This window comes from Rathayibacter festucae DSM 15932, from assembly GCF_004011135.1.
Taxonomy (GTDB): domain Bacteria; phylum Actinomycetota; class Actinomycetes; order Actinomycetales; family Microbacteriaceae; genus Rathayibacter; species Rathayibacter festucae.
The window spans coordinates 277,085-332,106 of sequence record NZ_CP028137.1 but is presented as its reverse complement, the minus strand read 5'-3'; the positions used below and the strand labels follow the sequence as shown (position 1 = coordinate 332,106).

The window sequence follows — 55,022 nt, the reverse complement described above, 5'->3', positions numbered from 1 at the left end:
TGCTGATCCCCGACGGCTTCCTCGGCCAGCGCCTGCATGTCCTCCCGAAACCGCGGGTGGCCGAGGCGCTCGCGGCCCCGATCACCGAGCGCCTGCTGGTGACCGATGCTGGACACTTCCCGCATGCCGCCGCTCACGGCCGCAGCCGTCCCGAGGGCACGCGGGAGGCCGTCGTGATCCTCTGCACCGCCGGCCGGGGCTGGGTCTCGATCGCCGACTCGACCGCCCGGGTGGACCCCGGCGAGGTCGCCGTCATCGCCGCGGGCACCCCGCACCGCTACTGGGCCGACTTCGCCGACCCGTGGACGATCTGGTGGCTGCACGTCGCCGGCGCCGATGCCGCCGCCCTGATCTCCGCCGTCGTCCACGAGCGGACGTCCCCCGTCGTCACCGCGCGCGACGCCTTCTCCGCGAGGACCCTGATCGAGCACGCCGTCGCCGCCCTCGAGCGCGACGAGACCGACTCGAGCCTCTACGCCGCGAGCGGCGCCGCCTGGAACCTCCTCGCCCAGCTCGCCTCCGACCGCACCCGCGGCACCCTCGAGTCGGGCGACCGGATCCGCATGGCCCAGGACCACCTCCGCGAGCACCTCGACTCCCCCACCAGCATCACCGAGCTCGCGACCCTCGCCGGCATGAGCACCTCGCACTTCTCCGCCCTCTTCAAGAAGGCCGCCGGCATGAGCGCCGTCGAGTACGTCAAGCGCCTGCGCAGCGCCCGCGCCCGCGAGCTGCTGATCACCACCGACGCCTCGATCGCCGACATCGCCCGCGCCGTCGGCTACTCCGACGCCTTCTACTTCTCCCGCCAGTTCCGCGCGATCAACGGCACGAGCCCCTCGGAGTACCGCGCCGAGTTCCACGGCGAGGCGCTGCGCTGAGCCGATCACCGAGCCGACCCGGTCACCGTGCGCACTCGACGGACGGCCCCCGGTACTCGGCCGACTCGAGGACTTCCACCTCGCCGAGCCTCGCCACGACGCGATACCCGTCCGTCAGCGCGTGGTCGCGGATCGCGGTCGTCCGCAGGTCCAGTCCGCGCACCGACCCCGCATTCTCCTGAGTCAGGTCCAGGAGGACGAAGTCGGGCGGCCGGCTGAGGACGCCAGGCAGCGACACCCGGTTGCTCCGCGTCAGCAGCGGCACGAGCCGGTCGTCGGCCGCGACGCACGCGCTCGCCGGCACCCTCTCGACCGCAGCGACCTGATCTCTCCGATGCGGCGACCGCGTCCACGCCTCGCCGGTCACCATCCGCGCCAACGGGAAGGCCTCGTCGTCGTGGCACACGATCGTCCCGATCACCGGCACGGCGCAGACGACCGCGCCGACGACCAGCGCCACCCGAGCTCTCCCCACGGAGGACGGAAGACGCCGCAGAAGCCGCCCTCCGCCGTCGACAGCGCCCAGGACCAGCACGACCCAGACGGGCGCGTCGTAGTGGAACCCGTTCGTCCAGAGCGCGGGCCGGTCGGACAGGAACCGCTCGGCGAGGAGCGGCAGCGCGAGCAGCGACACCGGCGAGAGCAGCGGAAGCAGGAGGAGGGGTGAGATCAGCCCCAGAAGCGTCATCGTCTTCACGATCGGCGTGAAGAAGAGCCCGATCGCGATCCACGGCTGCCCGAGCATCGTCCGGACCCCCTCGCCCCCGTCGGCTCCGAGCGCTCCGTAGTCCCAGTAGGCGTACCCGCGTCCGCCGATCGAGGGGATCACCACCCCGACGACGACCGCGAACGCCGCTGCCCCCGAACACGCCAGCAGCACCCCGACGATCCTGGGTCTCCTCGCCACTCGCAGCAGGCCGAGGATCAGCACCACCGCCCCCATGTCCTCCCGGATCAGGAGGAGGACCGCCGACGCGGCGACGAGCTGGCGATCGCTCCTGATGTCGAAGGCGTCGACCGCCCAGGCGAGGACCGGCACCGCGAACGCGACCTCGTGGAAGTCGAAGTCGGCCAGCGACTGCAAAGGCCGGCCGAGGAGATACCCGACGGCCAGCAGGCAACTCGCCCACACTCCCCCGCTCCGGCGGGCGACGCGCCAGACGAAGACGGAGGAGCAGGCGACCAGCGCGGCCTGCGCTTTGAGCAGCACCCGCGCGTCGTCCCAGATCCAGTACAGCGGAGCGAGAACGACGAGGATCGGATGGAAGTGGTCGCCGAGAAGGTTGAAGCCATCGCCTTTCAGCGGCGCGAGCGGCGGACGGAACTGCGAGTACGCCCGCACCGCCTGGTCGAAGATGCCGAGGTCGTACCCCGCCGTGAGCAGCTGGTCGGCCCGGGAGATCGAGTAGACCGAGTAGACCCCGAACGCGAGGAGCGCGAGCGGGACGATCGGCGAGCGCAGCCACGCCAGGCGCCCACCGCACACCGGCCGACTCCCGCCGCGCCCCGTCCAGCGCATCCGCACCTCCGCCGACGGCGGACGGCGCACCACTGACCGAGGAACCCGCTGTGTCTGCAGACGACAGTAGGCGAGCTTCCCTCAGCAACGCCGGCCTGGCGCCTGATGCCGCATCACAGTGCTGGATCGAGCGTGGCCACCGGAGCGCTGCAGACGCAGCCGACGTGCCGCTGGACGGGGTCCTGCGGACGACCGGTCGCAACTCACGGAGAGAAGAGCAGTGGTGCCCCTGGAGGGACTCGAACCCCCAACCTGCTCCTTAGGACGGAGTCGCTCTTCCATTGAGCTACAGAGGCCGGTGCCGTCCAGTGTACCGATCACCCGGTGCCGTCGCTCTTGACACGGAACGAGCTGCATGGTTGGTTAGTTACTGCACTAACGAACCAACACACCACGAAGCACCGACACCGAGGGAAGGAGCCCCATGGACGACTCCCGCCCGATCTTCCTGCAGATCGCCGAGCAGATCGAGAACGACATCATCGCGGGCGCGCTGCCCGAGGAGGACCAGGTCCCGTCGACGAACGAGTTCGCCGCGTTCCACCGCATCAACCCGGCCACGGCCGGCAAGGGCGTGAACCTGCTCGTCGACGAGGGCGTCCTGTACAAGAAGAGGGGGATCGGCATGTTCGTCGCCGAGGGAGCGCGCGACCGCCTGGTCGAGAAGCGCCGCACGCAGTTCCGCGACCAGTTCGTCGCACCGCTCCTCGCAGAGGCCGCCAAGCTCGGCCTCACCCGCGAGCAGCTCACCGCCATGATCACCGACATCGAAGGGGGATCGCGATGAGCGCGGTCATCGAGGTCGCCGGCCTCAGCAAGCACTACGGCAGCATGCACGCCGTCGCCGACGTCAGCTTCACCCTCGAGGAGAACCGGATCCACGGCCTCCTCGGCCGCAACGGCGCCGGCAAGACCACCCTGATGTCGCTGCTCACCGGCCAGGAGTTCGCGAGCACCGGCAGCATCCGCGTCTTCGGCGAGGCACCCGTCGAGAACGCCGCCGTCCTCTCCCGCACCTGTTTCATCAAGGAGAGCCAGAAGTACCCGGAGGACTTCAAGGTCAAGCACGTCCTCCGCAGCGCCCGCTGGTTCTTCGAGGGCTGGGACGAGGAGTTCGCGCAGCAGCTCGTCGTCGACTTCCGCCTCCCGCTCGAGCGCCGCGTCAAGAAGCTCAGCCGCGGCCAGCTCTCCGCGATCGGCGTCATCGTCGGCCTCGCCTCCCGCGCCCCGCTGACCTTCTTCGACGAGCCGTACCTCGGCCTCGACGCCGTCGCCCGGCAGCTCTTCTACGACCGCCTGCTCGCCGACTTCGCCGAGCACCCGCGCACCGTCGTCCTCTCCACCCACCTGATCGACGAGGTCAGCAGCCTCCTCGAGCACGTCCTCGTCATCGACGACGGCCGCCTCCTCGTCGACAGCGACACCGAGGAGCTCCGCGGAGCCGCCGCGACCGTCACCGGCAGCCGCGCCGCCGTCGACTCCTTCACCGAGGGCCGCGAGGTCCTCTCCCGCAGCGGAGTCGGCGGCCTCGCCACCGCGACGCTCCCCCACCTCGGCACCGCCGACCGCGACGAGGCCCGCCACCGCGGCCTCGAGCTCGAGCCCGTCTCGCTCCAGCAGCTCGTCGTCCAGCTGACCACCGGAAAGGCCGCCTCATGACCGCCCTCGCCCCGCAGCGCTCCGTCGCGCGCCACCGCCTGCTCAGCATCGTCCGCCTGCACCTCGCGAATCCGGCGACGCTGCTCGCCACCCCGCTCGCGATCCTCGGCGCGATCTTCGTCGGCAGCCTGATCATCTGGCTGCTCGTGCTGCGGATGGTCGGCGTCCCGGCCGCCGGCGGCGACTCCGGCGTGCAGATCACCGGTGGCACGACCTTCATCTTCATCTACATGCTGGTCGTCGCCGTCCAGGCCACCAATGTCACCTTCGCCCTCGCGCTGGGCTACGGCTCGACCCGCCGGGACTACTCCCTCGGCACGGCGCTGACCTTCGTCGGCCTGTCCGCCGCCTGGACCGTCCTCTACTCCACGATGTCCGCGCTCGAGCAGGCGACGAACGGCTGGGGGCTCGGCGGCTACATGTTCCGCGCCGCCGCCTACAGCGACGTCTCCTGGCTCGCCCAGACCTTCGCGACCTTCAGCCTCTTCCTCTTCTTCTTCTTCGCCGGCTCGGCGGTCGCCGCGGTCTTCGTCCGCTGGCGGGCCACGGGGATGACCGTCTTCTTCCTCGCCCTCGGCGCGCTGATCGTCGGCCTGGTCGCCCTGTTCACCCTCACCGACAGCTGGGACTCGGTCTGGCTCGCCTTCGAGGCGATCGGCTTCACGGGCGCCTTCGCCCTGCTGCTCGTCCCGACGGTCCTGTCCGCGGTCCTCGGCGCCCTGATCCTCCGCCGAGCCACCCCGCGCGGCTGATCCGGCCGCAGAACATCAGCTGAGAGAGGGGGGCATCCGCTGAGGAGCGATGCCCTCCCTTCTCAGCTGATGTTCTGCGGCGAGCAGCCCCGTCCGGACGGCGCCCCGCCACCCGCAAGGCCCTTCCGCCCCGCGCGCTCGCCTGGGAGCGTTGCAGCATGGCCGCATCCCACACCACCGCCGCTGCTCAGCACGTCTGGGCCGCCCGCGACGACAGTCCGCTCGACCCCGCCACCCTCGACACGATCGACGCCTGGTGGCGCGCCGCGAACTACCTCGCGGTCGGCCAGATCTACCTCCTCGCCAATCCGCTGCTGCGCGAGCCCCTCGCGAGGGAGCACATCAAGCCGCGCCTGCTCGGCCACTGGGGCACGACTCCCGGGCTCAACCTGATCTACGCGCACCTCAACCGCGCGATCACCGAGCGCGCGCAGCCCACCCTCTACATCACCGGCCCCGGCCACGGCGGACCCGGCATGGTCGCCAACGCCTACCTCGACGGCACCTACAGCGAGATCTACTCGCACATCGACGAGACCGAGGACGGCCTGCGCCGCCTCTTCCGCCAGTTCAGCTTCCCCGGCGGCATCCCGAGCCACGCCGCCCCCGAGACTCCCGGCAGCATCCACGAGGGCGGCGAGCTCGGCTACTCGCTCAGCCACGCCTACGGCGCCGCCTTCGACAACCCGGACCTGCTGGTCGCCGCCGTGGTCGGCGACGGCGAGGCCGAGACCGGCCCGCTCGCCACCAGCTGGCACTCGAACAAGTTCGTGAACCCCGCGACCGACGGCGTCGTGCTGCCGATCCTGCACCTCAACGGCTTCAAGATCGCCAACCCGACCGTTCTCGCCCGCATCCCGCACGAGGAGCTCGAGAGCCTCATGCGCGGCTACGGCCACGAGCCGTTCACCGTCGAGGGCGGCTTCGACGGCGAGGACCCGATGCGGGTGCACGAGCGCTTCGCCGCGGTCCTCGACACCGTGCTCGACCGCATCGCCGCGATCAAGGCGCGCGCCGCCGAGGGCGACCTCGCCCGCCCGGCCTGGCCGATGATCATCCTGAAGACCCCGAAGGGCTGGACCTGCCCCGCCGAGATCGACGGCGTGCAGGTCGAGGGCACCTACCGCGCGCACCAGGTCCCGCTCGCGAACGCCCGCGACACCGAGGCGCACACCCGCCTGCTCGAGACCTGGATGCGCTCCTACCGGCCCGAGGAGCTCTTCACCGAGGAGGGCGGGATCGCCGAGCGCGTGCGCTCGCTCGCCCCCGAGGGCGAGTTGCGGATGAGCGCGACGCCGCACGCCAACGGCGGTCTGCTGCGTCAGACCCTCCGGCTGCCGGACTTCCGCCGCTACGAGGTCGTCGTGCACGAGCCGGGCGGCACCGTCGCCGAGGCGACGAAGGTGCTCGGCGAGTGGCTCGCCGACGTCGTCCGCGAGAACCCGACGAACTTCCGGATCTTCGGCCCCGACGAGGTCGCGAGCAACCGCCTGCAGAGCGTCTACGCCGCGACCGACAAGCAGTGGAACGCCGAGCTCAGCCCGCTCGACGACCACCTCGCCCGCGCCGGCCGCGTGATGGAGGTGCTCTCCGAGCACCAGTGCCAGGGCTGGCTCGAGGGCTACCTGCTCACCGGCCGGCACGGGCTCTTCACCTGCTACGAGGCCTTCATCCACATCATCGACTCGATGTTCAACCAGCACGCGAAGTGGCTCGACGGCACCCGCGACATCGAGTGGCGCCGCCCGATCGCGAGCCTCAACTACCTGCTCTCCAGCCACGTCTGGCGGCAGGACCACAACGGCTTCAGCCACCAGGACCCGGGCTTCATCGACCACGTCGTCAACAAGAAGCCGGAGGTGGTCCGCGTCTACCTGCCGTTCGACGCGAACACGCTGCTCTCCGTCTACGACCACTGCCTCCGCAGCGTCGACTACGTCAACGTCGTCGTCGCCGGAAAGCAGCCCGCTCCCGCCTGGCTCACCATGGCGGAGGCGGTCACGCACTGCACCCGCGGCCTCGGCATCCTGGAGTGGGCGAGCAGCGAGCGCCGCGGCGAGTCGCCCGACGTGGTGATGGCCTGCGCCGGCGACGTCCCGACCCTCGAGACCCTGGCGGCCGTCAGCATCCTCCGCGAGGCGCTCCCCGACCTCGCCATCCGCACCGTCAACGTCGTCGACCTGATGCGGCTGATGTCAGAGTCCGAGCACCCGCACGGCCTCTCGGACCGCGAGTTCGACGCGGTCTTCACGCCCGACCGCCCGGTGATCTTCGCGTACCACGGCTACCCGTGGCTGATCCACCGCCTGACCTACAAGCGCACCGGCCACGGCAACCTGCACGTCCGCGGCTACAAGGAGAACGGCACGACCACCACGCCGTTCGACATGGTGATGCTCAACGACCTCGACCGCTACTCGCTGGTGATGGACGTCATCGACCGCACCCCCGGCCTCGGTGCGAAGGCGGCGGGCCTCCGCCAGGAGATGCAGGACGCCCGGATCCGCGCCCGCGCCCACACCCGCGAGCACGGCGAGGACATCCCCGAGGTCGCGAACTGGACCTGGTCCGGCTCCCGCTCCGGCAACGCCTCCGAGGCCACCGGCGGCGACAACGAGTAGCCCCGCACTCCGCGAGATGCCACTTGTGCACGCGACACGCCGTGTCGGGCGTGCACAAGTGGCATCTCGCGGCGGGGGTCAGGCAGCCGCAGCCGTCAGGTAGTCGTCCCACTCGGGCTGGGTGCGCTCGGCACCGCGCACGAGCCAGGACCCGGCGCGCGGCATCCGCGGCACGGAGCGCAGCTGCCAGCCCATCTCCAGCGGCGTACGGTCGCTCTTCACGTTGTTGCAGCGGTGGCAGCAGGCGACGAGGTTCTCCCAGGTGTCCCGCCCGCCCCGCGACTTCGGCTGGATGTGGTCGATCGTGTTGGCGTGCTGGCCGCAGTAGCCGCAGCGGTGGTTGTCGCGCCGCAGCACCCCGCGGCGCGAGACCGGCACGCTCCGCGAGCTCGGGATGCGGACGTAGCGCGTCAGCACGATCACCGAGGGCCGGACGTAGTCGCCGGTCGCTCCGTGCACCGGGTGCTCCTCGTCGGCGACGATGATCATCGCCTTCTCGGTCATCAGCAGCACCAGCGCCCGCTTGAACGACACCACCGCCAGCGGCTCGTAGCCGGCGTTGAGGACGAGTGTGCGCATCAGTGACCTCCGTGCTGTCGCACGCCGCTGCACGGAGGCGCCGCGACCACGCGAAAGGGCGCCGTCGTGATGACGGCGCCCTTCGAGGCCGCGGCGCAGAGCCGCACGGTGACGTGGTGCCGTATCCGAGTGTCGGCGGAGTGGAGTGCGGCGAGGAGAATCCCCGCCCGGATCGCGTCGGTCCGCCGCACGCGCGAACGCAGCCCCACGCAGTGGTGCCCGTTCCGCTCGGCCATCCCGGCACTCCGTCCCTCGACGAATCGCTCCGCTCGCCACGCGAGCGGACTGAGGTTCAGATTAACCCTTCGCGCCCGGAACACCAGAGGAACCGGGGATTTCGTCATGCGCAGTTCACACGGTGGGCGGCGGGCCGGCACTGCCGGGAACGCGGAAGAGCCCGCCCCGGTGAGGGGACGGGCTCTCGAGCCGAGCGGACGCGGAGCGCGTCAGCCGGAGATGCGGACGATCGTGTAGTTGCTCGTCCAGATCGGCTGCACGCGGACGCTCGCGCCCTCGTACGGCGCGTGCAGGATGTTGCCGTTGCCCGCGTAGAAGCCGTCGTGGCCGGGCATGATCACCAGGTCGCCGGGCTGCGCCTCCGACACCGGGATCTGCGTGCCCATGGCCGCCTGACCCGCGGCCGAGTGCGGCATCGAGATGCCGTACTGCGCGAAGACGTACATGACGAGACCGGAGCAGTCGAAGCCGCTCGGGTCCGCGCCGCCGAAGACGTAGGGCACGCCCTGGTACTGCAGCGCCGTGTTGAAGACGGCGGAGAGGCTGTAGCTCGTGCTCGGCGCGCTCGCCGCGAGCTCGCTGGCCGAGGCGCCCTCGTAGGAGTTGAAGCTCTCCGCGGTCTCGGCGCGGGCCTCGGCGACGTCGGTGGTGTCGACGACGGGCTCGACGACCGGCTCCGGCTCGGGCGGCGGCGGCGCGGCCTCGGCGGTGAAGCCGTCCCGGGCGATCGCGGCCTGGACCACTCCCCCGGCGACGGCGACGGTCTGCGCGTCGCCCTGTCGCAGAAGGTCGGCCTGCGAGGCGGCGAACAGCCCGTCGCTCTCGGTGCCGGGCGAGAAGGCGTAGGCGGGCAGCGCCATGGTCGCCACGAGCGCTCCGGCGAATCCGACGATGGCGACCTTGCCGATCGTGCGGCCGCGGCTGCGCTTGCGCGGCGAGCCGGCCGGCGTCGGGACGAAGTCGGTGACGTCGGCCTGGCGCGACGGCGCCGTCGGCACGGCGCGGCGGGCCACGGGCGCCTCGTCGGTGTAGCGGGCGCGGATCACCGGCGGACGGTTCTCGAAGGAGGACGCGTTGCGGGGGCTGTCCGGGTGGGTGGAGCGGAACCGGTCGGGGGAACCGGCGGGGGTGGTGGGGTTCTGGGGCAAGGGGGAGGACCTCCGACGTCCCGCCAGCCCAGGCAGCTGTCCCGTCTCGAGTGCGCGAAGCATCGGCGTTCACGGAGTCCGAGACGGGAAGGGACGTCGGACCCCGCGCCTCACGACCGGGGTTCGGGCGCAGGGCTCCACAGAGCGTAAGCGACCGTTACCGATTTGTCACCAACCGGAGACGAGATCGTGTCCCGCTCCGACCCCCCGATGCTGTAGTGCGCGTGGAGCGGACGTTCAGCTGACGAGGAAGATGTGCGCAGCGACCTCGTTGGGCAGCTCGATGCCCGCCTCCGCGCCGTCGATGCGCACGAGCACGTAGCCGTTGAGCGCCGAGAACTCGCCCTCGGCCCCGGGGACGACGCCCGCCTGCTTGAGCTGCAGCAGCAGCTCCGGGTCGACCTGCGCGGGCTCGCCGAGCCGGCGCACGGTGCCGCGCTGCGGCTCGGCCGAGCCGGCGACGAAGCGGGGGATGCTGATGACGCCGTCCGCGAAGCGCGACGCCGGGGTGTCCCCCAGCTCGTCGAGCCCCGGGATCGGGTTGCCGTAGGGCGACTCGGTGGGGTGGTCGAGCATCTCGAGGAGTCGGCGCTCCACCTGCTCGCTCATCACGTGCTCCCAGCGGCAGGCCTCCTCGTGCACGAACTCCCAGTCGAGCTTGATGACGTCGTGGAGGAGGCGCTCGGCGAGGCGGTGCTTGCGCATGACGTGGATCGCCTTGCGGCGTCCGTCGCCGGTCAGCTCGAGGTGGCGGTCGCCGGAGACGACGACGAGGCCGTCGCGCTCCATCCGGCCGACGGTCTGCGAGACGGTGGGGCCCGAGTGGCTGAGCCGCTCGGAGATGCGGGCCCGGAGGGGGATGATGTTCTCCTCCTCCAGCTCCAGGATGGTGCGCAGGTACATCTCGGTCGTGTCGATCAGATCCGTCATCTCAGCCTTCCGGTCTCAGCGCGCACAACCTTACTGGGCACCGTGTCCCGTCATCGGCGACGGGGCAGGGCGCAGGGCCTCCGATGGTCGAAGGCGGGGCGGGCCGGGAACCCTAGTATTAACGCATGCCGGACGTCACCATTCCTCGCGAGCTCCTCCCCCACGACGGACGGTTCGGCTGCGGCCCGTCCAAGGTGCGGCACGACCAGCTCGCGCACCTCGCGACGCAGGGCGCGCACCTCCTCGGCACCTCGCACCGGCAGGCTCCGGTCAAGAACCTGGTCGGCTCCGTGCGCGAGCACCTCGCGACGCTCTTCCGCATCCCCGAGGGCTACGAGGTCCTGCTCGGCAACGGCGGCTCCACCGCCTTCTGGGACGCGGCCGCCTTCTCGCTGATCGACCGCCGCGCCGAGAACCTCACCTTCGGCGAGTTCGGCCAGAAGTTCGCGAAGGCGGCGTCCGCGCCGTTCCTCGAGCCCGCGCACGTCGTCTCGGCCCCGGCCGGCTCGCGCAGCGAGGTCGAGATCCTCGAGGGCGTCGACGTCTACGCCTGGCCGCACAACGAGACCTCCACCGGCGTCATGGCGCCCGTCCGCCGCGTGCACGCCGACGAGGGCGCCCTCACGGTGATCGACGCGACCAGCGCCGCCGGCGGCATCGACTTCGACGCGGCCGAGGCCGACGTCTACTACTTCGCCCCGCAGAAGAACTTCGCCTCGGACGGCGGCCTCTGGTTCGGCCTCTTCTCGCCGGCCGCGATCGAGCGGATCGAGCGGATCGCGGCGAGCGGCCGCTACATCCCCGAGTTCCTGAGCCTGCAGAACGCCGTCGACAACTCGCGCATGAACCAGACGCTGAACACCCCCGCCCTCTCCACGCTGCTGCTGATGGAGTCGCAGCTCCAGTGGATGAACGAGAGCGGCGGACTGGCCTGGGCGTCGGCGCGCACCCTCGAGTCCTCGTCGGCGATCTACGACTGGGCCGAGGCCTCGCCGGTCGCGACCCCGTTCGTCGAGGTGCCCGAGCACCGCTCGCAGGTCGTCGCCACCGTCGACTTCGACGCCTCCGTCGACGCCGCGCTGATCGCGAAGATCCTGCGCGCGAACGGCATCGTCGACACCGAGCCTTACCGCAAGCTCGGCCGCAACCAGCTCCGCGTGGCGACCTTCGTCGCCATCGAGCCGGACGACGTCCGCTCGCTGCTCGGCTGCATCGACCACGTCGTCGAGCGCCTGGCCGACTGAGCGACCGGGGAACGGGGAGGCGCGGGATGAGGCTCTGGCTCCGTCCGGAGGAGCGCCGCCCCGCTCCCCCGCCCTACGCCTCCGACGACGCGACGGCGCTCCTCGTGGGCTGCATCGTCTGGGTGCTCGCCCTCGTCGGCGTGCTGATCGCCGCGGCGGCCGGCGCGACCGTGCCGCCGCTCGTCCTGTCGACCGTCGTGATCGGCGTCGTGCTCGGCACGATCGGCCTGTTCTACAGCCGCAACCGCCGCTGATCCACCGGCGTCCGCGCGCGCGGTGCGCGCGGCCCGCGCCGTGGCCGAGCGAGGGCGTCCCCGCTCGACCGGATCCTCACCGGCGGCGGCGCCGCCGTCCGCGACCGCTGCCGCCGCGTCGACCGGCGGCCGAGGCTCCCGACCCGTCCTCGGCGCCGGCGTCCTCGCCGTCCGAGTCGTCCTCGTCCGAGTCCTCGTCGTCGGTGTCGTCGTCGTCGTCCGAGTCCTCCTCGTCGGAGTCGTCGTCGTCCGAGTCCTCGTCGTCCGGGACGTCGTCGTCGTCCGCCTCGTCGTCGTCGAGGATCTCGTCCTCGTCCGCCTCCGCCGCGTCACCGTCGACGACGGTGTCGTCGTCGTACTCGTCGTCCTCGGTCTCGTCGCGCTCACCGCTGGCGTCCTGCGCCGCGCGGTAGTCCGCGAGCCGGACCGACCACGGCACCCAGTCGGGCGCGAGCACCGAGCCCTCGCCCGGCAGCAGCTCGACCTCGAGGACGTTGACGTCCTCGGACTCGTCGATCCTCGAGAGCGTCGCCGTCCAGAGCCAGCCCGGGTATCCGCGCATCAGGTTCGTGAACTGCAGCGAGACCACGTGCTCCCCCTGGGCGAGCGTCGCGACCAGGTCGCCGATCGTGTCGGCGGTCGTGATGTCGAGGAGCGCCTCGCGCGCTCGGTCCTCCGAGGCGGCGAGGACGGCGTCGAGCTCGTACACGGGCGCGGGCTCCGGCTCTCCGGCGGCCACTGCGGACCCGGCGTCCGACTCTCCTCCGTCGTCGGACTCGGAGTCGGAGTCCTCGTCGGAGTCGTCCTCGTCCTCCTCGTCGATCTCGTCGCTCCAGACCGCCGGCGCGGGAGTGCGCGATGCCGGGACGCCGTCCTGCGAGTCCACGGGACCCTCGGTCGGGGCCTCGGACCCGGTGTCCGGAGTCTCGTCGTTCTCGGGCGACGGATCGCCGGTCGTCTCGCCGGCGTCAGGCATCGAGCTCGTCCGCGACCCGGCGCAGCAGCGTCGCGATGGTGCGCCCGTGGGCCTTGTCGGGGTAGCGGCCGCGCTTGAGGCCGGTGCCGATGCCGTCGAGCAGCTTGACCGTGTCCTCGACGATCACGGACATGTCGTCGGCCGACTTGCGGCTGAGCTTGACCATGCTGGGCGGGGTGTCGATGATGCGGGCCGAGAGGGCCTGCGCACCGCGCTTGCCGTCGGCGATGCCGAACTCGAGGCGGGTGCCGGCCTTGACCGCGGTCCCGGAGGGCAGCGCGGAAGCGTGCAGGAAGACCTCCTGGCCGTCATCAGTGCTGATGAAGCCGAAGCCCTTCTCCTCGTCGTAGAACTTGACCTTGCCGGTAGGCATGCAGAACCCCTCCTGGAAATGAAGCAGCCATCAGTTTAGAGGACGGCACCCGCCCTATCCTTGACCCGTGAAGCCACAGCAGCCCGCGGGCATCGGACGCGCGGAGCGCGTGCTCGCCTACATGTTCGTCGCGATCATCGTCGTGACGGTGATCGCGTTCATCGCCGTCCTGGTGGCGCCGATGATGGGCGTCCGCGACTACAGCGGGAGCCTCTGGCAGTTCGTCCTCGCGCTGCCGCTCGTCGGCCTGCCGATTGCCTTCCTGATGATGATCGCGATGCTCGTGGTCGGCGTCCGCCGCCGCCGTTCCTCCTAGCGGAGACCTCTCCGGCCGCGCCGAGCCCTCGACGAGCAACCGGTCACGCGACTCCCAGACTTCATCCAGGCCACGCGCAGATACTGTCCGCATGGACGGACCCCGCATTCTCATCGTCGACGACGAGCCCAACATCCGCGACCTGCTCACCACGAGCCTCCGCTTCGCCGGCTTCGCCGTGCGCGCGGTGGGCAACGGTGCTCAGGCGATCTCCGCAGTCCTCGAGGAGGAGCCGGACCTCATCATCCTCGACGTGATGCTGCCGGACATGAACGGCTTCGGCGTCACCAAGCGCCTGCGCTCCGCCGGCTACACCTCGCCGATCCTCTTCCTCACGGCGAAGGACGACACCGAGGACAAGATCACCGGTCTCACCGTCGGCGGCGACGACTACGTCACCAAGCCGTTCAGCCTCGACGAGATCGTGGCACGCATCAAGGCGATCCTCCGCCGCACGATGCACGCCGAGGAGGACGCGGTGATCCGCGCCGGCGAGCTCACGATGGACCAGGACACGCACGAGGTCCTCGTCGGTGACGAGCCGGTCGAGCTGAGCCCGACCGAGTTCAAGCTGCTGCGCTACCTGATGCTCAACCCCAACCGGGTGCTCAGCAAGGCGCAGATCCTCGATCACGTCTGGGAGTACGACTTCAACGGCGATGCGGGCATCGTCGAGTCCTACATCTCGTACCTGCGACGTAAGCTCGACACGCATTCGGAGGAATCGCTCATCCAGACCAAGCGAGGATTCGGATACATGCTGAAGGTCGCGAAGGTCTGACCTCCGCCGCCCCGGCGCCGGCCCCGTGAGGGGGCGGGCGCCCTCACGACTTCGAGGGAGTTCCACCGCCATGCACCAGGGTCTGGCCGAGCGGTGGAACTCCATCTCGCTGCGCACGAAGATCACGGCCGTCACCGTCCTCCTGCTGACGCTCGGCCTGCTGGTCTCCGGCATCGGCACGATGACGATGCTGAAGCCGCAGCTCGTCGCTCAGCTCGACGCGCAGCTGGCCGACAAGGTGCAGAAGGTGGCGACCGACCTCTCCGCGCAGGGGGTCTCGCAGTTCTCCGAGTCGGACGACTACTACGGCGCCGTGTACGACTCCTCGGGGAAGCTCGTCTACTCGAACGCCGGGCAGGGCACCGACCCCGCCTTCCCCTCGCGCTACTCGATCGAGGACGCCCTGAGCGCCTCCAGCGAGCCGAAGGCGCTGATGAGCGTCAACGACCGGATCGAGTACCACGCCGTCTCGACGGTGTACTCCCGCGGGAACGACTACCAGACGCTGCTGCTCGCCACGTCGACGCGCGACATCGACAACATCATGACGATCTACCTGACGATCTTCCTCGGGTTCGGCGTCGCGATCGTCGTCATCGGCGCGATGCTGACGCGCCTGCTCGTCACCACGACGTTCGCTCCCCTGCGCCAGGTCGAGCAGACCGCCGCCGCGATCGCCGACGGCGACTTCAGCCAGCGCCTGGACGGCACCACGCCCAACACCGAGGTCGGCCGCCTCAACCGCTCGCTGAACGCGATGCTGGTGCGCATCGACAGCGCCTTCCGCGACCGCGCCCGCACCATCGACCAGATGCGCCGCTTCGTCGGCGACGCGAGCCACGAGCTGCGCACCCCCCTCGTCTCCGTCCGCGGGTACGCCGAGCTCTACCGGATGGGCGCGCTGCAGACGCCCGAGGCGGTCGGCCAGGCGATGGAGCGCATCGAGAAGGAGGCGATCCGGATGGGCGGCCTCGTCGAGGACCTCCTCGAGCTCGCCCGCCTCGACGAGACCAAGCCGCTCGCCCTCTCCCCCGTCGACCTGATGCCGCTCGCCCGCGACGCCGCGATGGACGCCATGGCCTCCTGGCCGGACCGCGACTTCGGAGTCGAGACCCGCGACGACACCCCCGTCGAGACGCCCGCGCTCGAGATGGACGAGCCGTCCGGCACCGCGACCCAGACCATGGAGGTTCCCGCCGCCGCCGGGCTCACCGGACCGATCGCGGCCGCCGGCGCACGCCTGGCGCGCTTCCGCCGCCGCCCGCGCCGCGTCCCGGCCGAGGACCTCGCGGCGGGCACCGCCCCCGAGCCCGAGCAGGTCGGCGTCCCGGCTCTCGTGATGGCGGAGGAGAACAAGATCCGCCAGGTGCTGACCAACCTGATCGGCAACGCCGTCCGCTACACCCCCGAGGACACCCCGATCGAGGTCGGCGTCGCCGTCGACCGCGCGCGGAGGCTGGCGTTCCTCGAGGTCATCGACCACGGCGAGGGCATCCCGCCGCAGATCCGGGAGAAGATCTTCCAGCGCTTTTGGCGCGCCGACACCTCGCGCACCCGCGAGACCGGCGGCAGCGGCCTGGGGCTCGCGATCGTCTCCTCCATCGTCGCGGCGCACAAGGGCCGGGTCGACGTCGTCGAGACTCCGGGCGGCGGCGCCACCTTCCGGGTCGCCCTGCCTCTCCTCACCGTCGACCCGGACGGCGATCCGTCCCCAGCTGCGGCCTGACGGTTCGCGCGGCCGACGCGGTCCGCCCTAGGTTCTCACCCACGCGCCGACCGGCGCGGCCGAGTGAGAGGACCTGACATGACCCATTTCCAGACCGACAGCGACGCGATCAGCACCGCGAGCGGCTCGATCCACGGCTCCGCGGACCGCATCCGCGCCGAGGTGGCCGGCATGCTCGCTCTGCTCACCGGCCTCGAGAGCTCGTGGACGGGGCAGGCCTCGACCGCGTTCCAGGGAGTGGTCGGCCTCTGGCGGACCACGCAGGGGCAGGTCGACGACGGGCTCGAGTCGATCGCGCTCGCCCTGGGGACGGCGGGGCAGCAGTACGCGGAGACCGAGGAGGCCAACGCGCGCCTGTTCGCGTTCTGACCCGCCGGCGGCGTCCTCGACCGTCTGCTCGCCGATGACGCCGCCCGGAAACGCAGAAGGCGGCTCCCCCGGAGGGGAACCGCCTTCTGCGTGGTGCGGGTCGGACTAGAAGTCCATGCCACCCGTGGGGTCTCCGCCTGCGGCGACGGGGTTCCGCTCGGGCTTGTCGGCGACGACGGCCTCCGTGGTGAGGAACAGACCGGCGATCGAGGCCGCGTTCTGCAGAGCGGAGCGCGTGACCTTGACCGGGTCGATGATGCCGGCGGCGATCAGGTCGACGTACTCGCCGGTCGCGGCGTTGAGGCCGTGTCCGGTGGGCAGCTCGCGGACCTTGGCGGCGACGACGCCCGGCTCGAGACCGGCGTTCAGCGCGATCTGCTTGAGCGGCGCGTCGATTGCGACCTTGACGATGTTCGCGCCGGTCGCCTCGTCTCCGACCAGCTCGAGCTTCTCGAAGGCGAGCTTGCCGGCCTGGATGAGGGCGACGCCACCACCGGCGACGATGCCCTCCTCGACGGCGGCCTTCGCGTTGCGGACGGCGTCCTCGATGCGGTGCTTGCGCTCCTTGAGCTCGACCTCGGTCGCAGCTCCGGCCTTGATGACCGCGACGCCACCGGCGAGCTTCGCGAGACGCTCCTGGAGCTTCTCGCGGTCGTAGTCGCTGTCGGTGTTCTCGATCTCGCCGCGGATCTGCGCGACGCGACCGGCGATGGCCTCGGCGTCGCCGGCACCCTCGACGATCGTGGTCTCGTCCTTGGTGATGACGACCTTGCGGGCCGAGCCGAGCAGGTCGAGGGTGACGTTCTCGAGCTTGAGGCCGACCTCCTCGGAGATGACCTGGCCACCGGTGAGGATCGCGATGTCCTGGAGCTGCGCCTTGCGACGGTCGCCGAAGCCCGGGGCCTTGACGGCGACCGACTTGAAGATGCCGCGGATCTTGTTGACGACCAGGGTCGCCAGCGCCTCGCCGTCGACGTCCTCGGCGATGATCAGCAGCTGCTTGCCCGCCTGGATCACCTTGTCGACGACGGGGAGGAGGTCCTTGATGTTCGAGACCTTGGAGTTGACGATCAGGATGTACGGGTCCTCGAACACGGCCTCCTGGCGGTCGGGGTCCGTGACGAAGTACTGCGACAGGTAGCCCTTGTCGAAGCGCATGCCCTCGGTCAGCTCGAGCTCGGTGCCGAAGGTGTTCGACTCCTCGACGGTGACGACGCCCTCCTTGCCGACCTTGTCGATCGCCTCGGCGATGATCGCGCCGATCTCGGGGTCCGCGGCGGAGATGGAGGCCGTGGCCGCGATCTCTTCCTTGGTCTCGATCGCCTTGGCGCCGGCGACGAGCTCGGCGGTGACGGCCTTGACGGCCTTCTCGATGCCCTTCTTCAGGCTGATCGGGTCGGCGCCGGCCGCGACGTTGCGCAGGCCCTCGCGGACGAGCGCCTGGGCGAGGACGGTCGCGGTGGTGGTGCCGTCGCCGGCGACGTCGTCGGTCTTCTTGGCGACCTCCTTGACGAGCTCGGCGCCGATCTTCTCGTACGGCTCGTCGAGCTCGATCTCCTTGGCGATCGAGACGCCGTCGTTCGTGATGGTGGGGGCTCCCCACTTCTTCTCGAGCACGACGTTGCGGCCGCGCGGGCCGAGGGTCACCTTGACCGCATCGGCCAGGGTGTTGAGTCCACGCTCGAGGCCGCGGCGGGCTTCTTCGTCAAAAGCAATGATCTTGGCCATGTGTGTTCTTCGTCCCTCCCGGACGTCAGGGGAATTCCGTCGTTGGCACTCGACTGGAGCGAGTGCCAACAGCGATTCTGGCACTCACCCGGGAGGAGTGCAAGTGACGCCGGCGCCTGGCGCAACGCGAGGAGCCGCCGCCCGCACGAGGCGGACGACGGCTCCAGGCAGGGCGGGGGCTTCAGACCACGCGCACCGATTCGGCCTGCGGGCCCTTGGACCCGGTGCCGACCTCGAACGCGACGTGCTGGCCCTCTTCGAGGACCTTGTATCCCGACATGTCGATGGCGGAGTAGTGGACGAACACGTCCTGCCCGCCGCCGTCGACCGTGATGAAGCCGTAGCCCTTCTCAGAGTTGAACCACTTGACGGTTCCGTTCGCCATCTCTCACTCCCAAAGTGCTGTGCTGCCTGCGACACGAGCGATGCGCAGGTGCCTGATTAGGGAGCATAAGCCAGCGTTTCGGCCCGGAATGGGGCGGAAAGCGCCCGTGGGAAAGAGTTGTCCGGGATTCAACATGAATTAAACGTGCCGGAAACAGAACGCCCCCGGGACACGCCCCGAGGGGGTGCTCCGGGGGCGTCCGCGCCGCCGCGCTACTGCGGCGGATAGTCCGAGCCGAGCACGACGACGACGGATCCGGTCTCGACGAAGTCCTGCGTCAGAGCCGGCGTGCCGACGCCGAGCGACTGAGCGACACCGAGCGCCGCGCCCTCGAGCGCGGGGTCGGTGTAGTAGATCGTCGTGGCCGTCTCCTCCTCGGTGTTCGCGTTCGCGACCGTGGGCACGCTCCAGCCCGCCGCGGCCAGCGCGTCCCCGGCGTTCGCGGCGAGGCCCGCCGTCGCCGTCCCGTTCAGGACCGCGAGCGCGAGGGCCGGGTCGACCGTGGGGGTGACCGCAGGGGTCGCCTCCGTCTCGGCGATGCCGGTGGGCGGCGTGAAGACGTCGTTGAACTGCACCCGGTTGTCGATCACCAGCAGTCCGATGAAGCCGAGCAGCACGATCACTCCGGTGGCCAGGGCCGCCCAGGCCAGCGCGACCGCGCGGGCGTGCGGGGCGGGCGGGCGGCGGTGGGCGCCGACGCGGCCCTCGGTGGCCGGGATCTCGTCGAAGCGGTCCTTCGGAGCGGTGGTGGTCATCGTCGGTACGGCCGGCCTTCCGTTCGTGGGCCCGAGCAGCTCGCCTACTCGGGGCGCCCGAGGCGGCGCGCGGCGCGGGCGCCGGCGCGCCCGTCGCGGATGCGCTGCAGCCGCTTGACGAGCATCGGGTCGTGCGCGAGGGCGGCCGGTGAGGCCAGAACCGCGCTGAGCACCTGATAGTAGCGGGCGACCGAGAGGCCGAACCTCTCGCGGATCGCGTCGTCCTTGTCCCCGGCGCGGGCCGTCCACTCGCCCTCGAACTCGAGGACGCGGCGGTCCCGCTCGGACAGGACGGAGCCCGTGCTGCGCTCGACGTCCGTGGCCCTGCTCATCCCTCCACAGTAGGGAGGGACGGCTCGGCGGCGGCTGAGGCGCTCCGGTACATGCCGATGTGCGGGATGCCCGCCTCGTCGAACTCGTCGCCGAACGGCTCGAAGCCCGACCGCGCGTAGAGGCCCGCGATGTACGACTGCGCGTGGAGCAGGAGCGGCTCGTCCCCGTGGCGCTCCAGGACCGCGCTCACCAGCCGGTGGGCGAGGCCCTCCCCGCGTCGGTCGGCCCGGGTCACCACCCGCCCGATCACCCGGTGGGCGTCGCGGTGCTCGGGCCGCTCGTCCCGGAGGGTGCGGAGGTAGGCGGCCGTGCCGCGCTCGTCGGCGATCCACCAGTGCCGCGTCGTCGGCTCCAGATCGCGGCCGTCGAGCTCCTCGTCGTCGACCCGCTGCTCGCGCAGGAACACATCGGTCCGCAGCCGCGCGAACGCGTAGACCTCCTCGGTCGTGAGTTCGCTCCACGCCTTCGAGATCACGGAATTCAGCTGCACGGCGGAGAGTTTACGAGAGGAGAGGGGAGCGCCCTCCCCCGTACACTGACCAGGATTCCTAGGGAGACCCATGTCGTCGTATTCCGTGAACAAGACCGACGCCGAGTGGCGCGAGGAGCTCGACCGCGAGCAGTACTCGGTGCTGCGCCAGGCCGCCACCGAGCGCCCGTGGACCGGCGAGCTGCTCGACGAGCACCGCGAGGGGCTCTACACCTGCGCGGCGTGCCACGCCGAGCTGTTCAAGAGCGGCACCAAGTTCGACTCCGGCTGCGGCTGGCCGAGCTTCTACGAGTCCATCCGCCCCGACGCGGTGCAGCTCATCGAGGACAGCACCCTGGGCATGGTCCGCACCGAGGTCCGCTGCGCCAACTGCGGCTCGCACCTGGGTCACGTCTTCCCGGACGGCTTCGGCACGCCCACGGGAGACCGCTACTGCATGAACTCGATCGCGATGAACTTCACGACCGAGGGCGAGTGACCGTGGCCGCGACTCCCGTGCTCGAGGCCGTCCTGGCCCGGCGCTCCCGCTCGAAGGTGACCGCGGAGGCGCCGGGGCACGAGGAGATCGCGGCGTACGTCTCGGCCGCCTCGCGGCTCGCGGACCACAGCTCGCTCCGGCCGTGGCGGGTCATCGAGATCCGCGGGGCGGCGCGCGACCGCATCGGGCGCAGCTTCGCCGCCGCGTCCGGCGACAAGAAGGACGCGCGCAAGCACATCGAGAAGACGCACCGCGCCTCCCTCCTCCTCGCGGTCGTCGTGAGCGTGAAGAAGTCGAAGGTGCCCGCCTGGGAGCAGGAGGCCGTCGCCTCGGGCGTCGCGCACCTGCTCAGCCTGCTGCTCGACGAGGCCGGGTGGGGCGTCTTCTGGCGCACCGGCTCGTACACCCGCGCCAAGGCCGTGCGGAAGGCGCACCGCCTGGAGAAGGGCGAGGAGCTCCTCGGCTGGCTCTACGTCGGCCGGCCCGACGGCAAGATCGGCGGGCCGAAGCGGCCGACGCCGGCCGAGCGGCACCTGAGCATCCTCGAGCCGTGATCCGCCCGCGCGGGCCGGAGCCGAGGCGGCTTCCGGCCCCGCGATAGGGTGGCCCGGTGCGGACACGCACCTGCCGACGTGGCGCAATTGGTAGCGCACCCGACTTGTAATCGGGCGGTTACGGGTTCAAGTCCCGTCGTCGGCTCCGAGGCGGTCTCGTGAGCGGCCGATCGGCCGGCCGCTCCTCCACGACACCCTGCTGCGTCAGGCCGTCCGGCGGCAGTCCGGCGTACGGCAGCCCTCGCAGCCTCCGCGTGAGCGGCCTCTCGACCCAGCGGTGGATCACGAGCCCGGCGACCAGCGAGACGGCGATCGTGCCGGCCACGGAGAGCACTCCCGCTCGCAGGCCGATCAGTGCCAGGACGGCGGGCACGACCGGCCCGATCAGGGGATGGAAGAGGTACAGGCTGTAGGACGCCTCGCCCAGGGCGAGCAGCGGTCGCCGGAGGACGCGGTTCGCGCCACGACGCGATGCGAGCCGCCGGAAGAGCGGTTCGGCCAGGACCACCGCGACGAACGCGGCGGTGACGATCCCCTTCCGGAAGAGCGCGTCGCGCTGCCAGGAGATCCCCTCCGGTGCGAGAGCCGCGACGACGGTGAACACGACGGCGGCGCCCAGCGCGAGGAGCAGGCCGCGGCGCGCGCGCGAAAGCATGGGGATCCTCCCGATCGCCATGCCGATCGCGAAGTACAGGACGAGCGGATCGAAGTAGACCGCCCAGGCCGGCCAGTCCTCGGCCGGGCGGAGGAGATGGCCGGACGCGACGACGAGCACGACCGTCGACGCGAACACGAGGACGTTCCGCCGCAGGAGCAGCCCGAGCGCGAAGACCGCGTAGAAGGCCGTCTCGTAGGTGAGGGTCCAGCCGACGCCGAGGAGCGGCTCCACCGCGCCGTCGGGATTGCGGGCGGGCAGGAAGAGGTAGGACGCGACTCCTGACCACGGGGTGAGGGCGGCGTGCAGCACTGCCCCGGGCAGGACGAGGATCGACGCGATCTTCAGGGTCGTGGCGATCCAGTACAGCGGGACGATCCGAATCACGCGGCGGACGGCGAAGAACCGCCAGCCGCCCCTCACCTCGAAGGGACCCGCGGTGACCGCCATCACGAAGCCGGAGACGACGAAGAAGACGTCGACACCCGCGGCGGCGCCGTTCCAGACGGTGATCGAGTCGTCGAGGCGCTCGTGCGCGTAGAACGTGGCGTGCGTGATCACGACCAGGAGAGCCGCGACGAAGCGCAGGGCCTGGACACCCTCGAAGATCGGTGTCCTGGCGGTCGTCGGCGTGACGATCGGCGGCGTTGTCATGGCGGCCCCCCGGTGAGATCGGGTGAGCCTATCCACGAGAGCGAGCGGCCGACGCGGAGGCGCGGAACCGGCTGTCGCGCGATCGCGGGCCGTCCTCCTCCCCGGAGCGCCTCCCCCTGCGGCGACCGGGCTCAGGCCTCCCGAGGTGCACGACGAAGGGCCCCGGTCTCCCGGGGCCCTTCCTGTGCTCCGACCCGTCTCGGCGGGTCCGCGGCCTAGCCCGCGGCGGGCGTCGGGGTCGGCGTGGCCGACGAGTAGGTGTCGGCGGCGGCCGAGAGCACGAACGAGCTGAAGGCGTCGGCGTCGGTCAGCGAGCCGGTGTACGCCTCGCCGTTGACGAGGACCGTCGGGGTGCCCGAGACGGACGCGACCTCGGTGCCCGGCAGCGGGCCGGAAGTGGCGCGCTCCGTGGCCGCGCGCACCCAGCTGACGAAGGACTGGTCGTCGATGCAGGAGTTCACCGCGGCGGTGTCCTCGACACCCGCGTCGGCGGCGGCCTGCTTGAGCTGGTCGTCGGAGAGGCCGTCGGTGCCCTCAGCCGGCTGCTCGGCGAACAGCGCCGCGTTGAAGTCGAAGAAGGAGTCGGGCGACCGGTCGGCGACGCAGGCCGCGGCGTTGGCCGCGCGCTCCGAGTACTTGGTGCCGTTCGAGCGGGTGGTCAGGATGGCGATCGGGTGGATCTCGACCATGGCGGCACCGCTGGTGACCCACTCCTTGATCTGGTCGCCGTTTGTCTGCTCGAACTGGCCGCAGTAGGGGCAGAGGTAGTCGAGGTACACCCGGATGTCGACGGTGCCCGTGGAGGTGTCGAGCACGCTCGGGGTCGGGGTGCCGTCGGCCGGGATCGCCGGGGTGGTCGAGGCGACGAGGCCCTCGGTGACGAGGACGCCGTCGCTCGCCATGTTGGCGGGGCCCGGGCCGGCCGGGCGGATGCTCGAGGTGACGGCGAAGACGACGACCGCGACGATGGCGATCACCACGATCGCGAGTCCGCCCTGCAGGGCGAAGCGGCTGACGCGGTCGCGGCGCTTCTGCTGCTCGCGGAGTCGACGGGCCTTCTCGCGCGCGGCCTCTCGACGCTGGTTCTTCGAGAGACGGTCGTTGGCTCCGCCGATGGTCATGACAAGAACGCTCCGAATGAGAGGGGAAGTGCCGCCGGGCTGCGACTCGCCGGAATCCTACGCGCGAGCCCTGGGAAACCTCCAAACGACGGATACCGCCGGGTCCCGGCGCCCGCCGTCGGACCGCGGCTCCCCCCGTCCGGTGGCGCGTGGCATACTGTGACGGTTGGTCGGAGTCGCCCACGCGACGACGACCGTCACTTCCATTCACTCGGATCGTCCGGCACGTACCTGCCGGTGAAGGAGCAAGAACAATGGCGTCCGTAACCTATGACAACGCGTCCCGCGTCTACCCCGGGGCCACGCGTGCCTCGGTCGACAAGCTGAACCTCGAGGTCGGAGACGGCGAGTTCCTCGTCCTCGTCGGCCCCTCCGGCTGCGGCAAGTCCACCTCCCTGCGCATGCTCGCCGGCCTCGAAGAGGTCAACGAGGGCCGCATCCTGATCGGCGACCGCAACGTCACGGACGTTCCGCCGAAGGACCGCGACATCGCGATGGTCTTCCAGAACTACGCGCTCTACCCGCACATGTCGGTCGCCGAGAACATGGGCTTCGCGCTCAAGATCGCCGGCATCAACAAGGACGAGCGCGCCGCGCGGGTCCTCGAGGCCGCGAAGATGCTCGACCTCGAGCCCTACCTGAACCGCAAGCCGAAGGCCCTCTCGGGTGGCCAGCGTCAGCGCGTCGCGATGGGCCGCGCCATCGTCCGCAAGCCGCAGGTGTTCCTCATGGACGAGCCGCTGTCGAACCTCGACGCCAAGCTCCGCGTCCAGACCCGCACGCAGATCGGCACGCTCCAGCGCCGCCTGGGCATCACCACGGTCTACGTCACCCACGACCAGACCGAGGCGCTCACCATGGGCGACCGCATCGCGGTCCTCAAGGACGGACTGCTCCAGCAGGTCGGCACGCCCCGCGACCTCTACGAGAACCCGAACAACGTCTTCGTCGCCGGCTTCATCGGCTCGCCCGCGATGAACCTGTTCCACGCGGACGTCACCGACGGCGGCGTCAAGTTCGGCGACACGGTCCTCCCGATCGCCCGCGAGGCGCTCGCGAAGACCACCCAGAAGGTCGTCACGCTCGGCGTGCGCCCCGAGGACGTCACCGTCTCGACCCAGCCCGGCGGCCTGCCGATCGAGGTCGACCTGATCGAGGAGCTCGGCTCGGACGGCTACCTCTACGGCCACACCGAGGTCGAGGGTCGCCGCACCGACATCGTCGCGCGCGTCGACGGCCGCGTGCACCCGACCGCGGGCGACCGCGTCTACGTGACCGCGAACCACCGCGTGCACATCTTCGACGGCGAGTCGGGACTGCGCCTCTCCTAGGCTCCGCCCCCGCGCACACGCTGCCGCCGTCTCCTCCGAGGCGGCGGCAGCGTTCGTCCGGGCCCCTCCACCGTCCGACTCCCGACACGAACGGCGCGCCATGTCCGGCTCCCTCAACATCACCTCGGCCACGGTCGACCCCGCCCTCCTCGACCTGCCGTGGAACCTGCGGCTGAACGACTGGCCCGACGAGTACATCGCCGCGCTGCCCAAGGGCATCTCGCGGCACACGGTCCGCTTCGCGCACCTCTCCGGCCACGTCGTCGCCGTGAAGGAGACGACGGCGGAGATGTCGCGGCGCGAGTACGAGATGCTCAAGACCCTGCAGCGGCTCGACGTCCCGTGCGTCGTGCCGGGCGCCGTGATCACGAACCGCACCGACGACGAGGGCGACGAGCTGCCCGCCGTGCTGGTGACCCGGCACCTCAAGTTCTCGCTCCCCTACCGCGCGCTGTTCTCGCAGACGCTGCGTCCCGACACGGCCACCCGCCTCGTCGACGCGCTGGCGCTGCTGCTGGTGCGCCTGCACGTCATCGGCTTCTTCTGGGGCGACGTCTCGCTCTCGAACACGCTGTTCCGGCGCGACGCGGGCGCCTTCGCGGCGTACCTCGTGGACGCGGAGACCGGGCAGCTCTACTCGGGCGGACTCTCCAACGGCCAGCGCGAGAACGACCTCGAGATCGCCCGGGTCAACATCGCCGGCGAGCTGCTGGACCTCGAGGCGGGCGGCCGCGTCGACGACGACCTCGACCCGATCACGGTGTCCGACGGCATCGTCGCGGCCTACCGCAGTCTCTGGAAGGAGCTGACCGGGGCGGAGTCGTTCTCGACCTCCGAGCGCTGGCGCATCAACGACCGGGTGAACCGGCTCAACGAGCTGGGCTTCGACATCGAGGAGCTCGCGATCAAGACCGACGAGGCGGGCTCCACTGTGCGGATCCAGCCGAAGGTCGTCGACGCGGGCCACCACCAGCGCCGCCTGCTGCGGCTGACCGGGCTGGACGCGCAGGAGAACCAGGCGCGCCGCCTGCTGAACGACCTCGACTCCTACACCGCCACCTACGACAAGCAGGGGCTGGACGAGGAGATGGTCGCCCACGAGTGGCTCGCGCAGGTGTTCGAGCCGGTCATCCGCTCGATCCCGCGCGACCTGAAGGGGCGGCTGGAGCCGGCGGAGATGTTCCACCAGCTGCTCGAGCACCGCTGGTTCATGTCACAGCAGCAGGCGCGCGACGTGCCGCTGGCGGAGGCGGTCACCGCCTACGTGAACGACATCCTGCGCCACCGCCGCGACGAGGCGACGATCATCGCCCCGCCGACCGAGGCGATCACCCTGCCGAACCTCGTCATCGACGGCGCCGGCGACGCCGAGCTGACCGACGAGGACGCCGACGTCGACTGGATGAAGAACGTCTGACCCGGCCCGCCGAAGGGCTCGTGCGGATCCCGGATCCGGCACGAGCCCTTCGTCGTCTGCGGCGCGTGCTGACGCGGATCTCGATACGCCCGCTCCGCGGGCTACTCGATCAGCATGCTCACCCGCTCGCCGAAGGCGGCGCCCCTCCGCCGTCGCTCGCCGAGGGCGCCACCCCTTCATGCTGGTCGAGTAGCCGCGCAGCGGCGTATCGAGACCATCCGTCACCAGCAGCCCGGCCTGCAGACCTGACTCCGAACACGGGTCGATCTCGATACGCCCGCTCCGCGGGCTACTCGATCAGCATGCTCACCCGCTCGCCGAAGGCGGCGCCCCTCCGCCGTCGCTCGCCGAAGGCGGTACCCCTTCATGCTGGTCGAGTAGCCGCGCAGCGGCGTATCGAGACCCACCGTCACCAGCAGTCCGGCCTGCTGACCTGACTCCGGGCAGGGCGGATCTCGATACGCCCGCTCCGCGGGCTACTCGATCAGCATGAAGCGCACCCGAGCCGGCGGTGACCGTTCAGCATGCTCATCCGCTCGCCGAATGCGGCGCCCCGCTGCTAACGCTCGCCGAAGGCGGCGCCCCTCAGCCACCGCTCGCCGAAAGCGGCGCCCCTCAGCCACCGCTCGCCGAAGGCGGCGCCCCCTGCCTCCCCCGGCGTCAGCGCGGGTGCCGGCGCGGTGAGCTGCAAGGCGGAGGAGGAAGCGATACCGGCGGTATCGCGCCCGACGACAACGCCGCAGATCGCCGTGCCGACGCCCGCGCTGCCCGCGCTACTCGGAGGCGGCGCGGAGTTTGGAGATCTCGTAGAGCGCGACCGACGCCGCGATGCCGGCGTTGAGCGATTCGGTGGCGGCGCTGATCGGGATGGAGACGACGGCGTCGCACTGCTCGGTGACGAGGCGGGAGAGGCCCTTGCCCTCGCTGCCGACGACGACGAGCAGTGGGCGGTCGGCGAGCTCGAGGCCGGGGAGCATGGTGTCTCCGTCGCCGTCGAGGCCGATGACGAAGACGCCGTCGCGCTTGTAGTCCTTGATCATCGCGGTGAGGTTGGACGCCATCGCGACGGGCACGCGCGCGGCGGCTCCGGCCGAGGTCTTCCAGGCGGCGGAGTTCAGGCCGACCGAGCGGCGCTGCGGCACGATGACGCCCTGTCCGCCGAAGGCCGCGACGGAGCGGATGATCGCGCCGAGGTTGCGCGGGTCGGTGATGCCGTCGAGCGCGACGAACAGCGGGACGACGCCGCGCGAGACGCTGCGCTCGAGCAGGTCGCTCGGGTGCGCGTACTCGTACGGCGGGACCTTGAGCACGAGGCCCTGGTGCACGGAGTCCGGGCCGGCGAGGCGGTCGAGCTCCGGGCGCATGACCTCGAGGACGGGGATGCCGCGGGCGGTGGCGAGCTTGAGCGCCTCCTTGACCCGGTCGTCCATCTCAATGCGCGTCGCGAGGTAGAGCGTCGTCGCGGGGATCTTGGCGCGCAGCACCTCGAGGACCGAGTTGCGGCCGGTGACCATCTCGGACTCGTCGCCGCTCTTGGGCTTCCGCGACGGGGCCGGACGGCCCTGGCCGCGGGCCGCGCCGTTCAGCGCCGCTCCGGGACGGCCCTTGCCGCCGGCGGCGACGAAGCGCTCGCGCGCCAGCTTCGCCTTGCCCGCGGGGTGGTACGGCCGGTCCTCGGCCTTGGGTGTGGGCTTCTTGCCCTCGAGGGCCTGGCGGCCCTGACCGCCGGAACCGACGGCCTTGCCCTTGCTCTTCTTGCGGACCGCTCCTGGGCGGCCGGGCTTATTCGCCATCGAGACTCCAATGCGCACCCGTCTGGGTGTCTTCGATCGTGATTCCCGCAGCAGCGAGATCGGTTCGGATGCGGTCGGCGGCCGCCCAGTCGCGCTGCTCGCGCGCGGTCTGCCGCTCGGCGACCAGGCGGTCGACGAGCACGGTGAGGGCCCGGTAGGTGGGCTCGTCGTCGGAGCGCGCCCACTCGGGGGCCTCCGGGTCGATCCCGAGGACCGATGCCATGGCGAGGACCTGGGTGCGCAGCGCGGACACCGTGCCGAGGTCCTCCGCGTCGAGGGCGGCGTTGCCGGCCCGCACGGTCTCGTGCAGGACGCCGATGGCCTGCGGAACCGAGAGGTCGTCGTCCATCGCCTCGGCGAACTCGTCGGGCACGACCGGCTCGCCGACGGCGGCGAAGCGGGTGCCCTCGAGGCGCCGGCGGGAGCGGTCGAGGAAGCCCTCGATCCGCTCGAGCGCGGCCTCGGCCTCCTCGAGCGCGCCGTCGTGGAACTCGAGCGTCGAGCGGTAGTGCGCCGAGCCGAGGTAGTAGCGGACGACCAGCGGACGGGCCGAGTCGAGCAGCTCGGAGGCGAAGACGGAGTTGCCGAGCGACTTGCTCATCTTCTGCCCGGTGACCGAGACGAGCCCGTTGTGCAGCCAGTAGCTGGCGAAGGCGTGGCCCGCGGCGCTCGACTGGGCGAGCTCGTTCTCGTGGTGCGGGAAGCGCAGGTCGAGCCCGCCGCCGTGGATGTCGAACTGGGTGCCGAGGTACTTGGTCGACATCGCGGAGCACTCGATGTGCCAGCCGGGACGGCCCCTCCCCCAGGGCGAGGCCCAGGAGGCGGACTCGGGCTCGTCGGGCTTCATGCCCTTCCACAGCGCGAAGTCGTGCGGGTCGCGCTTGCCGCGCGGGTCGGCGTCGGTCGCCGCCTCCATGCTCTCGAGGCGCTGGTGCGTGAGCGCGCCGTAGTCGGGCCAGGAGCGGGTGTCGAAGTAGACGTCGCCGGAGTCGTCCGGAGCGGGGTAGGCGTGGCCCAGCTCGATCAGGCGCTGCACGAGCGCGACCATCTCGGCGATGCTCGCCGTCGCCCGCGGCTCGTAGGTGGGCGGCAGGATGCCGAGCGCGGAGTAGGCGGCGGTGAACTCCAGCTCGACGCGGTAGGCGAGCGCCCACCACTGCTCCGAGGGCTCGCCCTCCCCGGCCGCGCGGCGGGCCTGCTCGGCGATCGCGAGGATCTTGTCGTCGATGTCGGTGACGTTGCGGACGAGGGTGACCCGGTAGCCGCGGTAGGCGAGCCAGCGGCGCAGCTGGTCGTAGACCAGGGCGGAGCGCAGGTGCCCGATGTGCGGCGACGACTGCACCGTGGGTCCGCAGACGTACATCCCGACCTCGTTCTCGCGGAGGGGGACGAAGTCGACGAGGGCCTGGGCCTTCGAGTCGTGCAGTCGCAGAGTCACGCCGCGAGTTTACCGGGCGGGGCGGGCGCGGCCGGGCGGCGGGCTGGCGCGGTGGATCAGTGCGCGGATCCGGGAGTGGGGAGGACGAGCGCCGTGGCCGTCGCGGCGACCCCCTCCCCGCGCCCGGTGAAGCCGAGCGCGTCCGACGTCGTGGCGGCGACGCTGACCGGGGCGCCGAGGAGTGCGGACAGCAGCTGCTGGGCCTCGTCCCGCCGCGGGGAGAACTTCGGGCGGTTGCCGATCAGCTGGACCGACACGTTGCCGATCGTGAAGCCGGCCGCCTCGACGAGCTCGCGGGTCGCACGGAGGAAGACCTCGCCGTGCGCGTCCTGGAACCGCGGGTCGTCCGTGCCGAAGCGGGAGCCGATGTCGCCGAGGTTCGCCGCGGCGAGCAGCGCGTCGCAGATCGCGTGCGCGACGGGGTCGCCGTCGCTGTGCCCGGAGAGTCCGCGCTCCCCCGGCCAGTGCAGTCCGGCGAGCCAGAGCGGCGACGCGTCGTCGAAGGCGTGCACGTCGGTGCCGATGCCGACGCGCGGCACCGCGGACGACGGCGGCGGCGCGAGCAGCTGCTCCGCGCGAGCGAGGTCCCAGGGCGTGGTGATCTTGAAGGCGAGCGGATCGCCGGGGACGACGACGGAGCCGCGGCCGTGAGCGGCGAGGAGGGCGGCGTCGTCGGTGAACTCCCGGCCGGCGGCCGCGTAGGCCTCGTCGAGCAGGCGGCGGGGGAAGCCCTGCGGCGTCTGCACGGCGGCGAGCTGCGAGCGGTCGACCGTGTCGAGGATCGCCGCGTCGGCACCGACCAGCTTGATGGTGTCGGTGACGGGCAGGCCCGGGATCGCGCCGCCGCCGGTCGAGCGGACGGCGGCGAGCACCCGCTCGAACTGCGCGACGGGCGTGAGGGCCCGGGCGGCGTCGTGCACGAGGACGGTGGCGACTCCCGGGTGCAGCAGGGCGAGTCCGCGGGCGACGGACTCCTGGCGGGTCGATCCGCCGGCGGTGACGAGGACCTCGACGGCGGACCCGGCGGCGCGGCGGCAGAGCTCGACGGTCGCGTCGACGAGGGACTCCGGTGCCACCACGACCACCTGGACCGGCTCGGCGAGGGTGAGCACCGTGCGGAGGCTGCGCTCGAGGATCGTGACGCCGGCGCACTCGACGTAGGCCTTGGGCAGCTCGCGCCCGAGGCGGGTGCCGCTGCCGGCGGCGACGATCACGACGGCCGCGGTCGGCGCCGATCCGGAGACGGTGTTCAACGGGACGTCCTTTCGCCGCCGGTCACAGTAGCAGCGGGCGGGAGGAGGGGGCAGCCCGGCCGGGACGCCGACGAGGCTGCGCTAGTCTTTTTCCGGCTCCTGCACCTCGATTCCGCCCTGTCCGGGGCGGGCGGAGCCGATGATCTGGAGGAACCCGTGAAGGCGCGCATCGCTGCATCCGTCGTTCTCGCGGTCGGCGTCGCGTTCGCCACCGCCGGCTGCAACCTGGTCGCCCCGCAGGCGACGCGGGCCATCTACGACCCGAGCGACGGAGTGGGTGCGACGATCGGCGATCTCGCCATCCGCAACGCGATGATCATCTCCGAGGACGGCGAGACCGGCACGCTGGTCGTGTCCCTGGTCAACGACACCGACGAGACGGTGAGCGTCGAGGTGCAGTACGAGGCGAGCACGGGCCGCACCAGCGACACGGTGGACGCTGTCCCCGGTCGCACGGAGGTCCGCCCGGGCAGCACCGAGTCGGTCACCATGGAGGGCCTCGACACGATCCCCGGCAGCCTGTTCCCCGTCTACTTCCAGTACGGCTCGGAGGAGGGCGAGGAGCTGCTCGTCCCGATCCTGACGAACGCCCTCGAGGCCTACGCGACGCTGACCCCGGCCCCGTCGGCCACGCCGACCCTCACGCCCACGCCGGACCCGGCGCAGACGGCGCTGCCCACCCCGACCGTGCAGCCCGGCGTCGACGCCCCGGCCGAGTAGCACCCGCTTCCGCGAAGGGCCGTCCACCTCGGTGGGCGGCCCTTCGTCATCCCGGCGGGCGGGTCTCGATACGCCCCTGCGGGGCTACTCGACCAGCATGTTCCGCCGAACCCGCTCGTCGCACAGCGACGGCCCTGTCGCAGACCGCTCGTCGCGCAGCGACGGCCCCTCTGACCGCTCGTCGCACCGCGACGGCCAAATCAGCGCCTGCACGTCTGCAGACGGCGGTTCGCCGCCCCCGACGTCAGCACGTGATCGCGGGGCCTGGCGGGGGTGGCTGCAAGGCGGAGGAGGGCGCGATACCGGCGGTATCGCAACCGACGACAACGCCGCAGACGCCCCCGCCAGGCCCCGCGATCAGGCGTCGAAGCGGTAGCCGAGGCCGCGGACGGTCACCAGGAGGACCGGCTCCTTGGGCGTCTTCTCGATCTTGGAGCGGATGCGCTTGACGTGGACGTCGAGGGTCTTGGTGTCGCCGAAGTAGTCGCTGCCCCAGACGCGGTCGATCAGCTGGCCGCGGGTGAGGACGCGGCCGGCGTTGCGGAGCAGCATCTCGAGGAGCTCGAACTCCTTGAGCGGCATCGGGGTCTCGACGCCGTCGACCTCGACGGTGTGGCGCTCGATGTCCATGCGGACGGGGCCGGCGACGACGATGCGCTCCTCCCCCGGGTCCTCGGTGCGGCGGCGGAGGACGGCGCGGATGCGGGCGAGCAGCTCGCGGGTCGAGTACGGCTTGGTGACGTAGTCGTCGGCGCCGAGCTCGAGTCCGACGACGATGTCCACCTCGGAGTCCTTCGCGGTGACCATGATGATCGGGATCGCGGAGCGGGTGCGGATCTCGCGGCACACCTCGGTGCCGGGCATGCCGGGGAGCATGAGGTCGAGCAGGATCAGGTCGTACTCGCCCTCGTCGAAGGCGGCGACGGCGCGCAGGCCGTCCTCGGCGACGGTGACGTCGTAGCCCTCGCGTTCGAGCAGGTAGCTGAGCGGCTCGCTGAGGGCGCTCTCGTCCTCGACGAGCAGGATGCTGGTCACGCGGTGTCTCCTATCGGGGCGGCGGACGCGAAGGGCGTCCTGGCCGGGTCTACTTCGGGGAGTCGGATGGTGAAGGTGCTGCCGCGGCCCGGCTTGGACCAGACGCGGACGTCGCCGCCGTGGTTCTGCACGGCATGCTTGACGATGCTGAGGCCGAGCCCGGTGCCGCCGGTGTGGCGGGAGCGGGCCTGGTCGACGCGGTAGAAGCGCTCGAAGACGCGGTCGAGGTCCTCCTCGGGGATGCCGATGCCCTGGTCGGTGACGGCGATCTCGACGACGCCGCCGGTGGAGCGGACGCCGATCCCGACGCGGGAGCCGGGCGGGGAGTACTGGATGGCGTTGGCCAGCAGATTGTGCAGCGCCGAGACGAGCATCTTCTCCTGGCCGGCGACGTACGCCTTCTTCATCCCGCCCTTGACGAGGGTGACGTCGTGCGACTCCGCCATCACGTGCGTCGTCTCGAGCGCGGCGACCACGATGTCGTCGACGCGGACGACCTCGGCGGAGCCGGCGACGTCCGCCGACTGCAGGCGGGAGAGCTCGATGATCTCGCGGGTGATCTTCGCGAGGCGGTGCGACTCCTGGGTGAGGCGGTGCGCGAACCGGCGGACCTGCTTCGGGTCGTCGGCGGCGGAGTCGAGGGCCTCGGCGAGCAGGCCGACCGCGCCGATCGGCGTCTTCAGCTCGTGCGAGATGTTGGCGACGAAGTCGCGGCGGACAGCCTCGAGCCTGCGGGCCTCGGTGTGGTCCTCGGCGAGGACGAGGACGAAGCGGGAGCCGAGCCGCGTGGCATGCACGACGAGGGTGACCGCGGCGTCCGAGAGCGGGCTCGTCGCCAGCTCCAGGTCCTGCTCGATGTCGTCGCCGAAGCGGCGCACCCGGTCGACGATCGCGACGAGGTCCGGATGGAGGAGCGTGTCCTGGGAGACGAGGCCGAGCGAGATCGCGCGGGCGGACGCCTTCAGCACGTTGTGGGAGGGGTCGGTCACGAACGCGGGAGCGCCGACGGCGTCGATGATCGCGCCGATGCCCTCGGGCAGGCCGACGGTGACGACCTCCGCCGCGATCCGGCCCTGGCGCGCGGCGAGGGTGACGACACTGGTGAGGACGATCCCGAGGACGATGCCGAGAACGAGCGACAGCACGACGATCAGGCCCGGATCCACGCTCCCAGGCTATCCATCCACCGCGCGTCTCCCTACCGGATGCCCGGCGACGGGTCGCGGGTCGAGTACTGTTCAAACGCTCGGCACCGTTCGTTAACCTGCCGTGGTCATCATGGCTGCGCCTGCGCCGGACTGGTGCAGTCGCAGCGCCGTGCGCGGCGCGGATCGGCACCGGTCTCCGTGCGTGCCGCAGAGAGGGTCGAGAAGAAGATGCGCGAAGTTTTCCAGCAGGAGCTGGCCGAGGTCCAGGATCGGCTCGTCGAGATCTCCGGACTCGTCGAGATCGCGATCGAGAAGGCGACCCAGGCGTTCAACCACTCCGACGTGTCCCTCGCCGAGGAGGTCATCGCCAGCGACGCCCGCATCGACGAGCTGGCCATCAGCCTCGACGAGCTCGCGATCGACATCCTCGCCCGCCAGGGCCCCGTCGCCCGCGACCTGCGGACCGTCGTGTCCGCGCTGCGGATCAGCGCCTCGCTCGAGCGGATGGGCGACATCGCCGAGCACATCGCCCAGCTCTCCCGCTACCGCTTCCCCGACAAGGTCGTGCCGAAGTCGCTCCGCCCGACCTTCGTCGAGATGGGCCGCCTCGACGTCGTCGTCGCGCACAAGCTCACCGAGCTGCTGCGCACCCAGGACCCCCGTCTCGCCGAGGAGATCCGCGACGAGGACGACAAGATCGACGAGCTGCACGTCAGCGTCTTCGACAAGGTCCTCAGCGAGGCGTGGAAGGGCCAGGCCGCCGACACCGTCGACGCCACCCTCGCCAGCCGCTACCACGAGCGCTTCGCCGACCACGCGGTGTCCATCGCGAAGAAGGTCCAGTACCTGATTTCGGGTGACTGGGGCTGAGTCCATTTGTCGATGTCGCGCTAGCGCGATATCGACCGCGGTCGGCAGACCGCGTGGGCGCGTTCCGCAGAGCGGGACGCGTACGGCTATGACGAATCGCTGGCACGCGATTCGCCCGTTCGCCTCGTGCGGGGCGGCTGGTCTGCACTCTCAGCGCCCGGGCGTCGAGTGACAGCTGCCGTGCCTCGCTGGTCGATCGCCCGCGCTTCCATGCTGATCGAGTAGCGCGCGCAGCGCGCGCATCGAGAGCCGCCGTCGTACGGACGCGGGGTCTCGATACGCCGCGTGCCGCGGCTACTCGACCAGCAGGGAAGGGGCGCGTTCCGCGACCTTCTTCTGCACAGCATGGGGGCGCGTTCCGCGACCTGGCTCATCCATGCTGATCGAGTAGCGCGCGCAGCGCGCGTATCGAGATCCGCCGTCGGACGGAGGCGGGGACTCGGTACGCCGCGTGCCGCGGCTGCTCGACCAGCGCGAAGAGGGCGCGTTCCGCGACCTGGCTCTCGCGTCCACGCTGATCGAGTCGCGCCGCCAAGCGAGGGGCGCGTACCGCGACCCGGCTGATCCATGCTGATCGAGTAGCGCGCGCAGCGTGCGTATCGAGATCCACCGTCAGGCGAGGGCGGGGTGCGGACGCGGACGGCCCGCGGGAGTCGGGACTCCGGCGGGCCGTGCGGGGGGAGGTGGACTACTTCTTGGCGCCCTGGGCGGCGACGGCGGCGGCGCCGGCGGCGGCGGCCTCGGGGTCGAGGTAGCGGGCCTCGCCGATCGGCTCGAAGTTCTCGTCGAGGGTGTAGACGAGCGGGATGCCGGTCGGGATGTTCAGCTCGGCGATGTCCGAGTCGGAGATGCCGTCGAGGGTCTTCACCAGCGCGCGCAGCGAGTTGCCGTGCGCGGTGATCATGACGGTCTTGCCCGAGGCGAGATCCGGCTTGATGTCCGACTCCCAGTAGGGCAGCATCCGCTCGATCACGAGCTTGAGCGACTCGGTGCGGGGCAGGTCGTCGCCGAGGTCGGCGTAGCGCTCGTCGTGCGCCTGCGAGTACTGGTCCTCGTCGTCGATGGGGGGCGGCGGCACGTCGAACGAGCGGCGCCAGGTCATGAACTGCTCGGGGCCGTACTCGGCGAGGGTCTGCGCCTTGTCCTTGCCCTGCAGCGCGCCGTAGTGGCGCTCGTTGAGGCGCCAGGAGCGCTTCACGTCGATCCACAGGCGGTCGGCCTTCTCGAGCGCGATGTTCGCGGTCTGGATCGCGCGCGTCTGGCGGGAGGTGTACACGACGTCGGGGTGCAGCTCCGCCTCGACCAGCAGCTCGCCGGCGCGAGTCGCCTCCGCGACGCCCTGCTCGGTCAGCCGCACGTCGACCCAGCCGGTGAACAGGTTCTTCTGGTTCCACTCGCTGTTGCCGTGGCGCACGAGGATGAGGGTGTAGGTCTCGGACATGCGTCCAGCTTAGAGGCGGCCCCTGCGCCCACGGATACGCTGGAGACCATGCCGATCGGAGCCGTCACCCGCGGCACGACGGGCACGAACCGCCTCCGCCGGGTGGACCGCCGGCTGGCCGAGCTGCCGGCGCTGCGCACGACCCGGGAGCCCGTCGTCGTCGACCTCGGCTTCGGCGCGAGCGCGGTCACCACGCTCGAGCTGCACCGCCGCCTCGTCCGGGCGGCACCCGGCGTCGACGTGGTCGGCTTCGAGATCGAGCCGGCCCGCGTCCAGACCGCGCGACGGCAGCTGGAGCGGGTCCGTGAAGGGGGCACCGCCTTCCCGGCCGACGCCCGGGTGCGCTTCGAGCGCGGCGGCTTCGAGGTCCCCCTGCCCGGACGGCAGCGGGCGAGCGTGATCCGCGCCTTCAACGTCCTCCGGCAGTACGACGAGTCGGCGGTCGCGGAGGCGTGGCGGACGATGACCGACCGGCTGACCCCCGACGGCGTGCTGGTGGAGGGGACCTGCGACGAGATCGGCCGGATCTGCACCTGGATCGAGATCGGACGCGAGGGGCCGCGCTCGCTCACCCTGTCGCTCCGGCTCGGCGCCGTGCCCTCGCCGATGATCGCGGCGGAGCGGCTGCCGAAGGCGCTGATCCACCGCAACGTCGCGGGCGAGCCGGTGCACGCGTTCCTGCTGGCGCTGGAGCGGGCCTGGCTGCACGCCGCCCCGCTCGCCGTCTACGGGCCGACGCAGCGCTGGATCGCCGCCGTCGAGTCGCTCCGCGGCGAGTGGCCGATCCTCGGCGGCCGGCGGCGGTGGCGGCTCGGTGAGGTGACCGTCGCGTGGGAGGCGGTGGCTCCGCTCGACTCGGCCCCGTCACTGTGAGCATTCTCATATTCACGCCCGCTACCCTCGTGCCCCATGGACGACCCTCCCCCTGAACCCTCGGGCACTGCTCCCTCCTCCGCCGCACCGACCTCGACCCTGATCGGCGGTGCCGCGGGTGCCTGAATGGCTCGGCATCGTCATCGGCCTCCTCCTCACCGTCGGCACCGGTCTCTTCGTCGCCTCCGAGTTCGCGCTGGTCAACCTCGACCGCAACGAGCTGGAGGAGCGCCGCGCCCGCGGTGAGAAGCGCCTCGACCCGACGATCTCCGCCCTGCGGATCACCTCCACCCATCTCTCCGGCGCGCAGCTGGGCATCACGCTCACCACGCTGCTCACCGGCTACACCTTCGAGCCCGCGATCAGCTCGCTGCTCGGCGACCCGCTGCGCTCGCTCGGGATCCCGACCGAGATCGTGCCGGGCATCGGCACGGTCGTCGGCGTCCTGCTGGCGACGGTCTTCTCGATGGTGATCGGCGAGCTCGTCCCGAAGAACTTCGCCCTAGCGCTGCCGCTGAGGACCGCGCAGGTCGTCGTGCCGTTCCAGATCCTCTTCACCACGGTCTTCAAGCCCGTGATCCTGCTCTTCAACAACACGGCCAACGCCCTGATCCGCGCGATGGGCATCGAGCCCAAGGAGGAGCTCTCGGGCGCCCGCAGCGCCGACGAGCTCGGCTCGCTGGTGCGCCGCTCGGTGCTCGAGGGCACGCTCGACAGCGACCACGCGGACCTGCTGCACCGCACGCTCCGCTTCTCGAGCCGCAGCGTCGCCGACGTGATGACGCCGCGGGTGCGGATGGCCTCCGTCACACTGCAGAGCACCGCGGAGGACGTCGTCCGGCTGGCGAACCGCACCGGCTTCTCGCGCTTCCCCGTGCTCGGGCGCGACTCCGACGACGTCCGCGGTGTCCTGCACGTCAAGCACGCCTTCGCACTGGCCCCGGAGGACCGGGCGCAGGCGACCGCGGAGTCGCTGATGATCGCGCCGATGCGCGTCCCCGAGACCGCCCGTGCCGACGCCCTGCTCGCTCCCCTGCGCGGCAGCGGCCTCGCCATCGCGGTCGTCGTCGACGAGTACGGCGGAACCGCGGGCGTCGTGACGCTCGAGGACCTCGTCGAGGAGATCGTCGGCGAGCTGGAGGACGAGCACGACCGCAGCCGCGCCGGCGTCGTCCGCTCCGGCCGCTCGGCGACCTTCGGCGGCGAGCTGCGCCCCGACGAGGTCGCGGAGCGGCTCGGCGCCGTGGTGCCCGAGGGCGAGGACTACGACACGGTCGCCGGCTTCCTCGCCTCGACCCTCGGCCGCGTGCCCGAGCTCGGCGACGAGGTCGCCGTGGCCGGCGGCGTGCTGCGGGTCGACCGCGTCGCCGCCCACCGCGTCGACCGCGTTCGCTTCACCCCGTCCGCTGCCGGAGACGAGACCGACGGAGGCGATGCCGTCGGCGTCGCCGCGCTCCGAGCCGAGGGGGCCGTCCATGAGTGAGTACCTGCCGGGGATCGCCTGGCTCGTGGTCCTGCTGATCGTCAACGCCTTCTTCGTCGGCGCCGAGTTCGCCGTCATCTCGGCTCGCCGCTCGCAGATCGAGCCGCGGGCCGATGCGGGCAGCCGCGCGGCGAAGACCACGCTCTGGGCGATGGAGCACGCCACTCTGATGCTCGCGACGAGCCAGCTGGGCATCACGGTCTGCTCGCTGGTCATCCTCAACGTCTCGGAGCCGGCGATCCACCACCTGCTCGAGATCCCGCTGGGCTTCACGGCGCTGTCCGCGGAGGCGATCGGCGTGATCGCGTTCGTCGCCGCGCTGCTGCTCGTCACCTTCCTGCACGTCGTGTTCGGCGAGATGGTGCCGAAGAACCTGGCGTTCTCGGTGCCGACCCGGGCCGCGCTGCTCCTCGCTCCGCCGCTCGTGCTCGTCTCGCGCCTGGTGAAGCCGGTGATCTGGTCGCTGAACGCGGTCGCCAACGGCATCCTCCGCCTGGTGCGGGTGGAGCCGAAGGACGAGGCGACCAGCGCCTTCACGCTCGACGAGGTCGCCGCGATCGTCCGCCAGTCGACCCGCGAGGGCGTGCTGGTCGACGCCTCCGGCACCGTCACTGCGGCGTTCGAGTTCACGACCAAGCGGGTCGCGGACGTCGCGGTCCCGCTCGAGCGGATGGTGCTGCTGCCCGCCGAGGCCACGCCCGCGGACGTGCGCCGCGCAGTGGCCGAGCACGGCTACTCGCGCTACCTGCTCGCGGACGGCGACGGACTGCCCGGCGGCTACCTGCACCTCAAGGACGTCTCCGACCTCGACGCGACCGAGGTGCCGGTGCCGCGCAAGCGGATCCGCCGGCTCGCCGCGGTCTCGGCCGGCGACGAGCTGGAGGACGCGCTCGCCGCGCTCCGGCGCACCGGCGCGCACCTCGCCCGGGTGGTCGACGCCGAGGGCCGCACCACCGGTGTCCTCTTCCTCGAGGACATCATCGAGGAGCTCGTGGGCGAGGTGCAGGACGCCACCAACGCGTGAGCGCCGGAGGAGCCCGGCCGGTCAGGCGAGCTCGGGCAGCGCGGTTCTCGCCTCGGCCGAGCTCGCCCCGGTCGCCGTCAGCAGGTCGACGACGAGCGGGCGGAGGATGACCAGCAGCGTCTTCTCCGCCAGCCGCGCCTCGGGGATCAGCGCCTGCGGGTCGAGGGTCGTCGCGAGCAGCACGAGGTCCTGACGCGCGAGCGCGAGCACCGCGGGCTCGGTGACGGCGCGGCCGAGCAGGGCGATCCCCGGGCCGAAGTCCGCGACGACGTCGGCGAGCGCCGGCCGCGGCACGGCGTCGCCGACCAGGAAGTCGGTGCGCCGCGCGACGATGCGGAGGTTGCGGGTCGCGAGGTCGAGCGCGGCGAGCATCGTGCGCTGCCGCTCCAGCTCGGCGCGGTGCCGCCGGACGAACGGCGAGATCCGTGCGACCCCGATCGCCGAGTCGAGGGCGGCCGTCCAGCCGTCGATCACCGGCTGCGTACCGCGGACGCGCTCGAGCGCCGCCGCGGAGGCCGCCTGATCGCCCCGGCGGAGCGCGTCGGCGAGCGCGTCGATCGTCTCCGCCAGTGCCGACACCAGCCGCCGCGCCTCGGCGCGAGCCGCCCGGAGCGGATTGCGCGGCACGATCGCGGTGCACAGCAGCGCGGCGAGCCCGCCGACCAGACCGTCGAGGCTCCGGGTGAACACTCCCCCGTCGGGCGCGGGCAGGATCATCACCAGCATCGCCTGTGTGCCGGCCGCGACGGCGAAGCCGGGGGACGGCGAGAGCGCCCGCCCCACGGTGAAGACGATCGCGAGCACGACGGCGAGCTGCCAGACGCCGGTGCCCCAGAGCAGCAGCAGCACCTCGCTCGCGGTGATCCCGATCAGCATGCCGATCGCGGTCTCGGCGACCTGCTTCGGCCGGGTGTCGCGCGCGATGCCCAGGCTCGAGATGGTCGCCGTCAGCGACAGCACCGGGGCGGGGTGCCCGAAGACGAAGCGCGAGACGGAGTAGGCGAGGATCGCCGCGAGGACGATCTGCAGCACCGCGGGCAGCGACGCCACGGCGCGCGCGACGCCCCGGCCGGGCCGGACGTCGTCGAGGCGGACGAGCGCCCGGATCCGCGCGGCCGCCCGATCCCGCCGAGCGGGTCCTGCGGCCACCACGGCGTGGCCTACCTGGTCGCTGCCCCGAGGCGGGGCAGGCGGGGCACTCCCGCCTCGGCGCCGGCGCCCGGCGGCACGACGACCTCCTGGGCGGCGGAGACGCGGATCTCGCCGGCCAGCACGGTGAGCTCGAGGTCGACGGGGACCGAGCGCTTGACGACGGCGAGGGCGATGGGGCCCTCCTCGTAGTGCCAGGCGCTCGCGGTGACGGTGCCGACCTCGACCGGGTCGCCGCCCTTGAGCGCCGTGACGACGTCGCCGTGCCCGGGCAGGGCGGAGTCGGAGCCGTCGAGCTGCAGCAGCACGAGGCGGCGGGGCGGGTGGCCGAGGTTGTGCACCTTGGCGACCGTCTCCTGCCCGCGGTAGCAGCCCTTGGCCAGGTGCACCGAGGAGCGGAGCAGGTCGAGCTCGTGCGGGATCGAGCGGTCGTCGACCTCGGTCGCGTGCCGCGGGCGCCAGGCGGCGATGCGGAGCGCCTCGAGGGCGTCGGAGCCGGCGAGCGCCACGCCCGCCGCGCGGGCGCGGGACTCGAGCCCGTCGAGCGCCGCGCGCGGCACGAGGGTCTCGCGGGCGGTCCAGCCGGCCGCGGGGTGCGCGGGAGCGGTGGCGTACTGCCAGCCGCCGGGCTGCACCTGCGCCCACGGGTCGAGCCAGCTGATGCCGGACTCCCCCGCGAGCTCGAGGGCGAGCGCGGTCGCAGGGCCGTCGCCGAGCGTCGCGAGCGTCGCGAACTCGACGGTGCGGTCGGCGATCTCGACGCGGAGCAGGAAGCGCATCCGGTCGAGCCAGGCCGCGAGCCCCGGCGTCTCGTCGCGGTCGAGGAGGAGCCAGGCGGTCTCGCCGTCGTCGACGACGCGGATGAGGTGCTCGATCCGCCCGGACGGGTCCAGCAGCAGGGTCTCGGCCGAGTCGCCGGGGGCGAGGCGAGCGAGCGCCTGGCTGGTCAGCGAGTCGAGCCAGGTGAGGCGGTCGGGGCCGGTGACGGTGACGACGCCGCGACCCGAGAGGTCGACGATCGCGGTGCCCGCGGCGAGCGCCCGCTGCTCGCGGAACGGCTCGCCGTAGTGCGCGGCGACGCCGGGCTCAGCCGCACTGGTCCCGACGACGGCGCCCGAGACCGACAGGAGCGGGGAGATCGGCAGCCGCTCCGAGGACGCGGTCTCATTCGACACGGGCGAGCCTTCCGGAGGAGTGGGTGCGGAGCCCCTGGCCGAGCGCGGCGATGTCCCACGCCCAGAGCAGGTGGTCGTCGACGAGGCCGTAGAGGCGGGTGGCGGCCGCGTAGTCCTTCGCGGCGGCGGTGCGCATGACGGCGTCGGTCGCGAGGTCGATCCTCGGGCCCTTGACCTGGCCGAGGTACAGCTCGCTGACGCCGTCGGGGTGCACCAGCGACACCTCGATGTCGAAGCCGCCGCCGCCGTTGCGCAGCGTCTCGACCGACTCGGCGTCCGGGAACGCGGGCGCACCGCGGCCCGGCAGCATGGCCGGGCCGGCGTCGGCGTCGGTGAGCGGGCGGCTGAGCCGCCAGTAGCCCATCTCGCTCACGAGCGGCCGGTGGCCGACCTCGCTGTCGTCCTCGAGCAGCCAGGTGTACGAGCTGTAGTTGAGGTAGGGCAGGCCGTCGTAGCTGAAGCTCACGCGGTGGCCGAACTCGGCCTGCACGGAGTCGTCGCCGACGGCGTAGTCGATGACACCCGATCCCTCCCAGACGCCGAGCAGCCAGGAGAGCGGGACGAGTTCGGGCGGGAGGCCCGAGGGGAGGGAGATCAAACCTGCTCCGGCGGCGGCTAGCGCTGGCCGCGGTAGAGCTTGTAGACGACCACGCCGGAGACCCACGCGATCGCGAGGGAGGCGAGCCCGAGCAGTCCGAGATAGAAGAGTTCGAGGGCGAGAAGCATGACTCCATCCTATCCGGCGGCACCGACGCGACGGGGTGGAGGAGGCCCGATCAGAGCGAGGTGAGGGCGGCGATGCCGCTGGCGACCGCGACGACGACCATCGCGCCGACGACGCTCGTCATCGTGCGCACCAGATAGCCGTCCGCCTTCGCCACGGCGAGCTGGACGGCGAAGGTCGCGAGGACGCAGCCGCCGAAGGTCAGCGCCAGCCAGAGCTGCTGCGAGCCGGGCGAGGCGATCACCAGGGTGACGACGGAGCCGAGGAGCGCGAGCACCCAGACCGCTGCCACTCCCGCGCGATCCCTGCCCATCCCTCAATTGTGCCCCAGGGAATCGGCCTCTCCGACCCGCCGCTAGTATTGCCGGAGACCAATCCTGGAGGATCCGTGGCGCAGTTGTTGATACTGACCTCAGCCGGTGGCTCGGAGGTCCTCCCCGCACTGGGCCTGCTCAGCCACAAGACCCGGCAGATCCCGGCGGAGCCGGCGCACCTCGTGAACGCCCCGAGCTGCGACCTCATCTTCGTCGACGCCCGGCAGGACCTGGCCAGCGCGAAGTCGCTCTGCAAGATCCTGACCACCACCGGGATCAACGTCCCGCTCATCCTCATCCTCACCGAGGGCGGTCTCACCGCGGTCTCCGCGGACTGGGGCGTGAACGACGTCATCCTCGACTCGGCCGGCCCCGCCGAGGTCGACGCCCGCATCCGGCTGGTCATCGGCCGGCTCGCTCAGGAGCAGTCGACCTCGCGGATCCAGGCGTCCGGCGTCGTGATCGACGAGGCCAGCTACTCCGCGAAGGTGCACGGGCGCCCGCTCGACCTCACCTTCAAGGAGTTCGAGCTGCTGCGGTTCTTCGCGACGCACCCGTCGCGCGTCTTCACCCGCGAGCAGCTGCTCAGCGAGGTCTGGGGCTACGACTACTTCGGCGGCACCCGCACGGTCGACGTGCACGTGCGGCGCCTGCGCGCCAAGCTCGGCGATCTGGAATCGCTCATCGGGACGGTCCGCAACGTCGGATACCGCTTCAACGTGTACGAAGAGGACAATGAACGAGTCGCTCAATCTCTCGGTTGAGAACCTGGCCGATCCCGCCGTCGCCGCGGGGCTCGAGCACCTGATCGGCCGGGCCGCCTGGTTCGACGGCCGGCCCCCGTTCAGCGATCAGACCCTGATCGACGCGCGGGCCGGGTCGCGCACGCTCCTCGTCGGCCTGCGCGCCGACGTCGTGGTGGCGGCCGCCGTGCTCGGCCAGGGCGAGCTCGAGTTCGTCGTGGACCCGGAGTGGCGCGGCGTCGGCTTCGGCCGCGCCGTCCTCGATCAGGTGCTCGCGAGCGGGCGCACCGGGCTCCTGGCCTGGGCGCACGGCGACCACCCGGCGGCCAGGGCCCTCGCCGCCTCGCACGACTTCGCGCCGGTGCGGACGCTGCTGCACCTCGCGCTCGATCCGCTCGTCGCCCCCGAGGTGAGCGTCCCCGAGGGCTTCGCGCTCTCCGACGGCCGCGACCTCGACCCGGCCGAGTGGGTCGCCCTCAACGCCCGGGTCTTCGCCGCGCACCCGGAGCAGGGCCGGATCACCGAGGACGACCTGGCCGCGCGCCGGGCCGAGCCCTGGTACGACGACGGGGACTTCCTCCTGCTCCGCGACGCCGACGGCGCGCTCGTCGGATACGACTGGCTGAAGATCGAGCCGGAGTCGACGACGGGCGAGATCTACGTCCTCGGCGTGGCTCCCGAGACCGCCGGTCGCGGGCTGGGGCGGACGCTCCTCGGGGCGGGACTCGCCCGGATGCTCGAGCGCGGCTGCACCGTCGCGGACCTCTACGTCGAGGCGGAGAACCGCTCCGCGGTGGCGCTGTACCGCTCGCTCGGCTTCACCGACGCCGCCGTCGACGTGCAGTACCTGCACCGCCGCCCCGCGGTGCGCTGAGCGGCGCACCGGCTCCGAGGCTCCTCCCCAGGGCGGGTTCACCCGGCATTCACCACGGGCGGCGCGGGCGCGTCCGAGGCGGTGCCAGGATGGTCGCATGGACGGCGACAACCTGATTCTCGAAGACGGCCTGAGCGACGAGCTCGACGACGACTTCGACGAGGAGGAGGAGGGTCACTCCGACCCCCTGCTCCCGGACGACCGCTACCTCGACCGCGAGCTGAGCTGGCTGGCGTTCAACCAGCGCGTGCTCGAGCTGGCCGAGGACCCGCTGGTGCCCGCGCTCGAGCGGGCCAACTTCCTCGCGATCTTCTCGTCCAACCTCGACGAGTTCTTCATGGTCCGCGTCGCAGGGCTGAAGCGCCGCATCCTCACCGGCCTCGCGCTGCCCACCAACATCGGGCGCGTGCCGGTCGACGTGCTGACCGACATCTCGGAGAAGGCGCACCTGCTGCAGCAGCGGCACTCGCGCGCCTTCAAGGAGCTCGTCGAGCCGGCCCTCCGCGACGCCGGGATCGACATCGTCCGCTGGAGCGAGCTCAGCGACGCCGAGCGCGAGGTGCTCGACGACTACTTCTCGGCGCAGGTCTTCCCCGTGCTGATGCCGCTGGCCGTCGACCCGGCGCACCCGTTCCCCTACATCTCGGGGCTCTCGCTCAACCTCTCGGTGCGCGTGCGGAACCCGAAGACCCAGAAGACCGAGTTCGCCCGCCTCAAGGTGCCGCAGATGCTGCCGCGCTTCGTGCGGATCGCCGGCGTCGCCGCTCCCGGTGAGCCGATGCGCTTCATCTCGCTCGAGGACCTGATCGCGAACCAGCTCGACGACCTCTTCCCGGGCATGGAGATCCTCGACCACCACGTCTTCCGGGTCACCCGCAACGAGGACGTCGAGGTCGACGAGGACGAGACCGAGAATCTGATCAAGGCGCTCGAGAAGGAGCTCCTCCGCCGCCGGTTCGGCCCGCCCATCCGCCTCGAGGTGACCGACGACATGGATGACGAGACCCTCGGGCTCCTCGTCCGCGAGCTCGACATCACCACGCAGGAGGTCTACAAGCTCCCCGCGCCGCTCGACCTCGGCGGCCTGTTCAGCCTGCAGAAGATCGACCGGCCGGACCTCAAGTACCCCAACCACGTCCCGACGACGGCCGTGCAGCTCTCGCCGAGCGAGCCGAACCAGCGCCAGGACATCTTCAAGGCGGTCTCGCGCGGCGACGTGCTGCTGCACCACCCCTACGAGTCCTTCGCGACGAGTGTCCAGGCGTTCCTCGAGCAGGCCGCGGCCGACCCCGACGTGCTGGCGATCAAGCAGACGCTGTACCGCACCTCGGGCGACTCCCCCATCGTCGAGGCGCTGATCGACGCCGCGGAGTCCGGCAAGCAGGTGCTCGCGCTCGTCGAGATCAAGGCGCGCTTCGACGAGAAGGCCAACATCTCCTGGGCCCGCAAGCTCGAGAAGGCCGGTGTCCACGTGGTCTACGGCCTCGTCGGGCTGAAGACCCACTGCAAGCTCGCGCTGGTCATCCGCCAGGAGAAGGGCGGGGTGTTGCGGCACTACTCCCACATCGGCACCGGCAACTACAACCCGAAGACCTCGCGGATCTACGAGGACCTCGGCCTGCTGACCGCCGACCCCGAGGTCGGCAAGGACCTCACCCGCCTCTTCAACGAGCTCTCCGGCTACGCGATCGAGAAGAAGTTCAAGCGCCTGCTGGTCGCGCCGCGCCACCTGCGCAAGGGACTGCTGAAGCGGATCGCGGCCGAGACCGAGAACGCCCGCGCCGGCCGCCCCTCGGGCATCCGGATCAAGATGAACTCGATCGTCGACGAGTCGGTGATCGACGCGCTCTACCGCGCGAGCCAGGCCGGTGTGCCCGTGGACGTCTGGGTCCGCGGCATCTGCGGGCTGAAGCCCGGGCAGGAGGGACTCTCGGAGAACATCCGCGTCCGCTCCATCCTCGGGCGCTACCTCGAGCACTCCCGCATCTTCAGCTTCGTCAACGGCGGCGAGCCCGAGGTCTTCATCGGCAGCGCCGACATGATGCACCGCAACCTCGACCGCCGCGTCGAGGCGCTCGTGCGGATCGTCGAGCCGGCGCACCTCAGCGAGATCGCCGACATGTTCGACCGCGCGATGGACGAGAAGACCGCCTCGTGGTGGCTCGGCCCGGACGGGATCTGGACGCGGCACCACCTCGACGAGGACGGCGCACCCCTCTCCGATCTGCAGAACCGGCTGATGGCGCACATCACGCACCGCAAGCGCACGGCGACGCGGACCGGCTCCCGAGCCTCCACCCGCTGACGCCGTGACGGGGACCGTCTACGCGGCCGGCGCCGTGTGCTGGCGGATCATCGAGGGGCGTCTGCACGTCCTGGTGATCCACCGGCCGCACCGCAAGGACGTCAGCCTGCCCAAGGGGAAGGTCGATCCGGGCGAGTCGCTGCCGGAGACCGCGGTGCGCGAGATCCGCGAGGAGACCGGGTTCGCGGTCGCGCTCGGAGTGCCGCTCGGCACCGTGCAGTACGCGCTGCCGAACGGGCGACCGAAGACCGTGCACTACTGGGCGGCACGAGTGACCGAGAAGGCGGTGCTCGCCTCGGACTTCGTGCCGAACCGCGAGGTCGAGGCGCTCGAGTGGGTCACGATCAAGCGCGCCCGCAGCTACCTGACCTACCCGCACGACATCGAGATCGTCGACGAGTTCGCGCGGATCGTCTCGCGCGGCACGCATGACACCTTCGCCGTCGTGGTGCTCCGGCACGCGAAGGCGGTCCCCGCGTCCTCCTGGGACGGGCGCGACTCCACCCGGCGGCTCAACCGCCGCGGCGACGAGGAGGCGGCCGCCGCGAGCCGCGCCGTCGCCGCCTGGCGGCCCCGTCGGCTCGTCACGAGCACGGCGAAGCGCTGCCGGGCCACGATCGCTCCGCTCTCCGCGCTGCTCAAGCGGCCGGTCCGCCTCTCGGAGGACCTCAGCCAGGACGCGCACGAGCACGGCGCCGCCGACGTCCGCTCGGTCGTCGGCAAGCGGGTCCGCGCGCGCAAGAGCGCCGTGCTCTGCAGCCACGGTCCGGTGATCCCCGAGATCCTGCGCGAGCTGGCGCTGGCCACCGCGACGCCGATCGGCCCGTACCTCGAGGAGGCCTCCGACCTGCCGACCGGCGGCTTCGCGGTGGTGCACCTCTCCGTCGAGCACCCGGGCTCCGGCATCGTCGCGATCGAGACGCACGCCCCGCTCGAGTGAGCCGCGCCCAAGCCGCCGGAGTGCCGCGCGAATAGTGCTCCTCCGCGCTCCGCGGCGCCTGAGGGCGGCCCGTCGTTCACCGCGCGTTCACCGAGCGGACGGGGGCAGGACACGACCCCTCCGTACTCTCGCTGGCGGGCCGCACCAAGCCCGTCCATCCCCCTGCTTTCCTACCCGAAAGGGATACTTGTGCGTTTCTCGCGTCTCGGCCAGGCGGCCGTCATCGCCGCCGTCGCAGCCATCACGCTGACCTCCTGTGCTGCCAACGAGGGGCCCGCCGCCACCGGCGACTCGTCCTCCTCCGGCTCCGCCAGCACCCTCGAGGGCACCCTCAACGGCATCGGCGCCTCCTCGCAGGGCTCCGCCCAGGAGGCCTGGGTCTCCGCCTTCCAGCAGGCGAACACCGGCGTCACCGTCAACTACTCCCCCGACGGCTCCGGCGCGGGCCGTGAGGCCTTCATCGCCGGCGGCGCCGACTTCGCCGGCTCGGACCGCGCGCTGAAGCTCGAGGAGCTCGACGGCTCCTTCGGCAAGTGCGCCGACGGCACCTCCGCCATCGACGTCCCGGCCTACATCTCGCCGATCGCGATCGTCTTCAACGTGGAGGGCCTCGACGAGCTGAACCTCGACGCCGCCACCATCGCGGGCATCTTCAAGGGCACCATCACCACCTGGAACGCCCCCGAGATCGCCGCGCTGAACCCCGACGCGACGCTCCCGTCCTCGAACATCACCGCCGTGCACCGCTCGGACGACTCGGGCACCACCGAGAACTTCGCCGCGTACCTCAACGCGACCGCGCCCACCGTGTGGGACGCCGAGCCCGACGGAGTCTGGCCCTACGAGGGCGGCGAGGCGGCCCAGGGCACCTCGGGCGTCATCGACACCGTCACCAACGGCCAGAACACCATCGGCTACGCCGACGCCTCGCGCGCCGGCAGCCTGGGCACCGCCAAGGTGAAGGTCGGCGACGACTTCGTCGCCTACTCGCCCGAGGCCGCTGCCGCGATCGTCGACGCGTCCCCCGAGGCGACCGACCGTCCCGAGAACGACATCGTCTACGAGATCGACTACGCCTCCGAGGAGGCCGGCGTCTACCCGGTCGTCCTGGTGAGCTACCTCATCGCCTGCCAGGAGTACCAGGACGCCGCGACGGGCGAGCTCGTCAAGGCGTACCTCGGCTACGTGACCAGCGAGGAGGGCCAGCAGGAGGCCGCCACCTCCGCCGGCGCCGCGCCGCTCTCGTCCGAGCTGTCGACCCAGGTCGCGACGGCCATCGAGTCGATCAAGTAACCTCCCCCTCATGACGCGGCCCCGGACCCCAGCCGGTCCGGGGCCGCGTCACGGCTCGGCCCCCTCCCCCACACCGAACGCAGGGACACCCACATGACCACCGCAGAGCGGCCCGTCGGCGCCATCAAGGCGAAGCAGCGGGCCGCAGACCGGATCTTCTCCGGAACGGCAGTCGCCTCCGGCGCGCTGATCCTCGTCATCCTCGCCGCCGTCGCCCTCTTCCTGGTCGTCCAGTCGATCCCGGCTCTCACGGCGTCCCCCGACACGATCTCCGGCGGAGCGGGCTTCTGGTCCTACGTCGGCCCGCTCGTGTTCGGCACCGTCTACGCCGCCGGGCTCGCGATGGTGATCGCGGTCCCCATCGCGATCGGGATCGCGCTCTTCATCTCGCACTACGCCCCGCGCAAGCTCGCGCAGGGCCTCGGCTACGTGATCGACCTGCTGGCCGCCGTGCCGTCGGTCGTCTTCGGCCTCTGGGGCATCACGGTGCTCGCCCCCTTCGTCCAGCCGTTCTACGCGTTCCTCACGGACGCCTTCGGCTGGTTCCCGCTCTTCAACGGCCCGGTCTCCGGCACCGGCCGCACGATCCTGACCGTCGCCCTCGTGCTCGCGGTCATGATCCTGCCGATCGTCACGGCGATCTCGCGCGAGGTGTTCCTCCAGACGCCGACGCTGCACGAGGAGGCCGCGCTCGCCCTGGGCGCGACCCGCTGGGAGATGGTCCGCACCGCGGTCCTGCCCTTCGGCCGCCCCGGCATCATCTCCGCGTCGATGCTCGGCCTCGGCCGCGCGCTCGGCGAGACGATGGCGGTCGCCATCGTGCTCTCGCCGTCCTTCGTGGTGAACTTCGCCCTGCTGCAGTCGACGAACTCGAACACCGTCGCCGCGAACATCGCGCTGAGCTTCCCCGAGGCCTACGGCCTGAAGGTCAACGAGCTCGTCGCCTCCGGCCTGATGCTCTTCGTCATCACACTGCTCGTCAACATGCTCGCCCGCTACATCATCAACCGCCGCAAGGCCTTCTCGGGAGCGAACTGATGGTCACGATGACTCCGCCCCGCCAGCGCCGCGTCGAGGACGCGGTCCCTGCGCCGGTCAACACGCTCACCAGCGGCCAGCTGCCCAAGTGGGCGCCCGTCGCCCTCCTGGTCGGCAGCATCGCCGTGATGGCGCTCGTCTACGCCCTCCTCGCCGTCACCGGCACCACCCAGGGCTTCGACGTCGTCGGCACCGTCTTCTTCGGCGCCGTGCTCTACACGGTCGCCGTCTTCGTCCTCGCCCGCCTGGTGGAGGGCCCCCGCCGCGCCACCGACCGGGTCGTCACCACCCTCGTCACCGCCGCGTTCGTCGTCGCGCTGATCCCGCTGATCTCGCTGATGTACACGGCGGTCACCGCGGGCGCCGCGCGCTTCGACCTCCTCTTCTTCACCTCCTCGATGCGCAACGTCGTCGGCGAGGGCGGCGGAGCGCTGCACGCGATCATGGGCACGCTGATCATCACGGCGCTGGCCGCGGTCATCTCGATCCCGATCGGCCTGATGACGGCCATCTACCTCGTCGAGTACGGCCGGGGCGCTCTCGCCCGCGGCATCACCTTCTTCGTCGACGTGATGACCGGCATCCCCTCGATCGTCGCCGGCCTCTTCGCCTATGCGCTGCTGGTGCTCCTCTTCGGCGACGGCATCCGGATGGGCTTCGGCGGCGCGATCGCGCTGTCGGTGCTGATGATCCCGGTCGTCGTGCGCTCCACCGAGGAGATGCTGCGCCTGGTCCCGAACGAGCTGCGCGAGGCGTCCTTCGCCCTCGGCGTGCCGAAGTGGCTGACCGTCGTGAAGATCGTCCTGCCGACCTCGATCGCCGGCATCGTCACGGGCGTCATGCTCTCGATCGCCCGCGTCATCGGCGAGACCGCCCCGCTGCTCATCGTCGCCGGGTTCACCCAGTCGATGAACTACAACCCGTTCGACGACCGGATGATGACCCTCCCGGTCTTCGTGTTCCGCCAGTACGCCGACCAGGGGGCCGACGCCGCCGCCTACATCGATCGGGCCTGGACCGGCGCGCTGGTCCTCATCCTGATCGTCATGCTGCTCAACCTGCTCGCTCGCCTGGTCGCGCGCATCTTCGCCCCCAAGCTCGGCCGCTAACCCTAAGGATCTCCGTTGTCCAAGCGCATCGAAGTCAACGACCTCAACGTCTACTACAGCAAGTTCCTCGCGGTCGAGGGAGTCGGTCTCACCATCGAGCCCCGCACCGTCACGGCGTTCATCGGCCCCTCCGGCTGCGGCAAGTCGACCTTCCTCCGCACGCTCAACCGCATGCACGAGGTCATCCCCGGCGCCTACGTCGACGGCGAGGTGCTGATCGACGGCAACAACCTCTACGGCCCGGGCGTCGACCCGGTGCTCGTGCGCCGCCAGGTGGGCATGGTCTTCCAGCGCCCCAACCCGTTCCCGACGATGTCCATCCGCGACAACGTCCTGGCCGGGGTGAAGCTCAACAACCGCCGCATCTCGAAGTCCGACGCGGACGACCTCGTCGAGAAGTCGCTCCAGGGCGCGAACCTCTGGAACGAGGTCAAGGACCGGCTCGAGAAGCCCGGCTCCGGCCTCTCCGGCGGCCAGCAGCAGCGGCTCTGCATCGCCCGCGCCATCGCCGTCTCCCCCGACGTGCTGCTGATGGACGAGCCGTGCTCGGCCCTCGACCCGATCTCGACCCTCGCGATCGAGGACCTGATCGAGGAGCTCAAGAACGACTACACGATCGTCATCGTGACCCACAACATGCAGCAGGCCTCGCGGGTCTCGGACCGCACCGCGTTCTTCAACATCGCGGGCACCGGCAAGCCCGGCAAGCTCATCGAGTACGACGACACCGCCACGATCTTCTCGCGGCCGTCCGTCCAGGCGACCGAGGACTACGTCTCGGGCCGCTTCGGCTGAGTCTCCGACCGCACGCACGAGAGCCGCACTCCCCCGGGGGTGCGGCTCTTCTGCTGTCCGGGAGCCCAGAGAGCCGTCTGCAGCTGGCGACACCGGTCGGGAGCGCAGAAGAGCCGCACCCCCTCGGGGAGTGCGGCTCTTCTGTACTCGATGCTGTGGCGGTGTCAGGCGGTCGCGATGGCCAGGATCGGGTCCGTGGTCGGCGCCTCGGAGCCGCCCGCGTCCTCGACGGTCACCGCGACGACGGCGCCCTCGGCGAGCGTGCCCTCCAGCGGTGCGACCGTGCGGCCGTCGCCCCCGTCGAACGTCCCGGCCGAGACCGGGCCGGACGAGCCGATGTACCAGAGCTCGTAGGTCTTGTCGTCGGGCAGGGGCGCGAGGTCGTCGACGACGAGGGCCGAGCGGCCGAGCGAGGCCGACCAGACCAGGGTCGCGGTCTCGCCGGTCGCGACGGCTCCGGCGGTCTCCTGTACGTCGGGGGCGCTGCGGATCTGCTCGAGGGCGCTCAGCTGCTGGCTCTGCCCGGCATCGGGCGTGAGCAGCGGCGGGAGCGCCACTCCCCCGACCACGATGACGGCCGCGGCGGCGGCGGCGGAGAGGTAGACGGCGGGGCGGGTGAACCAGCGTCCGCGGGCGCGGGCCTCGGCGCCGTGGCGGCCGGAGGTCGCGGACGGCGCACCGGCCGACGGCCCGCTCACGGCGGCCGCGGAGGGCTCGACGGCGTGCAGGGTCGGGACCGCTTCGCGCCGGTCGGCGAGGTCCTCGGCCGGAGCATCGGAGGTGTCGTCGCGGGGCAGCTGGGGCGTGGTCGCGATCAGCGCCATCAGATCGGCCTTGAGGGCCGGCGACGGTGCGACGGCCGGAGCGTCGGCGGCGAGCGCGTCGGCCACGGTCGAGAACGCGTCGGCCTCGCCGCGCGCCTCCGGATTCTCGTCCAGGAATCTCTCGTACCGGGCGGTCTCGTCCGGGGTGAGGATGCCGAGTGCGTGTCCTGCTGCGAGTTCGCGCGGATCTTCGGGGAGTTGCACGTCGTTCACAGGGCCACCCCCATCTCTTCTCTCAGTCGTATCATCCCGTCGCGCAGGCGCGTTTTTATGGTACCGACGGGGCAGTTCAGGATCCCGGCGATCTCGCTGTGCGAGTAGCCGCCGTAATACGCGAGCTGCAGCGCTTGCCGCTGGAGCTCGGTCAGCCGCTCCAGGGCGGCGGTGACCTTCTCGTGCTCGAGGGACACCTCCGCCTGCTCGGCGACCTGGTCGTAGTCGCGACCGAGGTCGCGGATTCCTATGCGGACGTCCCGATCACGGCCCGCTTGGGCCGCGCGAACCCGATCGATGGCCCTGCGGTGTGCCATCGTGAGGATCCAGGTCGTCGCACTTCCCTTATTCGGAGCGAAGCGTCCAGCGGTTTGCCAGATCTCGAGGAAGACCTCCTGGGCCACCTCCTCCGACTGGGCGCGGTCGACCAGGACCCGCGTGATCAGTCCGAGGACGCGCGAGGCGACGAGGTCGTAGAGCTGCGAGAACGCGGCCTGCTCCCCCGCGGCGATCCGCTCGAGGAGAGCGCCGAGGTCGGGGGCGGTGCCCTCGGCGGTGGTGTCGTCGCTCATGCGCCCTGCCCTGCTCGTGCCCGGGACTTCAGATTCCGGGTCATCCAGAAGGCTGTCACGGCGAGTCCCGCGATCACGACCGACACTTCGAGGGGGAGGACGACGAAGCGGACGTCGAGAGCGAAGCCGCCCAGGTCGACCAGCGCCGCGGCGCCCATCCGCGGGGCGAGCCAGAGTCCGATCACGGCCGCGAGGGCCGCGGTCAGACCGGCGGAGCTGCGCGGACGGACCAGCACCCAGAGCGCGGCGGCCGTGTCGAGCACGGCGAGCGTGCGCATCAGGGCACCCTGCGAGAAGACGACGCCGTTGCCCAGGAGAGCGCCGATCTCGTCGTCCACGCCGGGGGCGGAGAGGAAGAGGAGGACGGCGATCACCAGGAGGGCGATCCCGGCCCACCACCGCGCGCCGATCCGGAGTGCCCTGCGGTTCTTCATTCCGGATGTCGCCTGTCTGTCGGGGACTCTGCCGGGAGGGGAGGACTCGCGCCTCGGACCGCCCGCCACTGGGCCCTCGCTCGCCGCCGGGATCCGCTGGGGATGCTGTCGAGAGGAGAAGGGGCCAGATCGCAGAAACGCCTCTCGGCGCGAGGCCGCTCGAAGCGGCTATAAGTGGAGCCCGGGGTTACTGCGATCCGGCTCCGACCAGTGTACCGGCTGTCCCCCGCAGGCCCGCGAGGGGCGTTCGCGGAGCGAGAACGCGGGGTGCCGCGGGGCGCCGCGATCGGGTAGCGGAGTCCGCTCCTACTCGAGCGAGTCGCTGCGCCAGAGGCGTGCGCAGCTCACCAGCTCGGCCGCGGTGGTCGAGAGGCGGAGGGCGCGGGTGGTCAGCTGGCTCGCCCGCGGTCCGTCGATCAGCTCGACGTCGTCGGCCACCGAGGCGGCACCGGAGGCGCTCACCCGGCAGAAGGCCGCGGCGCGGTCCAGGGCGACGGCGAAGTCGCCGTCGAACACTCCGCGGAGGATGCGGTCGGCCAGCTCGGTGATCTCGGCCGGGCCGGTCGGCGTGACGGCGCCGGCGACGACCGGGTCGATGGTCGCCGAGAGCTCGACGCCGCGCTGGTAGAGGAAGCTCGTGCTCTCCGGGTCCTGCCGGATCACGAGCCGCAGCAGGTAGATGCGCCAGAGGGCGCCCGGGAGGCTGGACGGGCTGGAGCGGGCCCAGAGCTCGGCGAGCGCGTCGATGCCGTTGTGGTCGGTGTACTCGACGAGGCGGTCGATGACCACCGGATCCGGGTCCTCGCGCACCCGGCTGAGCAGTGCGATCGCCGTCTCGTGGGCGACCCGGCTGATCTGCGCCGGGTCCTCCCCGCCCTGGAACGCCTCGAAGACGCGGGAGGGGAACTTGGTCGGCTTGTGGAAGCCGTCTGTCATGGGGCCGCCTTCCGCGGTCGGGCGGGACGCGCGGACGCGTCCTGCTTCGTGGGGTTCGAGGAGGGTAACGCCTGCGCCTGGGCAGGTATGCCCGACGCCGGTCCGGGCGCGCGGGGGCGCTACCCTGGATGCCGCGGGCCTCTAGCTCAGTTGGCAGAGCAGCGGACTTTTAATCCGCGGGTCGTCGGTTCGAGCCCGACGGGGCCCACCAGTTACGAAAACATCAAACTCTAGATCTCG

55 protein-coding genes and 3 tRNA genes (1 of these 58 cut by a window edge) are annotated in these 55,022 nt (G+C 71.4%); 30 read left to right on the top strand and 28 right to left on the bottom strand.

The window, feature by feature from the left end:
• Positions 1 to 881 carry the 3' portion of an AraC family transcriptional regulator gene (locus C1I64_RS01665; protein WP_243586334.1) on the top strand. Its footprint begins 1 nt before the window's first position, so 881 of the gene's 882 nt are visible here — the last part of the coding sequence; its start codon straddles the left edge of the window (only 2 of its three bases are visible, at positions 1 to 2); the stop codon is at positions 879 to 881.
• A 22-nt stretch (positions 882 to 903) separates the two neighbouring features.
• Here the strand turns inward: C1I64_RS01665 and C1I64_RS01660 are convergent, their stop codons facing one another.
• Together C1I64_RS01660 and C1I64_RS01655 are read right to left on the bottom strand one after the other, a co-directional pair.
• Positions 904 to 2,367, bottom strand: coding sequence for a DUF2079 domain-containing protein (locus C1I64_RS01660; protein ID WP_164874416.1), 1,464 nt, complete (start codon positions 2,365 to 2,367; stop codon positions 904 to 906).
• A 254-nt stretch (positions 2,368 to 2,621) separates the two neighbouring features.
• Positions 2,622 to 2,696, bottom strand: a tRNA-Arg gene (locus C1I64_RS01655).
• Positions 2,697 to 2,824: 128 nt separating this feature from the next.
• On the opposite strand from C1I64_RS01655, the gene C1I64_RS01650 reads away from it, so the two are divergent.
• The 4 genes from C1I64_RS01650 to C1I64_RS01635 all read left to right on the top strand — a co-directional run bounded on the left by C1I64_RS01650 (position 2,825) and on the right by C1I64_RS01635 (position 7,432).
• Positions 2,825 to 3,187: a GntR family transcriptional regulator gene (locus tag C1I64_RS01650; protein ID WP_123445182.1), complete on the top strand. Its 363-nt coding sequence runs from the start codon at positions 2,825 to 2,827 to the stop codon at positions 3,185 to 3,187.
• Positions 3,184 to 4,059, top strand: a complete 876-nt coding sequence (locus C1I64_RS01645; RefSeq protein ID WP_127885989.1) for an ABC transporter ATP-binding protein — start codon at positions 3,184 to 3,186, stop codon at positions 4,057 to 4,059. The genes C1I64_RS01650 and C1I64_RS01645 overlap by 4 nt, the downstream gene beginning before the upstream one ends.
• Positions 4,056 to 4,811 (top strand): ABC transporter permease, encoded by a 756-nt coding sequence (locus C1I64_RS01640; protein ID WP_123445180.1) that lies wholly within the window; start codon positions 4,056 to 4,058, stop codon positions 4,809 to 4,811. Before C1I64_RS01645 ends, C1I64_RS01640 begins: the two co-directional genes overlap by 4 nt.
• A gap of 158 nt (positions 4,812 to 4,969) precedes the next feature.
• Complete coding sequence (locus C1I64_RS01635) at positions 4,970 to 7,432, top strand: phosphoketolase family protein (protein WP_127885988.1); 2,463 nt, start codon at positions 4,970 to 4,972, stop codon at positions 7,430 to 7,432.
• Positions 7,433 to 7,510: 78 nt separating this feature from the next.
• On the opposite strand, the gene C1I64_RS01630 is transcribed toward C1I64_RS01635, so the two are convergent.
• From C1I64_RS01630 to C1I64_RS01620, 3 genes are all read right to left on the bottom strand, one after another.
• On the bottom strand, positions 7,511 to 8,011 hold the full coding sequence (locus C1I64_RS01630; RefSeq protein WP_123445178.1) for an HNH endonuclease: 501 nt from the start codon (positions 8,009 to 8,011) through the stop codon (positions 7,511 to 7,513).
• Positions 8,012 to 8,457: 446 nt separating this feature from the next.
• Positions 8,458 to 9,396: a C40 family peptidase gene (locus C1I64_RS20705; RefSeq protein ID WP_279397302.1), complete on the bottom strand. Its 939-nt coding sequence runs from the start codon at positions 9,394 to 9,396 to the stop codon at positions 8,458 to 8,460.
• Between the two features lie 237 nt (positions 9,397 to 9,633).
• Entirely contained in the window at positions 9,634 to 10,326 is a 693-nt protein-coding gene (locus C1I64_RS01620; protein WP_123445176.1) for an iron-dependent transcriptional repressor DtxR, read from the bottom strand.
• A gap of 125 nt (positions 10,327 to 10,451) precedes the next feature.
• Here C1I64_RS01620 and serC point away from each other — a divergent pair, with 125 nt between their 5' ends.
• Complete coding sequence (gene serC / locus C1I64_RS01615) at positions 10,452 to 11,570, top strand: phosphoserine transaminase (RefSeq protein ID WP_127885987.1); 1,119 nt, start codon at positions 10,452 to 10,454, stop codon at positions 11,568 to 11,570.
• 26 nt (positions 11,571 to 11,596) lie between these two features.
• Positions 11,597 to 11,824 carry a DUF2530 domain-containing protein gene (locus C1I64_RS01610; protein WP_127885986.1) on the top strand — a complete coding sequence of 76 codons (228 nt, stop codon included), beginning with the start codon at positions 11,597 to 11,599 and terminating at the stop codon, positions 11,822 to 11,824.
• A 76-nt stretch (positions 11,825 to 11,900) separates the two neighbouring features.
• Here the strand turns inward: C1I64_RS01610 and C1I64_RS01605 are convergent, their stop codons facing one another.
• Both C1I64_RS01605 and C1I64_RS01600 read right to left on the bottom strand, forming a co-directional pair.
• Positions 11,901 to 12,800 carry a DUF3027 domain-containing protein gene (locus tag C1I64_RS01605; protein WP_127885985.1) on the bottom strand — a complete coding sequence of 300 codons (900 nt, stop codon included), beginning with the start codon at positions 12,798 to 12,800 and terminating at the stop codon, positions 11,901 to 11,903.
• Positions 12,793 to 13,173, bottom strand: coding sequence for a cold-shock protein (locus C1I64_RS01600; RefSeq protein ID WP_123445172.1), 381 nt, complete (start codon positions 13,171 to 13,173; stop codon positions 12,793 to 12,795). The genes C1I64_RS01605 and C1I64_RS01600 overlap by 8 nt, the downstream gene beginning before the upstream one ends.
• A 67-nt stretch (positions 13,174 to 13,240) precedes the next feature.
• Between C1I64_RS01600 and C1I64_RS01595 the strand changes: the two genes are divergently transcribed.
• The 4 genes from C1I64_RS01595 (at position 13,241) to C1I64_RS01580 (ending at position 16,365) form a co-directional block, all read left to right on the top strand.
• On the top strand, positions 13,241 to 13,489 hold the full coding sequence (locus C1I64_RS01595; protein ID WP_243582849.1) for a hypothetical protein: 249 nt from the start codon (positions 13,241 to 13,243) through the stop codon (positions 13,487 to 13,489).
• Between the two features lie 91 nt (positions 13,490 to 13,580).
• The gene (locus tag C1I64_RS01590) at positions 13,581 to 14,270 is read left to right on the top strand and encodes a response regulator transcription factor (protein WP_085475163.1); all 690 of its coding nucleotides are present in this window, start codon (positions 13,581 to 13,583) and stop codon (positions 14,268 to 14,270) included.
• Between the two features lie 70 nt (positions 14,271 to 14,340).
• Complete coding sequence (locus tag C1I64_RS01585; RefSeq protein WP_123445171.1) at positions 14,341 to 15,996, top strand: sensor histidine kinase; 1,656 nt, start codon at positions 14,341 to 14,343, stop codon at positions 15,994 to 15,996.
• A gap of 78 nt (positions 15,997 to 16,074) precedes the next feature.
• Positions 16,075 to 16,365 carry a WXG100 family type VII secretion target gene (locus tag C1I64_RS01580; protein ID WP_127885984.1) on the top strand — a complete coding sequence of 97 codons (291 nt, stop codon included), beginning with the start codon at positions 16,075 to 16,077 and terminating at the stop codon, positions 16,363 to 16,365.
• Between the two features lie 105 nt (positions 16,366 to 16,470).
• Here the strand turns inward: C1I64_RS01580 and groL are convergent, their stop codons facing one another.
• The 5 genes from groL to C1I64_RS01555 form a co-directional block, all read right to left on the bottom strand.
• Positions 16,471 to 18,093, bottom strand: a complete 1,623-nt coding sequence (gene groL / locus C1I64_RS01575) for a chaperonin GroEL (RefSeq protein WP_123445169.1) — start codon at positions 18,091 to 18,093, stop codon at positions 16,471 to 16,473.
• 181 nt (positions 18,094 to 18,274) lie between these two features.
• Positions 18,275 to 18,478, bottom strand: coding sequence for a cold-shock protein (locus C1I64_RS01570; RefSeq protein ID WP_123445168.1), 204 nt, complete (start codon positions 18,476 to 18,478; stop codon positions 18,275 to 18,277).
• A gap of 212 nt (positions 18,479 to 18,690) precedes the next feature.
• Positions 18,691 to 19,233, bottom strand: a complete 543-nt coding sequence (locus C1I64_RS01565) for a LytR C-terminal domain-containing protein (RefSeq protein WP_123702370.1) — start codon at positions 19,231 to 19,233, stop codon at positions 18,691 to 18,693.
• 44 nt (positions 19,234 to 19,277) lie between these two features.
• Entirely contained in the window at positions 19,278 to 19,565 is a 288-nt protein-coding gene (locus C1I64_RS01560) for a DUF3263 domain-containing protein (protein WP_127885983.1), read from the bottom strand.
• On the bottom strand, positions 19,562 to 20,056 hold the full coding sequence (locus C1I64_RS01555; RefSeq protein WP_243582848.1) for a GNAT family N-acetyltransferase: 495 nt from the start codon (positions 20,054 to 20,056) through the stop codon (positions 19,562 to 19,564). The genes C1I64_RS01560 and C1I64_RS01555 overlap by 4 nt, the downstream gene beginning before the upstream one ends.
• Before the next feature lie 70 nt (positions 20,057 to 20,126).
• On the opposite strand from C1I64_RS01555, the gene msrB reads away from it, so the two are divergent.
• From msrB to C1I64_RS01540, 3 genes are all read left to right on the top strand, one after another.
• Complete coding sequence (msrB, locus tag C1I64_RS01550; protein WP_123445164.1) at positions 20,127 to 20,534, top strand: peptide-methionine (R)-S-oxide reductase MsrB; 408 nt, start codon at positions 20,127 to 20,129, stop codon at positions 20,532 to 20,534.
• Positions 20,531 to 21,088: a nitroreductase family protein gene (locus C1I64_RS01545; protein ID WP_127885982.1), complete on the top strand. Its 558-nt coding sequence runs from the start codon at positions 20,531 to 20,533 to the stop codon at positions 21,086 to 21,088. The genes msrB and C1I64_RS01545 overlap by 4 nt, the downstream gene beginning before the upstream one ends.
• Positions 21,089 to 21,160: 72 nt before the next feature.
• Positions 21,161 to 21,233: transfer RNA gene (locus tag C1I64_RS01540), tRNA-Thr, on the top strand.
• Here C1I64_RS01540 and C1I64_RS01535 read toward each other — a convergent pair.
• Both C1I64_RS01535 and C1I64_RS01530 read right to left on the bottom strand, forming a co-directional pair.
• Positions 21,207 to 22,397: an acyltransferase family protein gene (locus C1I64_RS01535; protein ID WP_127885981.1), complete on the bottom strand. Its 1,191-nt coding sequence runs from the start codon at positions 22,395 to 22,397 to the stop codon at positions 21,207 to 21,209. The genes C1I64_RS01540 and C1I64_RS01535 overlap by 27 nt on opposite strands.
• Before the next feature lie 215 nt (positions 22,398 to 22,612).
• Complete coding sequence (locus C1I64_RS01530; RefSeq protein WP_127885980.1) at positions 22,613 to 23,518, bottom strand: DsbA family protein; 906 nt, start codon at positions 23,516 to 23,518, stop codon at positions 22,613 to 22,615.
• 254 nt (positions 23,519 to 23,772) lie between these two features.
• Between C1I64_RS01530 and C1I64_RS01525 the strand changes: the two genes are divergently transcribed.
• Complete coding sequence (locus C1I64_RS01525) at positions 23,773 to 24,849, top strand: ABC transporter ATP-binding protein (protein WP_123702257.1); 1,077 nt, start codon at positions 23,773 to 23,775, stop codon at positions 24,847 to 24,849.
• A 100-nt stretch (positions 24,850 to 24,949) separates the two neighbouring features.
• Positions 24,950 to 26,266: a DUF4032 domain-containing protein gene (locus C1I64_RS01520; protein WP_123445159.1), complete on the top strand. Its 1,317-nt coding sequence runs from the start codon at positions 24,950 to 24,952 to the stop codon at positions 26,264 to 26,266.
• 773 nt (positions 26,267 to 27,039) lie between these two features.
• Here the strand turns inward: C1I64_RS01520 and rlmB are convergent.
• The 3 genes from rlmB to ispD are packed head-to-tail and all read right to left on the bottom strand — an operon-like array spanning position 27,040 to position 30,750.
• Positions 27,040 to 28,059 carry a 23S rRNA (guanosine(2251)-2'-O)-methyltransferase RlmB gene (rlmB, locus tag C1I64_RS01515; RefSeq protein WP_127885979.1) on the bottom strand — a complete coding sequence of 340 codons (1,020 nt, stop codon included), beginning with the start codon at positions 28,057 to 28,059 and terminating at the stop codon, positions 27,040 to 27,042.
• Positions 28,049 to 29,497 (bottom strand): cysteine--tRNA ligase, encoded by a 1,449-nt coding sequence (gene cysS, locus C1I64_RS01510; protein ID WP_123445157.1) that lies wholly within the window; start codon positions 29,495 to 29,497, stop codon positions 28,049 to 28,051. Before cysS ends, rlmB begins: the two co-directional genes overlap by 11 nt.
• A gap of 56 nt (positions 29,498 to 29,553) precedes the next feature.
• Positions 29,554 to 30,750, bottom strand: a complete 1,197-nt coding sequence (gene ispD, locus C1I64_RS01505; RefSeq protein ID WP_127885978.1) for a 2-C-methyl-D-erythritol 4-phosphate cytidylyltransferase — start codon at positions 30,748 to 30,750, stop codon at positions 29,554 to 29,556.
• Positions 30,751 to 30,906: 156 nt separating this feature from the next.
• On the opposite strand from ispD, the gene C1I64_RS01500 reads away from it, so the two are divergent.
• Positions 30,907 to 31,470 (top strand): hypothetical protein, encoded by a 564-nt coding sequence (locus C1I64_RS01500; protein WP_127885977.1) that lies wholly within the window; start codon positions 30,907 to 30,909, stop codon positions 31,468 to 31,470.
• 357 nt (positions 31,471 to 31,827) lie between these two features.
• Here the strand turns inward: C1I64_RS01500 and C1I64_RS01490 are convergent, their stop codons facing one another.
• Both C1I64_RS01490 and C1I64_RS01485 read right to left on the bottom strand, forming a co-directional pair.
• On the bottom strand, positions 31,828 to 32,505 hold the full coding sequence (locus tag C1I64_RS01490) for a response regulator transcription factor (RefSeq protein WP_123445154.1): 678 nt from the start codon (positions 32,503 to 32,505) through the stop codon (positions 31,828 to 31,830).
• Positions 32,502 to 33,671, bottom strand: a complete 1,170-nt coding sequence (locus C1I64_RS01485; protein WP_123702249.1) for a sensor histidine kinase — start codon at positions 33,669 to 33,671, stop codon at positions 32,502 to 32,504. The genes C1I64_RS01490 and C1I64_RS01485 overlap by 4 nt, the downstream gene beginning before the upstream one ends.
• A 210-nt stretch (positions 33,672 to 33,881) precedes the next feature.
• Here C1I64_RS01485 and phoU point away from each other — a divergent pair, with 210 nt between their 5' ends.
• Positions 33,882 to 34,523 (top strand): phosphate signaling complex protein PhoU, encoded by a 642-nt coding sequence (gene phoU, locus C1I64_RS01480; protein ID WP_123445152.1) that lies wholly within the window; start codon positions 33,882 to 33,884, stop codon positions 34,521 to 34,523.
• 688 nt (positions 34,524 to 35,211) lie between these two features.
• Here phoU and C1I64_RS01475 read toward each other — a convergent pair.
• Positions 35,212 to 35,964, bottom strand: a complete 753-nt coding sequence (locus C1I64_RS01475) for a phosphoglyceromutase (protein WP_123445151.1) — start codon at positions 35,962 to 35,964, stop codon at positions 35,212 to 35,214.
• Between the two features lie 48 nt (positions 35,965 to 36,012).
• On the opposite strand from C1I64_RS01475, the gene C1I64_RS01470 reads away from it, so the two are divergent.
• The 3 genes from C1I64_RS01470 to C1I64_RS01460 all read left to right on the top strand — a co-directional run bounded on the left by C1I64_RS01470 (position 36,013) and on the right by C1I64_RS01460 (position 39,344).
• Positions 36,013 to 36,837, top strand: a complete 825-nt coding sequence (locus C1I64_RS01470; protein WP_127885976.1) for a class I SAM-dependent methyltransferase — start codon at positions 36,013 to 36,015, stop codon at positions 36,835 to 36,837.
• A gap of 118 nt (positions 36,838 to 36,955) precedes the next feature.
• Entirely contained in the window at positions 36,956 to 38,320 is a 1,365-nt protein-coding gene (locus C1I64_RS01465; protein ID WP_127885975.1) for a hemolysin family protein, read from the top strand.
• Entirely contained in the window at positions 38,313 to 39,344 is a 1,032-nt protein-coding gene (locus C1I64_RS01460) for a hemolysin family protein (protein WP_127885974.1), read from the top strand. The genes C1I64_RS01465 and C1I64_RS01460 overlap by 8 nt, the downstream gene beginning before the upstream one ends.
• A gap of 21 nt (positions 39,345 to 39,365) precedes the next feature.
• Here the strand turns inward: C1I64_RS01460 and C1I64_RS01455 are convergent, their stop codons facing one another.
• The 4 genes from C1I64_RS01455 to C1I64_RS01440 all read right to left on the bottom strand — a co-directional run bounded on the left by C1I64_RS01455 (position 39,366) and on the right by C1I64_RS01440 (position 42,705).
• On the bottom strand, positions 39,366 to 40,496 hold the full coding sequence (locus tag C1I64_RS01455) for an FUSC family protein (protein WP_127885973.1): 1,131 nt from the start codon (positions 40,494 to 40,496) through the stop codon (positions 39,366 to 39,368).
• An 8-nt stretch (positions 40,497 to 40,504) separates the two neighbouring features.
• The gene (ygfZ, locus tag C1I64_RS01450) at positions 40,505 to 41,668 is read right to left on the bottom strand and encodes a CAF17-like 4Fe-4S cluster assembly/insertion protein YgfZ (protein ID WP_425272890.1); all 1,164 of its coding nucleotides are present in this window, start codon (positions 41,666 to 41,668) and stop codon (positions 40,505 to 40,507) included.
• Positions 41,658 to 42,266: a nitrobindin family protein gene (locus tag C1I64_RS01445; protein ID WP_127885972.1), complete on the bottom strand. Its 609-nt coding sequence runs from the start codon at positions 42,264 to 42,266 to the stop codon at positions 41,658 to 41,660. Before C1I64_RS01445 ends, ygfZ begins: the two co-directional genes overlap by 11 nt.
• A 178-nt stretch (positions 42,267 to 42,444) precedes the next feature.
• Positions 42,445 to 42,705, bottom strand: a complete 261-nt coding sequence (locus tag C1I64_RS01440; protein ID WP_127885971.1) for a hypothetical protein — start codon at positions 42,703 to 42,705, stop codon at positions 42,445 to 42,447.
• Positions 42,706 to 42,780: 75 nt separating this feature from the next.
• On the opposite strand from C1I64_RS01440, the gene C1I64_RS01435 reads away from it, so the two are divergent.
• The 8 genes from C1I64_RS01435 to pstB all read left to right on the top strand — a co-directional run bounded on the left by C1I64_RS01435 (position 42,781) and on the right by pstB (position 51,803).
• Positions 42,781 to 43,470, top strand: coding sequence for a winged helix-turn-helix domain-containing protein (locus C1I64_RS01435; protein WP_123445147.1), 690 nt, complete (start codon positions 42,781 to 42,783; stop codon positions 43,468 to 43,470).
• Complete coding sequence (gene mshD, locus C1I64_RS01430; RefSeq protein ID WP_127885970.1) at positions 43,442 to 44,323, top strand: mycothiol synthase; 882 nt, start codon at positions 43,442 to 43,444, stop codon at positions 44,321 to 44,323. Before C1I64_RS01435 ends, mshD begins: the two co-directional genes overlap by 29 nt.
• A gap of 97 nt (positions 44,324 to 44,420) precedes the next feature.
• Positions 44,421 to 46,628, top strand: a complete 2,208-nt coding sequence (locus tag C1I64_RS01425) for an RNA degradosome polyphosphate kinase (RefSeq protein ID WP_123702233.1) — start codon at positions 44,421 to 44,423, stop codon at positions 46,626 to 46,628.
• Between the two features lie 4 nt (positions 46,629 to 46,632).
• The gene (locus tag C1I64_RS01420; protein WP_123445144.1) at positions 46,633 to 47,568 is read left to right on the top strand and encodes an NUDIX hydrolase; all 936 of its coding nucleotides are present in this window, start codon (positions 46,633 to 46,635) and stop codon (positions 47,566 to 47,568) included.
• 189 nt (positions 47,569 to 47,757) lie between these two features.
• Positions 47,758 to 48,861: a phosphate ABC transporter substrate-binding protein PstS gene (locus C1I64_RS01415; protein ID WP_127885969.1), complete on the top strand. Its 1,104-nt coding sequence runs from the start codon at positions 47,758 to 47,760 to the stop codon at positions 48,859 to 48,861.
• A 93-nt stretch (positions 48,862 to 48,954) separates the two neighbouring features.
• Positions 48,955 to 49,899, top strand: a complete 945-nt coding sequence (pstC, locus tag C1I64_RS01410) for a phosphate ABC transporter permease subunit PstC (RefSeq protein WP_127885968.1) — start codon at positions 48,955 to 48,957, stop codon at positions 49,897 to 49,899.
• Positions 49,899 to 51,008: a phosphate ABC transporter permease PstA gene (pstA, locus tag C1I64_RS01405; protein WP_372487840.1), complete on the top strand. Its 1,110-nt coding sequence runs from the start codon at positions 49,899 to 49,901 to the stop codon at positions 51,006 to 51,008. The genes pstC and pstA overlap by 1 nt, the downstream gene beginning before the upstream one ends.
• A gap of 15 nt (positions 51,009 to 51,023) precedes the next feature.
• The gene (gene pstB / locus C1I64_RS01400) at positions 51,024 to 51,803 is read left to right on the top strand and encodes a phosphate ABC transporter ATP-binding protein PstB (protein WP_123445141.1); all 780 of its coding nucleotides are present in this window, start codon (positions 51,024 to 51,026) and stop codon (positions 51,801 to 51,803) included.
• 164 nt (positions 51,804 to 51,967) lie between these two features.
• Here the strand turns inward: pstB and C1I64_RS01395 are convergent, their stop codons facing one another.
• The 4 genes from C1I64_RS01395 to C1I64_RS01380 all read right to left on the bottom strand — a co-directional run bounded on the left by C1I64_RS01395 (position 51,968) and on the right by C1I64_RS01380 (position 54,782).
• Positions 51,968 to 52,831, bottom strand: coding sequence for an anti-sigma factor (locus tag C1I64_RS01395; RefSeq protein WP_127885967.1), 864 nt, complete (start codon positions 52,829 to 52,831; stop codon positions 51,968 to 51,970).
• A 5-nt stretch (positions 52,832 to 52,836) separates the two neighbouring features.
• Positions 52,837 to 53,412, bottom strand: a complete 576-nt coding sequence (gene sigK, locus C1I64_RS01390; RefSeq protein ID WP_123445139.1) for an ECF RNA polymerase sigma factor SigK — start codon at positions 53,410 to 53,412, stop codon at positions 52,837 to 52,839.
• Positions 53,409 to 53,846: a hypothetical protein gene (locus tag C1I64_RS01385; RefSeq protein ID WP_123733778.1), complete on the bottom strand. Its 438-nt coding sequence runs from the start codon at positions 53,844 to 53,846 to the stop codon at positions 53,409 to 53,411. The genes sigK and C1I64_RS01385 overlap by 4 nt, the downstream gene beginning before the upstream one ends.
• 306 nt (positions 53,847 to 54,152) lie before the next feature.
• A complete protein-coding gene (locus C1I64_RS01380) occupies positions 54,153 to 54,782 on the bottom strand; it encodes a DNA-directed RNA polymerase subunit beta (RefSeq protein ID WP_123445137.1) in 630 nt (209 codons plus the stop codon).
• Between the two features lie 135 nt (positions 54,783 to 54,917).
• On the opposite strand from C1I64_RS01380, the gene C1I64_RS01375 reads away from it, so the two are divergent.
• A tRNA-Lys gene (locus C1I64_RS01375) sits at positions 54,918 to 54,993 on the top strand.
• Positions 54,994 to 55,022 lie beyond the last annotated feature (29 nt).

What these genes read in the sequence shown, in the direction of transcription:
- C1I64_RS01565 (WP_123702370.1), bottom strand. Translation starts at nt 19,233, where the DNA reads ATGACCACCACCGCTCCGAAGGACCGCTTCGACGAGATCCCGGCCACC.
- C1I64_RS01630 (WP_123445178.1), bottom strand. Translation starts at nt 8,011, where the DNA reads ATGCGCACACTCGTCCTCAACGCCGGCTACGAGCCGCTGGCGGTGGTG.
- C1I64_RS01380 (WP_123445137.1), bottom strand. Translation starts at nt 54,782, where the DNA reads ATGACAGACGGCTTCCACAAGCCGACCAAGTTCCCCTCCCGCGTCTTC.
- C1I64_RS01585 (WP_123445171.1), top strand. Translation starts at nt 14,341, where the DNA reads ATGCACCAGGGTCTGGCCGAGCGGTGGAACTCCATCTCGCTGCGCACG.
- C1I64_RS01470 (WP_127885976.1), top strand. Translation starts at nt 36,013, where the DNA reads ATGCCGATCGGAGCCGTCACCCGCGGCACGACGGGCACGAACCGCCTC.
- phoU (WP_123445152.1), top strand. Translation starts at nt 33,882, where the DNA reads ATGCGCGAAGTTTTCCAGCAGGAGCTGGCCGAGGTCCAGGATCGGCTC.
- C1I64_RS01580 (WP_127885984.1), top strand. Translation starts at nt 16,075, where the DNA reads ATGACCCATTTCCAGACCGACAGCGACGCGATCAGCACCGCGAGCGGC.
- C1I64_RS01600 (WP_123445172.1), bottom strand. Translation starts at nt 13,173, where the DNA reads ATGCCTACCGGCAAGGTCAAGTTCTACGACGAGGAGAAGGGCTTCGGC.
- pstC (WP_127885968.1), top strand. Translation starts at nt 48,955, where the DNA reads ATGACCACCGCAGAGCGGCCCGTCGGCGCCATCAAGGCGAAGCAGCGG.
- C1I64_RS01385 (WP_123733778.1), bottom strand. Translation starts at nt 53,846, where the DNA reads ATGAAGAACCGCAGGGCACTCCGGATCGGCGCGCGGTGGTGGGCCGGG.
- C1I64_RS01460 (WP_127885974.1), top strand. Translation starts at nt 38,313, where the DNA reads ATGAGTGAGTACCTGCCGGGGATCGCCTGGCTCGTGGTCCTGCTGATC.
- C1I64_RS01605 (WP_127885985.1), bottom strand. Translation starts at nt 12,800, where the DNA reads ATGCCTGACGCCGGCGAGACGACCGGCGATCCGTCGCCCGAGAACGAC.
- C1I64_RS01560 (WP_127885983.1), bottom strand. Translation starts at nt 19,565, where the DNA reads ATGAGCAGGGCCACGGACGTCGAGCGCAGCACGGGCTCCGTCCTGTCC.
- C1I64_RS01535 (WP_127885981.1), bottom strand. Translation starts at nt 22,397, where the DNA reads ATGACAACGCCGCCGATCGTCACGCCGACGACCGCCAGGACACCGATC.
- msrB (WP_123445164.1), top strand. Translation starts at nt 20,127, where the DNA reads ATGTCGTCGTATTCCGTGAACAAGACCGACGCCGAGTGGCGCGAGGAG.
- C1I64_RS01425 (WP_123702233.1), top strand. Translation starts at nt 44,421, where the DNA reads ATGGACGGCGACAACCTGATTCTCGAAGACGGCCTGAGCGACGAGCTC.
- C1I64_RS01610 (WP_127885986.1), top strand. Translation starts at nt 11,597, where the DNA reads ATGAGGCTCTGGCTCCGTCCGGAGGAGCGCCGCCCCGCTCCCCCGCCC.
- C1I64_RS01635 (WP_127885988.1), top strand. Translation starts at nt 4,970, where the DNA reads ATGGCCGCATCCCACACCACCGCCGCTGCTCAGCACGTCTGGGCCGCC.
- serC (WP_127885987.1), top strand. Translation starts at nt 10,452, where the DNA reads ATGCCGGACGTCACCATTCCTCGCGAGCTCCTCCCCCACGACGGACGG.
- C1I64_RS01520 (WP_123445159.1), top strand. Translation starts at nt 24,950, where the DNA reads ATGTCCGGCTCCCTCAACATCACCTCGGCCACGGTCGACCCCGCCCTC.
- C1I64_RS01525 (WP_123702257.1), top strand. Translation starts at nt 23,773, where the DNA reads ATGGCGTCCGTAACCTATGACAACGCGTCCCGCGTCTACCCCGGGGCC.
- C1I64_RS01530 (WP_127885980.1), bottom strand. Translation starts at nt 23,518, where the DNA reads ATGACCATCGGCGGAGCCAACGACCGTCTCTCGAAGAACCAGCGTCGA.
- mshD (WP_127885970.1), top strand. Translation starts at nt 43,442, where the DNA reads ATGAACGAGTCGCTCAATCTCTCGGTTGAGAACCTGGCCGATCCCGCC.
- sigK (WP_123445139.1), bottom strand. Translation starts at nt 53,412, where the DNA reads ATGAGCGACGACACCACCGCCGAGGGCACCGCCCCCGACCTCGGCGCT.
- C1I64_RS01645 (WP_127885989.1), top strand. Translation starts at nt 3,184, where the DNA reads ATGAGCGCGGTCATCGAGGTCGCCGGCCTCAGCAAGCACTACGGCAGC.
- C1I64_RS01475 (WP_123445151.1), bottom strand. Translation starts at nt 35,964, where the DNA reads ATGTCCGAGACCTACACCCTCATCCTCGTGCGCCACGGCAACAGCGAG.
- groL (WP_123445169.1), bottom strand. Translation starts at nt 18,093, where the DNA reads ATGGCCAAGATCATTGCTTTTGACGAAGAAGCCCGCCGCGGCCTCGAG.
- C1I64_RS01650 (WP_123445182.1), top strand. Translation starts at nt 2,825, where the DNA reads ATGGACGACTCCCGCCCGATCTTCCTGCAGATCGCCGAGCAGATCGAG.
- C1I64_RS01570 (WP_123445168.1), bottom strand. Translation starts at nt 18,478, where the DNA reads ATGGCGAACGGAACCGTCAAGTGGTTCAACTCTGAGAAGGGCTACGGC.
- C1I64_RS01440 (WP_127885971.1), bottom strand. Translation starts at nt 42,705, where the DNA reads ATGGGCAGGGATCGCGCGGGAGTGGCAGCGGTCTGGGTGCTCGCGCTC.
- C1I64_RS01620 (WP_123445176.1), bottom strand. Translation starts at nt 10,326, where the DNA reads ATGACGGATCTGATCGACACGACCGAGATGTACCTGCGCACCATCCTG.
- C1I64_RS01640 (WP_123445180.1), top strand. Translation starts at nt 4,056, where the DNA reads ATGACCGCCCTCGCCCCGCAGCGCTCCGTCGCGCGCCACCGCCTGCTC.
- C1I64_RS01590 (WP_085475163.1), top strand. Translation starts at nt 13,581, where the DNA reads ATGGACGGACCCCGCATTCTCATCGTCGACGACGAGCCCAACATCCGC.
- pstA (WP_372487840.1), top strand. Translation starts at nt 49,899, where the DNA reads ATGGTCACGATGACTCCGCCCCGCCAGCGCCGCGTCGAGGACGCGGTC.
- rlmB (WP_127885979.1), bottom strand. Translation starts at nt 28,059, where the DNA reads ATGGCGAATAAGCCCGGCCGCCCAGGAGCGGTCCGCAAGAAGAGCAAG.